This is a genomic window from Sporosarcina sp. 179-K 3D1 HS, assembly GCF_047228905.1.
Classification (GTDB): domain Bacteria; phylum Bacillota; class Bacilli; order Bacillales_A; family Planococcaceae; genus Sporosarcina.
On record NZ_JBFEGI010000002.1, the window covers coordinates 403,701 to 461,371 of the forward strand.

The 57,671-nt window shown below is 45.8% G+C and carries 55 protein-coding genes and 1 pseudogene (2 of these 56 cut by a window edge); 47 read left to right on the plus strand and 9 right to left on the minus strand.

What is annotated here, in order from left to right:
* Positions 1–69 carry the 5' end (the start) of a sigma-w pathway protein ysdB gene (locus tag AB1K83_RS04645; protein WP_413057085.1) on the minus strand. Its footprint begins 318 nt before the window's first position, so 69 of the gene's 387 nt are visible here — the first part of the coding sequence; its start codon is at positions 67–69; its stop codon lies off the left edge, out of view.
* Positions 70–155: 86 nt separating this feature from the next.
* On the opposite strand from AB1K83_RS04645, the gene AB1K83_RS04650 reads away from it, so the two are divergent.
* The 5 genes and pseudogenes from AB1K83_RS04650 (at position 156) to AB1K83_RS04670 (ending at position 4,753) form a co-directional block, all read left to right on the plus strand.
* On the plus strand, positions 156–641 hold the full coding sequence (locus AB1K83_RS04650) for a dUTP diphosphatase (protein ID WP_413056983.1): 486 nt from the start codon (positions 156–158) through the stop codon (positions 639–641).
* A gap of 94 nt (positions 642–735) precedes the next feature.
* Positions 736–1,230 (plus strand): helix-turn-helix domain-containing protein, encoded by a 495-nt coding sequence (locus AB1K83_RS04655; protein WP_413056984.1) that lies wholly within the window; start codon positions 736–738, stop codon positions 1,228–1,230.
* Between the two features lie 107 nt (positions 1,231–1,337).
* Positions 1,338–2,099: a metallophosphoesterase gene (locus AB1K83_RS04660; protein ID WP_413056985.1), complete on the plus strand. Its 762-nt coding sequence runs from the start codon at positions 1,338–1,340 to the stop codon at positions 2,097–2,099.
* 97 nt (positions 2,100–2,196) lie between these two features.
* Positions 2,197–3,184 (plus strand): annotated as a pseudogene (locus AB1K83_RS04665) (zinc-binding dehydrogenase).
* Positions 3,185–3,271: 87 nt separating this feature from the next.
* Positions 3,272–4,753: a GGDEF domain-containing protein gene (locus tag AB1K83_RS04670; protein ID WP_413056986.1), complete on the plus strand. Its 1,482-nt coding sequence runs from the start codon at positions 3,272–3,274 to the stop codon at positions 4,751–4,753.
* A gap of 120 nt (positions 4,754–4,873) precedes the next feature.
* Here the strand turns inward: AB1K83_RS04670 and AB1K83_RS04675 are convergent, their stop codons facing one another.
* A complete protein-coding gene (locus AB1K83_RS04675; protein ID WP_413056987.1) occupies positions 4,874–6,574 on the minus strand; it encodes a M3 family oligoendopeptidase in 1,701 nt (566 codons plus the stop codon).
* Between the two features lie 165 nt (positions 6,575–6,739).
* Between AB1K83_RS04675 and AB1K83_RS04680 the strand changes: the two genes are divergently transcribed.
* From AB1K83_RS04680 to AB1K83_RS04690, 3 genes are all read left to right on the plus strand, one after another.
* Positions 6,740–9,382 carry a cation-translocating P-type ATPase gene (locus AB1K83_RS04680; protein WP_413056988.1) on the plus strand — a complete coding sequence of 881 codons (2,643 nt, stop codon included), beginning with the start codon at positions 6,740–6,742 and terminating at the stop codon, positions 9,380–9,382.
* Positions 9,383–9,443: 61 nt separating this feature from the next.
* The gene (locus AB1K83_RS04685; RefSeq protein WP_413056989.1) at positions 9,444–9,728 is read left to right on the plus strand and encodes a DUF6509 family protein; all 285 of its coding nucleotides are present in this window, start codon (positions 9,444–9,446) and stop codon (positions 9,726–9,728) included.
* Positions 9,729–9,770: 42 nt separating this feature from the next.
* Positions 9,771–10,757 (plus strand): NAD(P)/FAD-dependent oxidoreductase, encoded by a 987-nt coding sequence (locus AB1K83_RS04690; RefSeq protein WP_413056990.1) that lies wholly within the window; start codon positions 9,771–9,773, stop codon positions 10,755–10,757.
* A 47-nt stretch (positions 10,758–10,804) separates the two neighbouring features.
* On the opposite strand, the gene AB1K83_RS04695 is transcribed toward AB1K83_RS04690, so the two are convergent.
* Complete coding sequence (locus AB1K83_RS04695) at positions 10,805–11,779, minus strand: rhodanese-related sulfurtransferase (protein WP_413056991.1); 975 nt, start codon at positions 11,777–11,779, stop codon at positions 10,805–10,807.
* A gap of 345 nt (positions 11,780–12,124) precedes the next feature.
* Here AB1K83_RS04695 and AB1K83_RS04700 point away from each other — a divergent pair, with 345 nt between their 5' ends.
* The 11 genes from AB1K83_RS04700 to AB1K83_RS04750 all read left to right on the plus strand — a co-directional run bounded on the left by AB1K83_RS04700 (position 12,125) and on the right by AB1K83_RS04750 (position 23,504).
* Complete coding sequence (locus AB1K83_RS04700) at positions 12,125–13,624, plus strand: polysaccharide deacetylase family protein (protein ID WP_413056992.1); 1,500 nt, start codon at positions 12,125–12,127, stop codon at positions 13,622–13,624.
* A 117-nt stretch (positions 13,625–13,741) separates the two neighbouring features.
* Positions 13,742–14,125, plus strand: coding sequence for a GntR family transcriptional regulator (locus AB1K83_RS04705; RefSeq protein WP_413056993.1), 384 nt, complete (start codon positions 13,742–13,744; stop codon positions 14,123–14,125).
* A 2-nt stretch (positions 14,126–14,127) separates the two neighbouring features.
* Positions 14,128–15,234: a DUF1648 domain-containing protein gene (locus AB1K83_RS04710; RefSeq protein ID WP_413056994.1), complete on the plus strand. Its 1,107-nt coding sequence runs from the start codon at positions 14,128–14,130 to the stop codon at positions 15,232–15,234.
* Between the two features lie 162 nt (positions 15,235–15,396).
* Positions 15,397–16,209 carry a DUF368 domain-containing protein gene (locus AB1K83_RS04715; RefSeq protein WP_413056995.1) on the plus strand — a complete coding sequence of 271 codons (813 nt, stop codon included), beginning with the start codon at positions 15,397–15,399 and terminating at the stop codon, positions 16,207–16,209.
* 139 nt (positions 16,210–16,348) lie between these two features.
* A complete protein-coding gene (locus AB1K83_RS04720) occupies positions 16,349–16,762 on the plus strand; it encodes a hemerythrin domain-containing protein (protein WP_413056996.1) in 414 nt (137 codons plus the stop codon).
* Positions 16,763–16,844: 82 nt separating this feature from the next.
* The gene (gene recQ / locus AB1K83_RS04725) at positions 16,845–18,638 is read left to right on the plus strand and encodes a DNA helicase RecQ (RefSeq protein WP_413056997.1); all 1,794 of its coding nucleotides are present in this window, start codon (positions 16,845–16,847) and stop codon (positions 18,636–18,638) included.
* Between the two features lie 126 nt (positions 18,639–18,764).
* The gene (locus AB1K83_RS04730; RefSeq protein ID WP_413056998.1) at positions 18,765–20,147 is read left to right on the plus strand and encodes a glycosyltransferase; all 1,383 of its coding nucleotides are present in this window, start codon (positions 18,765–18,767) and stop codon (positions 20,145–20,147) included.
* 140 nt (positions 20,148–20,287) lie between these two features.
* On the plus strand, positions 20,288–20,983 hold the full coding sequence (locus tag AB1K83_RS04735; RefSeq protein WP_413056999.1) for a WbqC family protein: 696 nt from the start codon (positions 20,288–20,290) through the stop codon (positions 20,981–20,983).
* Between the two features lie 45 nt (positions 20,984–21,028).
* Entirely contained in the window at positions 21,029–21,709 is a 681-nt protein-coding gene (locus AB1K83_RS04740; RefSeq protein ID WP_413057000.1) for a PIG-L deacetylase family protein, read from the plus strand.
* A gap of 45 nt (positions 21,710–21,754) precedes the next feature.
* Complete coding sequence (locus AB1K83_RS04745; RefSeq protein WP_413057001.1) at positions 21,755–22,792, plus strand: DegT/DnrJ/EryC1/StrS family aminotransferase; 1,038 nt, start codon at positions 21,755–21,757, stop codon at positions 22,790–22,792.
* 85 nt (positions 22,793–22,877) lie between these two features.
* Complete coding sequence (locus AB1K83_RS04750) at positions 22,878–23,504, plus strand: FMN-dependent NADH-azoreductase (RefSeq protein ID WP_413057002.1); 627 nt, start codon at positions 22,878–22,880, stop codon at positions 23,502–23,504.
* A gap of 87 nt (positions 23,505–23,591) precedes the next feature.
* Here AB1K83_RS04750 and queF read toward each other — a convergent pair whose 3' ends face one another.
* Complete coding sequence (queF, locus tag AB1K83_RS04755; protein ID WP_413057003.1) at positions 23,592–24,089, minus strand: preQ(1) synthase; 498 nt, start codon at positions 24,087–24,089, stop codon at positions 23,592–23,594.
* Between the two features lie 160 nt (positions 24,090–24,249).
* Positions 24,250–25,410, minus strand: a complete 1,161-nt coding sequence (locus tag AB1K83_RS04760; RefSeq protein WP_413057004.1) for an MFS transporter — start codon at positions 25,408–25,410, stop codon at positions 24,250–24,252.
* A gap of 139 nt (positions 25,411–25,549) precedes the next feature.
* On the opposite strand from AB1K83_RS04760, the gene AB1K83_RS04765 reads away from it, so the two are divergent.
* From AB1K83_RS04765 to argF, 3 genes are all read left to right on the plus strand, one after another.
* Positions 25,550–26,530 (plus strand): diaminopimelate dehydrogenase, encoded by a 981-nt coding sequence (locus tag AB1K83_RS04765; protein WP_413057005.1) that lies wholly within the window; start codon positions 25,550–25,552, stop codon positions 26,528–26,530.
* Positions 26,531–26,754: 224 nt separating this feature from the next.
* Positions 26,755–27,843 carry a M42 family metallopeptidase gene (locus AB1K83_RS04770; RefSeq protein ID WP_413057006.1) on the plus strand — a complete coding sequence of 363 codons (1,089 nt, stop codon included), beginning with the start codon at positions 26,755–26,757 and terminating at the stop codon, positions 27,841–27,843.
* A gap of 181 nt (positions 27,844–28,024) precedes the next feature.
* Complete coding sequence (gene argF / locus AB1K83_RS04775; protein WP_413057007.1) at positions 28,025–28,987, plus strand: ornithine carbamoyltransferase; 963 nt, start codon at positions 28,025–28,027, stop codon at positions 28,985–28,987.
* Positions 28,988–29,092: 105 nt separating this feature from the next.
* On the opposite strand, the gene sspI is transcribed toward argF, so the two are convergent.
* Positions 29,093–29,305: a small acid-soluble spore protein SspI gene (gene sspI, locus AB1K83_RS04780; protein WP_413057008.1), complete on the minus strand. Its 213-nt coding sequence runs from the start codon at positions 29,303–29,305 to the stop codon at positions 29,093–29,095.
* 90 nt (positions 29,306–29,395) lie between these two features.
* Between sspI and AB1K83_RS04785 the strand changes: the two genes are divergently transcribed.
* From AB1K83_RS04785 to AB1K83_RS04800, 4 genes are all read left to right on the plus strand, one after another.
* Positions 29,396–30,166 (plus strand): TrmH family RNA methyltransferase, encoded by a 771-nt coding sequence (locus AB1K83_RS04785; protein WP_413057009.1) that lies wholly within the window; start codon positions 29,396–29,398, stop codon positions 30,164–30,166.
* A 337-nt stretch (positions 30,167–30,503) separates the two neighbouring features.
* Positions 30,504–31,541 carry a phenylalanine--tRNA ligase subunit alpha gene (gene pheS, locus AB1K83_RS04790; RefSeq protein ID WP_413057010.1) on the plus strand — a complete coding sequence of 346 codons (1,038 nt, stop codon included), beginning with the start codon at positions 30,504–30,506 and terminating at the stop codon, positions 31,539–31,541.
* A gap of 12 nt (positions 31,542–31,553) precedes the next feature.
* Positions 31,554–33,965 carry a phenylalanine--tRNA ligase subunit beta gene (gene pheT / locus AB1K83_RS04795; protein WP_413057011.1) on the plus strand — a complete coding sequence of 804 codons (2,412 nt, stop codon included), beginning with the start codon at positions 31,554–31,556 and terminating at the stop codon, positions 33,963–33,965.
* Between the two features lie 249 nt (positions 33,966–34,214).
* Positions 34,215–34,394 (plus strand): hypothetical protein, encoded by a 180-nt coding sequence (locus AB1K83_RS04800; RefSeq protein ID WP_413057012.1) that lies wholly within the window; start codon positions 34,215–34,217, stop codon positions 34,392–34,394.
* 42 nt (positions 34,395–34,436) lie between these two features.
* On the opposite strand, the gene AB1K83_RS04805 is transcribed toward AB1K83_RS04800, so the two are convergent.
* Together AB1K83_RS04805 and rnhC are read right to left on the minus strand one after the other, a co-directional pair.
* Entirely contained in the window at positions 34,437–35,015 is a 579-nt protein-coding gene (locus tag AB1K83_RS04805) for a lipoprotein (protein ID WP_413057013.1), read from the minus strand.
* A gap of 43 nt (positions 35,016–35,058) precedes the next feature.
* The gene (rnhC, locus tag AB1K83_RS04810; protein WP_413057014.1) at positions 35,059–35,991 is read right to left on the minus strand and encodes a ribonuclease HIII; all 933 of its coding nucleotides are present in this window, start codon (positions 35,989–35,991) and stop codon (positions 35,059–35,061) included.
* Between the two features lie 467 nt (positions 35,992–36,458).
* On the opposite strand from rnhC, the gene zapA reads away from it, so the two are divergent.
* The 13 genes from zapA (at position 36,459) to AB1K83_RS04875 (ending at position 50,307) form a co-directional block, all read left to right on the plus strand.
* Positions 36,459–36,719 (plus strand): cell division protein ZapA, encoded by a 261-nt coding sequence (gene zapA / locus AB1K83_RS04815; protein ID WP_413057015.1) that lies wholly within the window; start codon positions 36,459–36,461, stop codon positions 36,717–36,719.
* A gap of 9 nt (positions 36,720–36,728) precedes the next feature.
* On the plus strand, positions 36,729–37,268 hold the full coding sequence (locus AB1K83_RS04820; protein WP_413057016.1) for a CvpA family protein: 540 nt from the start codon (positions 36,729–36,731) through the stop codon (positions 37,266–37,268).
* Between the two features lie 47 nt (positions 37,269–37,315).
* Positions 37,316–39,022 carry a DNA polymerase/3'-5' exonuclease PolX gene (polX, locus tag AB1K83_RS04825; protein ID WP_413057017.1) on the plus strand — a complete coding sequence of 569 codons (1,707 nt, stop codon included), beginning with the start codon at positions 37,316–37,318 and terminating at the stop codon, positions 39,020–39,022.
* A 16-nt stretch (positions 39,023–39,038) separates the two neighbouring features.
* Complete coding sequence (locus tag AB1K83_RS04830) at positions 39,039–41,396, plus strand: endonuclease MutS2 (RefSeq protein ID WP_413057018.1); 2,358 nt, start codon at positions 39,039–39,041, stop codon at positions 41,394–41,396.
* Between the two features lie 98 nt (positions 41,397–41,494).
* Complete coding sequence (locus tag AB1K83_RS04835) at positions 41,495–41,908, plus strand: DUF350 domain-containing protein (RefSeq protein WP_413057019.1); 414 nt, start codon at positions 41,495–41,497, stop codon at positions 41,906–41,908.
* Between the two features lie 224 nt (positions 41,909–42,132).
* Entirely contained in the window at positions 42,133–43,830 is a 1,698-nt protein-coding gene (locus tag AB1K83_RS04840; protein WP_413057020.1) for a long-chain-fatty-acid--CoA ligase, read from the plus strand.
* Positions 43,831–43,921: 91 nt separating this feature from the next.
* Complete coding sequence (locus AB1K83_RS04845) at positions 43,922–44,503, plus strand: TetR/AcrR family transcriptional regulator (RefSeq protein ID WP_413057086.1); 582 nt, start codon at positions 43,922–43,924, stop codon at positions 44,501–44,503.
* Positions 44,504–44,635: 132 nt separating this feature from the next.
* A complete protein-coding gene (locus AB1K83_RS04850; protein WP_413057021.1) occupies positions 44,636–45,409 on the plus strand; it encodes an enoyl-CoA hydratase in 774 nt (257 codons plus the stop codon).
* Positions 45,410–45,435: 26 nt separating this feature from the next.
* Positions 45,436–46,209, plus strand: coding sequence for an electron transfer flavoprotein subunit beta/FixA family protein (locus AB1K83_RS04855; protein WP_413056128.1), 774 nt, complete (start codon positions 45,436–45,438; stop codon positions 46,207–46,209).
* Between the two features lie 71 nt (positions 46,210–46,280).
* Entirely contained in the window at positions 46,281–47,255 is a 975-nt protein-coding gene (locus AB1K83_RS04860; RefSeq protein WP_413057022.1) for an electron transfer flavoprotein subunit alpha/FixB family protein, read from the plus strand.
* 182 nt (positions 47,256–47,437) lie between these two features.
* Positions 47,438–47,752: a thioredoxin gene (trxA, locus tag AB1K83_RS04865; RefSeq protein WP_413057023.1), complete on the plus strand. Its 315-nt coding sequence runs from the start codon at positions 47,438–47,440 to the stop codon at positions 47,750–47,752.
* 57 nt (positions 47,753–47,809) lie between these two features.
* Positions 47,810–49,606 carry an excinuclease ABC subunit UvrC gene (gene uvrC / locus AB1K83_RS04870; protein ID WP_413057024.1) on the plus strand — a complete coding sequence of 599 codons (1,797 nt, stop codon included), beginning with the start codon at positions 47,810–47,812 and terminating at the stop codon, positions 49,604–49,606.
* Between the two features lie 410 nt (positions 49,607–50,016).
* The gene (locus AB1K83_RS04875; RefSeq protein WP_413057025.1) at positions 50,017–50,307 is read left to right on the plus strand and encodes a hypothetical protein; all 291 of its coding nucleotides are present in this window, start codon (positions 50,017–50,019) and stop codon (positions 50,305–50,307) included.
* Positions 50,308–50,540: 233 nt separating this feature from the next.
* On the opposite strand, the gene AB1K83_RS04880 is transcribed toward AB1K83_RS04875, so the two are convergent.
* The gene (locus AB1K83_RS04880) at positions 50,541–50,963 is read right to left on the minus strand and encodes a YslB family protein (RefSeq protein WP_413057026.1); all 423 of its coding nucleotides are present in this window, start codon (positions 50,961–50,963) and stop codon (positions 50,541–50,543) included.
* Positions 50,964–51,191: 228 nt separating this feature from the next.
* On the opposite strand from AB1K83_RS04880, the gene AB1K83_RS04885 reads away from it, so the two are divergent.
* The 8 genes from AB1K83_RS04885 to AB1K83_RS04920 all read left to right on the plus strand — a co-directional run.
* Positions 51,192–51,800 carry a succinate dehydrogenase cytochrome b558 subunit gene (locus AB1K83_RS04885; RefSeq protein ID WP_413057027.1) on the plus strand — a complete coding sequence of 203 codons (609 nt, stop codon included), beginning with the start codon at positions 51,192–51,194 and terminating at the stop codon, positions 51,798–51,800.
* 47 nt (positions 51,801–51,847) lie between these two features.
* A complete protein-coding gene (gene sdhA, locus AB1K83_RS04890; RefSeq protein WP_413057028.1) occupies positions 51,848–53,602 on the plus strand; it encodes a succinate dehydrogenase flavoprotein subunit in 1,755 nt (584 codons plus the stop codon).
* A gap of 5 nt (positions 53,603–53,607) precedes the next feature.
* On the plus strand, positions 53,608–54,387 hold the full coding sequence (gene sdhB / locus AB1K83_RS04895; RefSeq protein ID WP_413057029.1) for a succinate dehydrogenase iron-sulfur subunit: 780 nt from the start codon (positions 53,608–53,610) through the stop codon (positions 54,385–54,387).
* Positions 54,388–54,806: 419 nt separating this feature from the next.
* On the plus strand, positions 54,807–55,262 hold the full coding sequence (locus AB1K83_RS04900) for an acyl-CoA thioesterase (protein WP_413057030.1): 456 nt from the start codon (positions 54,807–54,809) through the stop codon (positions 55,260–55,262).
* A gap of 61 nt (positions 55,263–55,323) precedes the next feature.
* Complete coding sequence (locus AB1K83_RS04905) at positions 55,324–55,548, plus strand: helix-turn-helix domain-containing protein (protein ID WP_413057031.1); 225 nt, start codon at positions 55,324–55,326, stop codon at positions 55,546–55,548.
* A 329-nt stretch (positions 55,549–55,877) separates the two neighbouring features.
* Entirely contained in the window at positions 55,878–56,678 is an 801-nt protein-coding gene (gene racE / locus AB1K83_RS04910; RefSeq protein ID WP_413057032.1) for a glutamate racemase, read from the plus strand.
* Between the two features lie 99 nt (positions 56,679–56,777).
* A complete protein-coding gene (gene rph, locus AB1K83_RS04915; RefSeq protein WP_413057033.1) occupies positions 56,778–57,539 on the plus strand; it encodes a ribonuclease PH in 762 nt (253 codons plus the stop codon).
* Positions 57,536–57,671: the 5' end (the start) of an XTP/dITP diphosphatase gene (locus AB1K83_RS04920; RefSeq protein WP_413057034.1), read on the plus strand. It continues 467 nt past the right edge of the window; the window shows 136 of its 603 coding nt (coding positions 1–136); its start codon is at positions 57,536–57,538; its stop codon lies off the right edge, out of view. The genes rph and AB1K83_RS04920 overlap by 4 nt, the downstream gene beginning before the upstream one ends.

A 57,671-nucleotide genomic window follows, 5' to 3' on the forward strand; every position in this document is an offset into this window, starting at 1 on the left:
GATGCCCCGGTAAAACAAGTAAACGATGAAGGCGATGATGGCAATGCGAATCAATAGAGCCAAATCCATTCCCCCTTTTACATACATGGTACTCTCCTATACGGATGACCAAGCAGTTTGGTTTCAAGATAATACACATTTTGGAGGTTTTTTTAATGCAATTACCAAAACTTTTTACAATGCAGCAGGAGTTAGATTCATTTATTGAGAAAAATCGGGAACAAACCCAAAATGTGTTCGAAGAAAAAGGATTAGCGCTCCTCGTCGAGCTCGCCGAATTAGCAAATGAAACCCGTTGTTTCAAGTTTTGGAGCTCAAGAGGGCCTTCAGAACGGGCAGTTATCCTAGAAGAATACGTGGACTCCATCCATTTCCTTCTTTCGCTAGGCATTGAAAAAGGCTTCGACTCATTGGTGGATTGGCCCGTTGGAAAAGTGGAAGGAAACCTCACACAACTGTTCCTGAAAACGACCGCATCTATTTATATATTTCTACAACAATTGACATTGGAAACATATGAGCAGGTATGGGTCCACTATGGTGCCATCGCGCAAGAACTAGGATTTTCCCGGGATGATATTTTATCGGCATACATAGCGAAGAATGAAGAGAATTTTAAGCGACAACGGAACGGCTACTAATATAATTTAATAGAAAAATTAAAAAATTGATTGACAGAAACACTAAGATAAAAAATAATGGAGGTAGATGAGGCGATAACTAGGAGGCGACATTGTGAAGGAATGGAATAAAGAAGACTTTGGGTTGCGGTTGAAAGCGTTGCGCGAACAGCGTGGGCTTTCCATGATGGCTTTCGGCTCGGCGATCGGCACTTCCGCGAGCCGGATTAAAGACTGGGAGAAGGGGAAAAATGCCCCTTCGGCCGCTTGGATTGCGAAGATTTCTGAAAGGTTCAATGTATCAACGGATGAACTGATATTAGGGGATAGCAAGACTGCCAAAGCATTCAAAAGCACAGGCAATACGAATATTGAGATGCTCTATGATAAACTGCGGGAAACGATTGTGGAAGAGAAGGGCGATGAATTACCGATGGATCGCTCCACGGAATTGTATGCCGAGCTGGATACCGTCAATAAAGAGCGTTATCGAAGCGGCAAAGGCAGACGGTTTGCTGAAAGGGAGCTGCTGGCAATTGCTACGGAGCTTCCTAAAAAAGAGATGCTAGAACTGTTGGAATTGGCTAAATTGAAAAAGCGTTGGCTATGAGAGATAGAAAGAAAGAGAAAAAAACCAGGAGGCGACTCAGGTGGCTTGTGCTGCTCGTTCTCTGGCTCCTGATTATAGGAATCGTACTATACAAGGGGAATACGACTGTGGGGGTTACGTTTTACGAAGTCACATCGGAACGTATTCCTGATAGTTTTGATTACTATCGGATTGTTCAATTATCAGATTTGCACGATGCAGAATTTGGGGACAATCATCGTGAGCTAGTCAAACGGGTGAAAATGCTGACACCGAGTGTCATTTTTATTACCGGAGATTTCATAGACAGCAACCGTTATGATCTTGAGAGAAGTCTGACATTGATCGAGGAACTTCAATTCGTAGCTCCATTCTATTTCGTAACAGGTAATCATGAAATAGCGACCAATGATGAAAAGCATATAAAAGAAGAATTAGAAAAGTTGGGTGTGCGTGTTTTATCGAATGAGTCCCTATATGTTACAGGAAATGAAGGAGATTTAATTGCCGTTGGAGGAATTGAAGATCCGTTGGCCCACGGGACCGATGATGCAACCACAGTGGGAATGTCAATCGAAAAGACATTTCAAGATGTACCTGAATCTGTTTATAAAATATTGTTATCCCATCGGCCCGAACAATTTGAACAATATGTCAAGGCGGATGTTGATCTTACATTTAGCGGACATGCTCATGGTGGACAGATTCGCATCCCGGGAATTGGCGGATTACTATCACCAGGGCAAGGTTGGTTTCCGCGCTATACGTCTGGAATTCATGAACAGGATGGGAGTCTTATGGTAATTAGCCGGGGGCTCGGAAATAGTATTGTTCCGTTACGGTTGTTCAATCAACCGGAAATTGTTGTTGTCACGCTTAGAACTGTTTGAACGCTTTGAGTCCTAGGGCTCAAAGCGTTTTTTGGATGAATCCTCACAACTCTTGTATGATAGAGTGGAAGAAATGATTCAGAAAGGGTGGAATTGGATGAAAGCGGTTATCCATAAAAATGGAGAGTTACAAGTCGGGGAAATGACTGAACCTACAGCGGGCCAAGGGGAAGTGGTCGTCGCATTACGTGCAGCCGGTCTGAATCGGAGGGATTTGTACATACCGGGACGTCGAGGAAATGCCATAGAAGCTTTGACATTGGGTTCGGATGGAGCTGGTGTCGTAGAGTCCATCGGAGAAGGGGTCACGAACGTTCAAGTTGGGGATGAAGTGATTATTAATCCGTCTCTACGCTGGTATGACAACAGTGACGCGCCACCCGAACAATTTGATATATTAGGCATGCCTGATAATGGAACATTTGCGGAGAAGATCGTCCTGTCCGCGGAACAATTGGAAAAGAAGCCGTCGCATTTGGATTGGGAAGAAGCGGCAGTCAGTCCTATCATTGGCCGGATTGACGGGGTATCGGGCTTTGTTCACAAAAGGTCAATTGAAAGAAAATGATACGGTGTTCATTCCAGGGGCGGGAAGTGGGGTTGCCACTTTTCTTATCTCATTCGCCAAAAACATAGGTGCAAATGTGATTGTCACTTCCCGAAGCGAGGAGAAACGAAAAAAAGCGCTTGAACTTGGGGCAGATTTGGCAATTGATACGAATAGCGATTGGAAACAGGAGCTTGCGGGAAAGACAATCGATCTTGTCATCGAAAGTGTTGGCCGTGCAACGTTCAATCGCTCCCTGGATATTGTAAAGAAAGGTGGCCGCATTGTTGTATTTGGAGCAACTACGGAAGACACCGTCGATTTCGATTTAAGATCTTTCTTTTACGGCCAATATCAATTGCTTGGCTCTACGATGGGAAGCCGGGAAGAATTGCGGGAAATGCTTGCCCATGTGGAGCAATATACTATGCACCCGGTCATTGATAAAGTATTTGATCTGGATCAAGCACTTGAAGCATTCGATTACGTGAAAGATAGTAAGCAATTTGGAAAAGTGGCGTTTCGTATCCATAACTAACCTAAAACGACTAATACTTTCCCATCAGTTTATGGTATAATTAGTCTATTACTTGAGTCTAATTGACATGATGGGGAGAAGGCGTTAATGGGAAGAGAGTTTAGAATACGGCTGACGATTGTCTTAATCGTTTTTTCCTTGATTCTTTCATTGCTCATCGCATTATTTGATTATAAAAAGTTGGAAGAGCGAGTCCGAATCGGACAAGACACCAAAATTGCGATGGCTGAAGACAAAATTATCGATTCGCTTGCGACGATTGATAAAGTTTATAGCATACTAGATGACCAAACCGGAAATTTGATGGAAGAGTATTCAAAGGAATTAGTAGCGAAGTATGAAGTAGAACCCGATTTTGCAAATTGGGATTTTGAAGCGTTACGTAATCAGTTTAATATGGATGTCTTTATTTTAGACGAGGAAAATACAGTCATTCATTCGAGCTTGAAGCAGGACTTAGGGCTGGACTTCAGCGACTGCTGCCCAAATTTCTCCAAGCTATTGGACGAGCGAAGGAATGGAAACGAGTTCGTCCATGACGGCATGGATATCCAAACAAAAACGGGTGAGATCAAGAAATTTAGTTATATCCCAACTCCGGATCATCGCTACTTACTCGAGCTCGGCGTGGAACTTGAAGATGAGGAAATTTTCCGGCAGTTCAACTTTTTGAAGACGGTTGAGGTACTGGAGAAAAAGTACGACGATGTCATTCAGTCGATCCGCATTTACAATCCTAAAGGTGTCCTCATGGGAATCCAAGGAGATGAAGAGTTCCGGAACATCGATGAGTCCCTGCTGCCTTTGTTCAAACAGGCATTGAAGAGTGGCCAGGCAGAAGAGGGCGTTCGAGTCGATGGGGGAAGCCGGGTGACGTATCGGTATATTCCGTACACCGCGGATGAGCGCAGGGGATATTCGACAAATCGCGTCGTGGAAATCGTCTATACGGATGTGGAATTATCGGGTATGCTCAGCGCCTATCAAAATGAGTACATGGTGCAGTTGGCTATCATATTGGCAGCCGCAATCGTCCTCTCCTTCTTCATCGCCCGGCTGGTAGCCAAACCGGTATACCTAGCGTTTCATGATAGTTTGACTGGCTTAAAAAACCGGGCGGCTTTTGAAGAGGAATTCAAGAAAAGGTTTGAGAAAGATAGTGAAGGGAAAGCGCTCATGATGATTGACCTTGATAATTTCAAATCGATCAATGATTTGTTAGGGCATCGGGAAGGAGACAGGATTCTAAGATTGGCCGCCAGCACAATTCAGGATGTGACGGGGCAAGGGAATGTTGCAGCTCGTATCGGAGGCGATGAATTCATCGTCTTGCTATCCAAGACAGATCTGGAAGAAGCGGAACACATTGCTTCAACGTTAATTGGAAAAGTGAATGAAGAATTATCGTGCTTGCGTAACAAGGCTAAGCTTGCCCCGTCCATAAGTGTCGGGATCGCCTTTGCTTCGGCGGATGATGATTTCGAAACCTTATATGAAAAAGCCGATCGAGCCTTATATCGTTCGAAAGAAAACGGGAAAAACCAATATAATCTATATCAGGTAGGATGAGTACATAAAAAAACTATTGCCTTTTAAACTGACTTCTTATGTCTGTTTAAAAGGCTTTTTTAATTAAATCGCAAAAAGCTGTACCCCCCAAAAAACAGGAGTACAGCTTTTCCATGCAGATCAAACGAGCGCTTCGTCATCAATTGAATCCAGCCATTGCTCAATTACGCCAATGACCGACTCCACGCAGCCGTCATCAAATGGGGACATCAAATTGGCTTCGGAGACAAGTGAAGTAAACGATTTAGAGCCACCTAGCTTGCAAAGATGCACATAGTCTTGCCAAGCTTCTTCCCGATTTTCCATAGACCTCTTCCAGAATTGCAGCGCGCAAATTTGGGCGAGCGTATAATCAATATAATAAAACGGACTTGAATAGATATGGGCTTGGCGTTGCCACACGGCACCTGATTCCAAGAACGGATGACCATCATAATCCCGGTTCGGCAGATACACCTTTTCAATTTTTTTCCATGCTTTTTTTCGTTCCGTTGGGGTCATCATTGGATTTTCATAGACGACGTGTTGAAATTCATCCACTGCAACGCCATACGGCAAAAACAGTAACGCACCGCTTAAATGAACGAATTTATATTTATCGGTCTGTTCTTTGAAAAATAGCTCCATCCATGGCCATGTGAAAAACTCCATACTCATTGAATGAATTTCAGCTGACTCATAAGTGGGCCATAAATATTCCGGGATACCGATTGAGCGGCTCGAATATACTTGAAACGCATGACCCGCTTCATGGGTCAACACATCAATATCGCCGGACGTGCCATTGAAATTTGAAAAAATGAAAGGCGAGTCGTAATTATCAATGAAAGTACAATAACCACCAGCTTCCTTCCCTTTTTTCGCTTCCAGATCCATTAGATTTCTCTCCACCATGAAGCGGAAAAACTCATTGGTTTCTTCCGATAGCTCAGCGTACATCTTTTTCCCGTTTTCGACGATCCATCCTGCATCACCTTGAGGCACGGCATTGCCGGAAGGAAAATTAAGAGCTTGGTCATAAAACTTTAATTGGTTGACGCCAATCCGTTGCGCTTGTCGCTTATACAACTGATTAGCCAGGGGGACGATATGGTCTTTAACTTGCTGGCGGAACTTCTTCACCATTTCCGCATCGTAATCGATTCGGTTCATCCTCACATAGCCAAGCTCTACAAAGTTCGTAAAACCAAGAGTTGTCGCAATTTCATGCCGCAACTTGACGAGGTCGTCGTAAATGTCATCGAAGCGCTTCCCATGCTTCTCATAGAAAGAGTAAGAGGCTTGCATGGCGGATTTCCTGACAGCGCGGTCCGCCGACTCTGCATAGGGTCCCATCTGTGCCAATGTCAACGTCTTCCCGTCAAATTCGATTTGAGCGGAAGCGACCAGTTTAGAATAATCCGATACTAATTTATTCTCTTTCTGCAATAAAGGAAGCACTTCGGTTGAAAACGACCGAATCGCATTTTCTGCGAGTGCGAATAATTGGCCGCCCCATTGATTTTCTAATTCTTTCCGAAATGGAGTAGAAATAAGCTTCCGATAATATTCCGTTTCAAGCTCTTGATACTCTGGTCCGATTTCATCAAAGAAATCACGTTCCTTCTGATAAAATTCGTCATTTGTATCAATTGAAGCACGGATATAAACGAGATTTTCCTGAGTCGAAAAGTCGCGACGGATCGCGTTGATCTTTCCAATGATCCTACTCTGTTCTTCGAACGTTCCTGCAGATTGAAATAGCGCTAACAGATCATGAAAGGTTTTCTTCATAGCTACCATGTCAGGACGCATGTAAGCATAATCCTTAAAGGTGATCATCTGGATTCCTCCTTTATTTATTACATAGTTTCTATTGTTCATGAACATCCGGCAAATTGCAAAAATGTATACTTTTCATCGGAAAGAAAATAATGCCAATTCATGAACTAATGGTAAGATAAAAGATAGAAAAAATGATTACGTAGTATGTCGGGAGTGAAAAGCATGAATGTTCAAAAAGAGGAATGGATGACTACAGATCCACAAAAGGGATTGAGTGCCGAATTGGCACAAAATCACTTGGGAAAATTTGGGCCGAATAAACTAGCGGGTGGCAAGAAACGCACATTTTTAGCGAAACTCTTTGCACAAATACATAATATCCTTATTTATGTGCTCCTCGTCGCCGCCATCACATCAGGATTGCTCGGTGAATGGGCAGATGCCATCATTATCGGCATCGTTATTGTCATTAACGCTATCGTGGGAGTTGTCCAGGAATCCAAGGCGGAAGAAGCATTGGAAGCATTAAAAAATATGGCGATTCCGAAAGCCCTTGTACGAAGGGACGGTATTCAACAGGAAATTCCAGCGGAAGAAGTCGTTCCGGGGGATATCGTCTTGCTCGATGCGGGAAGATACGTACCGTGCGATATTCAGCTAATTGAAACGGCGAACTTAAAAATTGAAGAGGCGGCATTGACAGGGGAGTCGGTTCCCGTTGATAAGGATGCTGAATTTAAATCCGATGATTCCTTGCCAATCGGTGACCGGAAGAACATGGCCTTCATGTCGACATTAGCCACCTATGGCCGTGGCACGGGCATTGCGGTTGCAACGGGGATGGAGACGGAAATCGGGAAAGTGGCTGCCATGCTCGACCGCTCTGCAGATGAAGAAACACCGTTGCAGAAAAGCCTTGGCCAACTGGGGAAATATTTAGGACTACTAGCCTTGGCAATCTGTATGGTCATTTTTGTGATCGGCGTCATACAGGGACGGGGTTATTTGGATATGTTCATGTTGGCGGTCAGTCTCGCGGTCGCTGCCATCCCGGAAGGCATGCCGGCTATTGTCTCGATTGTTCTAGCTATCGGAGTCCAGCGAATGATCAAGCAACACGTCATCATCCGGAAGCTTCCTGCGGTGGAAGCTCTCGGTTCCGTCAATGTCATTTGCTCCGACAAGACAGGTACGTTGACGCAGAATCGGATGACCGTCACGAAGATCTATACGGACGGCCTATTGAAACATTTGGATGAGGCAGGTTCCGGGAATGAAGTCGATCGTCTTTTATTTCAAAATATCGCACTTTGTAACGACGCAACCATCTCAGAAACGGGGGAAACCGGTGATCCAACAGAAATTGCCCTACTGATTGCGGCGGAAGTTGCGGGGTTCAATAAAAATCAAGTAGAGGAAATACACGAGCGGATCGGGGAAGTTCCATTCGATTCGACCCGGAAACTGATGACAACGATCCATCGGACGCCGGACGGATACCGTTCCCAGACGAAAGGGGCGATCGATGCCCTTCTTGAAAGGTGTAAGTGGGTAGAAACGTCAGCTCAGGGAGAGTCTCGGCCGCTTGATGAATCCACCCGCCTATCTATCTTGGCGGCTGCCGAAAGCATGTCTTCCGGAGCTCTCCGTGTGTTAGGGTCTGCTTACAAGAAATTGCAGACAGCGAACGCAGAGGAACAGAAAAACGTGGAAGAAGAAATGACATTCATTGGACTTGTCGGAATGATTGATCCGCCAAGGGAAGAAGTGAAGCAGGCGATAGCCATGACGAAAACAGCCGGCATCCGCACGGTAATGATTACAGGAGATCACCGGGATACCGCTTTTGCCATAGCGAAGGAATTGGGGATTGCCTCGGACAAATCGCAAGTTCTGGAAGGCAAGGTGTTGGATACCTTATCTGAACAGGAATTGATTGACAAGTGCGATGACCTACAAGTATTTGCGCGGGTGTCACCTGAACATAAGGTGAAAATCGTCCAGGCGTTAAAAGCGAAAGGGCATATCGTCTCCATGACAGGGGACGGGGTAAATGATGCCCCTTCCTTGAAAGCGGCGGATATCGGAGTGGCGATGGGCATCACCGGAACGGATGTGGCCAAAGGTGCATCCGATATGATCCTGACCGATGATAATTTTTCTTCCATTGTCAAGGCGGTGGAAGAAGGCCGGACCATTTACCGCAATATTAAAAAGGCGATCATCTTCCTGTTGTCTTGCAATATCGGGGAAATCATTGCGTTATTTGCGGCAATCTTGCTCGGTTGGCCGGCTCTGTTGCGTCCAATCCATATTTTATGGGTGAACTTGGTGACCGACACGTTCCCGGCATTGTCGCTTGGTGTGGACCCAGAGGAAGCTGGAGTCATGAAAGAAAAGCCGCGGCAACGGGATGAGAATATTCTTAAAGGCGCTGTCCCTTTTCTAGTGCTCAATGGATTGTTAATCGGGGCCATTACGCTCGTCGCCTTCGTTTTCGGGGTATATACAGCTGGAGCTTATACTGGTGGATTCTGGACGATGTTTTCCCATACGTTACCGGAGAGTGCGATTATCCAAGGGCAGACGATGGCATTTGTTGCCCTTAGCTTCTCTCAACTGATCCATTCACTTAATTTCAGGTCAATGGATCAGTCCATATTCAAGGCTGGCCTCTTTAAGAATAAATTTCTGATAGCTTCCATTTTGTTCGGCATTGCCATGCAGGTCGCCATCGTGACCATTACACCGATTGCCGATGTGTTCAGTGTCCATTCGCTCGGTTTGACCGAGTGGGCTATCATCGCTGGACTTAGCCTGTTGCCGCTTGTCATAAATGAAGGCGTAAAACTGCTCAAAAAATGAAAAATACGGCGGAATGTTGTACTATGGAAGATAGCGAAAAGCATGAAAGGCTGATGGATGTATGCAAATTGATGAATACTCGGTTGAGAAGTTGGTCGATCCGACAGGTATCCTAACGGGAAATCGGTATGAATTCCGTCTATATCTGACATTGGATGAAGATGATGAATTATATACGGAAGTAGGGACGGGTCTGCGTGTTATTTACAAGGAAGACGGGAATGAAAAGAGAATCGTCTCCTATCACTTTTTTGACCGTTCCACCGAAGCTGTGTTGGACTTTGAATTGGAAGAGGATGAAATGGAGAAAATCCTGGAGTTCTGTAGGACTCATTTGGAAGAATAAAGCAAAACATGACTGTACCTTACCGAAATAGGAGTGTGGAAGATGAGTGAAGAAATCGTAGATATCACCATTATAGGAGGGGGACCAACCGGATTATTTGCTTCCTTCTATGCAGGAATGCGACAAATGTCGGTTAAGATCCTGGACAGCTTGCCTCAACTGGGCGGGCAGCTTACTGAGTTATATCCGGATAAGTATATTTACGATGTCGGTGGATTCCCGAAAGTTCTTGCAAAAGATTTCGTTGCAAACCTGGTGGAGCAGGCCCAGTATTCCGAACCGGAAATTCTATTGGAGGAAACTGCGATTTCAGCAACTCGTGAAGGTGATCATTTTGTCCTGAAAACGGATAAAGGAGTTCATCTGACTAGAACAATCTTGTTAACTGCCGGAATTGGAGCTTTTCAGCCCCGAAAAATTGGCCTGTCCGAAGAGGAAGGCTTTGCTGGCAAGAGCCTTCATTATAGCATTAAGGAATTGTCGTTTTTCAAAGATAAACAAGTTCTCGTTTGCGGGGGAGGAGACTCTGCGGTGGATTGGGCGCTCATGTTAGAGGATGTCGCTTCGAACGTGACACTCGTCCATCGACGAGAACGCTTCACGGCCCATGAGACGAGCGTCAACCAATTGATGGCCTCGAAAGTGAAGGTTATAACGTCCCGTACAGTGAAACAGATCAACGGAGCAGATGGGCAAGCCGAAAGTGTGGTCCTAGTTGAAAAAGACGGCACGGAGGAATTGCTGTCTGTGGATCATGTCATTGTCAACTACGGAAATGTCTCGTCCCTCGGACCATTGAAGGAATGGGGATTGGAGATGGATCGGACTTCCGTTCTGGTGAATTCCCGAATGGAGACGAATATTGAAGGGATCTATGCAGCGGGAGATATTACGAATTATGACGGCAAAGTGAAATTGATTGCAGTCGGACTGGGAGAAGCTCCGATTGCCATTAATCACGCCAAGGCTTATATCGATCCGAAAGCAAGATTGCAGCCACTGCATAGTACAAGTGTTTTCAAAGAGTAAGCATAGAAAAAAAGCGGCAGAAGGGATTCATCCTTCTGCCGCTTTTTTTAGTTTATAGCAATGTCATTACGATGTTTCTCAATCTCTCTCATACGTTGGTCATATTCCTCTACCGTCATATTGCTTTCGACAAAGTAACGGTTTCTAGGGTGCTTCCGGCATTCATCCGAACAGCTGCGCATGTAGAGATGCTCGTTCTCCTCGGAACAAAGGATTTTAGCATTGCACTCCGGATTTGCGCAGTTTACATAGCGTTCGCATGGTGTGCCATCAAAATGATCTCGGCCGACAACGACATGTTCGACTTGGTTAACCGGAACAGCGATACGCTCGTCAAACACATAACATTGTCCATCCCAAAGCTGTCCTTGGGCAACAGGATCTTTGCCGTACGAAACAATTCCACCGTGCAATTGGCTGACATCTTCGAATCCTTCGCGGACAAGCCATCCGGAGAATTTTTCACAGCGGATACCACCTGTGCAATATGTTAAGATTTTTTTCCCTTCAAATTGCTCTTTATTTTCGCGGATCCATTCCGGTAGATCACGGAAGTTCTCAATATCCGGACGGATTGCACCGCGGAAATGGCCTAGGTCATATTCATAATCATTTCGCGCATCGATGATGACGGTATCCTCTTCCTGCATTTGTTTGAACCACTCTTCAGGACTTAACCGTTTCCCGGTCAATTCATTCGGATTGATATCTTCTTCCAAGCTCAGGTTCACAATCTCTTTCCGAGGGCGGACGTGCATTTTCTTGAATGCGTGTCCATCCGCTTCGTCAATTTTAAATACGATATCTTCGAAGCGGCTATCGTTTCTCATCATCTCCATGTAAGCATTCGTCTGGGCAACGGTACCTGAACAAGTTCCGTTAATCCCTTCCGCACCCACAAGAATACGTCCTTTTAAGCCGATTTCCTTACATGCTGCCAAATGCTCTGCAGCAAACGTGACAGGGTCTTCGATCGGTACATATTTATAATACAGAAGAACCCGGTATGTGCCTTTTTCCATTTCCTTTTACCCACCTTATTTTTAAAGTCAACAACCGGATCGGCAAATATATAATTCGATTTTTAGACATGCAAAAGTAAACCCGCATTTGCAAGATCCGGGTTTTGTCATTATATCACATCGGTACGGGATGGAAAAGTATTTTTCATCTGTTCTTTTTACATAAAAAGGAGCGGAAAATGATTCAGTTTTTTCTAACAGATAACAAGTATTGGGTTTTGTTACAATCTCCTGTATACTTGAATCATAGATTTTTCGCCAATATTCTACTAAAATCTATTTTTTTCGAAACTATTTTGGACCGATGCCGTCTAATTTTCTACCAATAGAAAAGGAGTATTTTGTATGAAAAAAACAGCAAGGAGAAGACGTTCTTTCTGGATCGATGTCACTTTTTCCATAACGATCATCACCTTAACCGTAGCGGCTATTTATCTCATCTTCACCACTCATAAGCAGGAAGCTGCCGCGTCTCCTGACAAACAGAAGAAAAAGGCGACAGCTCCTCCTACCATCATTGAAACGATCGATTCCAATTATCCGGGCATCAAAATCATTACGGAAACGTCGAACGATCCTTTTGCTCCTTATGCGATCCAATATCCCCAAAGTATACATACAGCATTTAATGAAGAGGTATTGACATATATCAACCAAGCAAAAGCTAATTATTTAGTTATAATGAAGGAAAATAAGAAACTGGGCATGGAACCGGACGGGGAACTCAACGTCTCGTTCGAAACGCTGACCCATCATTCTGGGAACTATTCATTAGTGCTCATGACGAATATGTTTACTGGAGGAAAAGCAGGTACTTCTGAAATCCGTTCATTCCATCTAAATCCGAGGACAGGGGAGAGTATCGCCATCACGGATTTACTGGGCGGTAATCAAAAACGTTTGGAAAAACTGTCCCTTCTTGTAAAAGAAGCGATCCTAGAGGATGCCGCGCTTGAGAACTATCTTAAGCAAGAAGCGGTTGAACAGCAGACAAAAGAGGATTGGTCCCATTTCCAAAACTTTGCGATTACGGATCAATCCCTCATATTTTATTTCAAGGAAGATAGCTTTGCCACACGAGTTGCTGGGCCTCCAGTCATCGCTTTGCCAGTGGAGAAGGTAAAACATCTCCTAGTAAACCGGTTTCAAGCAAGGGCAGTGGAGCCCGTGAAGGAGCCTTCAGCGGGTGAACAGCAATCTGAGAGCCCGGTGGATGAACAAGCTGTGCCGGAAGAGGAAAGTTCCAACCCGGTTGCAGTAGGGAATGAAGCCGTCAATGAACCGGAAGAATCTACGGTCAAAAAAGTCGCATTGACTTTTGATGATGGGCCAGATCCGAAAGTGACGACCCAAATTATTGATACCCTACAAAAATACGATGCCAAGGCAACGTTTTTCATGCTGGGCAGCCGCGTCGAATACTATCCAGAAATTGCGAAACAAGTGGCAGAAGCGGGGCATGAACTTGGCAACCACTCCTGGCACCATCCCGATTTGACAAAAATGGGGGCCGAAAAAGCGAGAAATGAAATACTTCGGACTTCGGGGATCATTGAAGAAGTAACCGGAAAAAAAGCCACGGTCTTCCGGCCTCCGTACGGTGCTGTCAACAAGCAAGTCCGGAATGTCGCCGGATTGCCCGTCGTTTTATGGGATGTCGATACATTGGATTGGAAACACCGGGATGCCGATCTATTACTTGAGAAGGTGAAGAGCCTTACAAAAGACAGAAGCATCATACTTATGCATGATATCCACCAATCCACGGCGCAAGGCCTTGATGCGGTCTTGGATTATTTGCAAAATGAAGGATATGTTTTTGTCACAGTTTCAGAGATGGATTGAAATAAATTTCCCTTAGGACATCGAGGAATGTCCTAAGGGATTTTTTGTGTTTTGTTCTATACATATTAGAACACAGGTGTTATAATGGATGTAGAACAGATAGAGGAGGTATCATGTATGTTGATTCAAATCGATCCTGCTTCTGAAGTCCCCATATATATGCAGTTAACGAACCAATTAATCGAATTGGCGGCGCGTGGAAAACTCCGTGATGGCGATACATTGCCTTCCGTCCGCTCGCTTGCAGCTGACCTTGGCATGAATATGCACACGGTCAACAAGGCTTACCATGCTTTAGAAAAGAAGGGAATCATTACAATTGTCCCGAAATCCGGCGCTGTCCTGAACGCGCTACATAAAGGAGACATCTCCTCACGGGATAAAATAAGAATCAAAGAAGAATTGAAGCCGATCATAGCGGAAGCCATGGTTCTTGGCATGAAGTTAGACGAAATCCAAGTCCTCGTCCGCGACATTCACTCAGGTGTAAAGGAGGAATAACAATGGGAGTCACCATTTTCCTAATCGTTACCGCATTTATCATTGTGCTGCAATCGGCCATCCCATATTTACTTCGGAATACGGTGGTCTTCGGCGTCACCATCCCAGAAGGTCATACGAACGATCCAGCTCTCAACCGTTTTAAGAGAATGTATACGGGAATCATTTTGGGTGCGGGAGTTTTATTGACAGGACTCTTCCTCATTTGGACTTTAAATAACAGTTATTCCGAAGAGCGGATTATTTTAACCGGCTTGGCCGTTCAATTATGTATCCTAGTTATCAATATGGTTCTCTATTTCTTCTTTCATGGAAAAACAACGAAATTGAAGGGGGAGAATGAATGGGGGACTACACTAAAACAAATACGCGTTGCTGATCTTTCAATTCGAACCAAAGACGAAATGTTGCCTTCGCCTTTTTATTTGTTACCAATGGTCATTTCACTTGGCTTAATTGCTTATACGTTTACTCAATACGCCGCAATGCCGGACTTGATTCCGACCCATTGGGGACCAGACGGCCAGCCGGACGCTTTTAGTCCCAAAACGCCGTTTTCAGTTGTTGCACTCCTACTCATGTCATTGGTCATGCAAGGGATGATGCTCGGCATCCATCTGGCAACGAAACGATCCGGCATTAAAATTAGTGCCGTGAAGAAACGGACATCCGCTGTACAGCAACTGTCATTCCGTAAGTATACGAGTTGGTTCCTATTTTTGACGACCTTGCTAGTGACGGCCTTCTTCAGCTTCCTTCAGCTGACAACCATCCATGAAGGCATCACCTCTGCAGCAATTATGCTTGCAGTGCCGCTCGGTTTTTTGATGCTCATCTTAATTGGGACTGCATTTTACGCTTTCAAGGTGGGCCAAGGTGGCTCCCGCATTGAGGTGGCATGTGAGGATGAATCCGAACCGGGAATTACGGATGTGGATGAAGATCGCTATTGGAAAGCCGGTGTCTTCTATGTGAATCGACAAGACCCTTCCGTCTTCGTAGAAAAGAGGTTTGGAGTCGGCTGGACGATGAACTTTGGAAATCCGCTTGGCTACGTAGTCATTTTCGTTCCGCTCGTCCTCATATTACTTATTGCTTTTCTTGCATGAACAATAGAGTATCTTTGTTGCGGTCTACGCATTACTTATAAGAGCGGTTGTCTCCCTTCGAGGAACAACCGCTTTTTTAGTTTGAATCAATAGAAAATTCATGGCGGCCTTGGAAAAATGGTATACTGTTTGCATTGAAATAAAATTGGAGGAACGGATTAAATGGAGTGGAAAAATATATATCGCGGATTCTTCATGGGAATCAGTGATTTGATCCCAGGAGTTAGCGGGGGGACGATTGCGTTCATCCTCGGTATTTACGACGATCTATTGGCGTCGATCAGTGGATTTTTTAGCCGCCATTGGAAAAAGCATATCGGATTTTTATTGCCTTTGGCGATTGGCATTGGAGCTGCCTTATTGTCTTTGAGTAGGGTGATTGAATATTTATTGAAGTATCATCATGCGCCGACCCAGTATTTTTTCATCGGTTTGATTGTCGGGGTCTTGCCTTTCATTTCAAAACAGGCTGATGTGAAAAACAACTTCAGGATCGGCCATTTTCTCTTGTTACTTATCGTTGGGGTGGCCTTGGCTTCAACTGCATTCATCAAACCAAGTGACATGGAGCCGATTACGACCTTGACGCCTCTAAATACCCTTGGCTTGTTTTTAGCAGGCTGGGCGGGCAGTATGGCGATGTTGCTTCCGGGTATTAGCGGTTCGTTCATCTTGCTATTGCTCGGTGTCTATTCTACCGCTATTGGGGCGCTTTCGAATTTAAATGTACCAATTATAGTCGTCATCGGGGCAGGTGTTATAGTAGGCTTCATTGTCAGTAGCAAGGCAATCAGCTACTTGTTGGCCCATTATACGCATGTGACCTTTGCGAGTATTATCGGACTCATTCTCGGTTCTGTCTTTGTCGTCTATCCTGGCCTTCCGGAAAGTGGTACACCTTTTGTTATGAGTGTGATTGCCCTGATCATGGGACTATTGGTCGCAACGATGTTCAGTTCAACCGAGAAGAAATAACTTTAGACTGTGGGCACCGGAGCCATTCTCTGGTGCTTTTTTTGTCACCGGGCTTTAGCGGGAACCCCTCTATAAGATTGTCCATTCAGGTAGATATCTGTTATTGTTAACGTATGATTCTCTGGAAAGGATGATTGAAATGACAGGACCTGCATTGAAGCAACTTCATTCCCATCGGGCCATCCATGATGGCGGACTTTCTGGTGCTATTGATAAAACGGAAGTCATGATGGACTTCTTGAAGCAAGGTGATCTGGAGTCTGCCAACAAGGCGGCTGACGAACTGATCGATTTTTGGATCACGCGTGTCATTAGCCACGCCGATGCCGAAGAAGAAGGATTATACAAGGAAATTGCAGCGCAACATCCTGAGTTGAAGGAAGCGATTGTCCAATTGACTCGGGATCACAACTTGATTCGAATTATAGTGAATGACATCCAGAAACTTCGGGAACAAGAGGGTTTAAGTCCGAATGTCTTACATAAATTTCATGCTCTTCTAGTTGTAAATGAAATACATAGCCGGGATGAAGAACGGATGCTTCTGGAATAATGGAGAACAAAGCGCCTTGCTATCCCGGTGCTTTTTTCTTGTCTAACATTGCTGCTTAACAAACTATTGAGAATACAAGGAGGTGGTTCCGATTCAGAACGCTTTGCAAGCATTGACAACTTACTTCGGCTACCCATCTTTCCGCCTTGGCCAAGAGCAAGTGATCGAAGGGGTATTAAATGGAGAGGATATGCTCTGTGTCATGCCGACGGGAGGCGGAAAATCAATCTGTTATCAAGTGCCGGCCCTCGTAATGGAGGGGACGGTTCTCGTCATTTCGCCTTTGATTTCATTGATGAAAGACCAAGTGGATGCACTGCATCAGGCGGGAATCCCGGCTGCGTATATTAATAGCACCCTGTCCTCAGAAGAGTATTTCGGGACGATGGAAAACGCATTGGCGGGCATGTATAAGTTGCTTTACGTAGCGCCTGAACGTTTGGATGCCCCTTCATTCATGAATCAGCTGCAACAAATGTCCGTGCCGATGATTGCAATTGACGAAGCTCACTGCATTTCCCAATGGGGGCATGATTTCCGCCCGAGCTACCGGAATATTAGCCGTGTGGTTTCTCTATTCGACGAGAAGCCGATTATTTTAGCATTGACGGCAACCGCCACTCCCGCGGTCCGGGAAGATATCTGCCAGCAGCTAGCTATTACAGAAGATAATTCAGTGACTACCGGTTTTGAGAGAAGCAACCTCACTTTTTCGGTCGTCAAAGGACAAGACCGAGATCAATATGTAAAAGAATACGTACAGAAAAATGAGGGAGAGGCCGGTATCATATACGCCGCTACAAGGAAAGCGGTGGAAAGTGTCCACGATCTATTGAAGAAGCGCGGCATAGCTGTTGCCAAATACCACGGAGGTTTATCTGACCTGGAGCGACAATCGGAACAGGATCGGTTTTTAATGGATGAAGCGACTGTGATGGTGGCAACGAATGCATTTGGTATGGGGATTGATAAAAGTAATATAAGATACGTCATTCATTACCAAATGCCGCGAAGTATGGAAAGTTACTATCAAGAGGCGGGGCGGGCAGGCCGGGATGGGCTGGACAGCGAATGCACCTTGCTGTTTTCTTCACAAGATGTACAGACCCAACGGTTCCTGATTGACCAGTCGCTGGATGAGAGCCGGATACCAGGAGAGTTGGAGAAACTGCGATCGATGGTCGATTATTGCCACACGGAATCCTGTCTCCAGAAATTCATCATATCCTATTTCGGGGAAGAAGAAGCGACTGACTGCGGCCGCTGCGCCAATTGCACCGATACAAGGGAGAGCAGCGATGTCACTGTCGATGTCCAAAAAGTGCTGTCCTGCGTGATCCGGATGGGACAACGATTCGGCAAAACGATGATTGCTCAAGTGTTAAAAGGATCCGCCAACAAAAAGGTTCTGGAATTCGGATTTGATAAGCTGACCACATACGGTTTATTGAAGAATTGGAACATTAAGGACATATCCGCCTTTATCGAATTCATCATTTCTGAAAACTACTTAGGCGTTGAAAATGCTCAATTTCCGATAATCTATGTGACGGATCAAGGAAAAGATGTACTGCTTGGTAAAGTGACTGTTACCCGCAAAGTGTCTGTCGTTACGAAGCAGATCACAAAAGACGATCCACTCTTTGAACAACTGCGGGGATTACGACGGAACTTGGCGCAGGAAGCGGGTGTACCGCCATTCGTCGTATTTTCAGATAAAACGCTGCAAGATATGGCTGCTAAAATGCCCCAGACCGAGCAGGCTTTCCTGGATGTGAATGGGGTCGGGGAAGCCAAGCTGGAAAGATATGGAGAGGCTTTTATGAATGAAATCAAATCCTATTTGATGCAAAAGACCGAAGTGGAAAATAAATAACGTCATATGCACTGCATTCCGATTGGTAGAGATCGGGGTGCAGTTTTTCTTTGTCCACCTATGCCTGAAGTCCATGTTCCCTGCGAATAGTTTCATAAGCTACACCAAAGAGGAAGTGGTGGTTCAATGATTTTTGAAGATCGAACAGGTAAACGGTGGATCATCATCAAAACCTTTTTTCTATCTGGCTTGCTATTCGTACTCGGCATGCTAATCCTATACGCCTTGCATTCATATGGAGTCATCTTTCTTCCATTCATCAGCGACCTCCTTTCCTTCGTTATAGCTACCGGAAAAAAGGTTTTAATTGCGTATCTGCTCATTGCGATCGCCATCGGGTTCTTACGGATGGGTTTTCTCATCTTTTATGGAATTCGACAGGTGAGGAGAGACCGGATTCTTCGGGAATATGAAAAGGTCAACCGATATTTAATCCGCATCTATCAACCGGATGTCACAGTGCTCATTCCTGTTTTTAACGAGGAGGTGGTCATCCATCGGACCGTGCGCGCCATTTTGGCAAGTGACTATCCGATAACCGAAATCCTTGTGATTGACGACGGCTCTACAGATGCTACGGCAGATATTGTGAAACGGGAGTTCCGGCACGAGCGAATCGTGGAATTGATCCAAAAGAGAAACGGGGGGAAAGCATCTGCCCTGAACATGGGATTTCAATTGGCAAGTGGCGATATCATTATTACCATAGATGCCGATACGATCTTTCAGCCGGAAACGGTTTCAAATCTGGTCAGAAATTTTAGTGACTCCCGCGTTGCGGCGGTATCCGGCAATTGTAAAATCGGAAACATCAGGAACCAATTGACGTTATGGCAGCATATCGAGTATGTGACAGCTAATAATTTGGAGAAGAGGGCGTTTGAAGAACTTAACTGTATCACGGTCGTACCCGGTTCTAACAGTGCTTGGCGGAGGAGAGTGGTCAAACAGGTCGGGTATTTTCACCATGATACTTTAGCGGAGGATACAGAACTTACCCTTCGGTTATTGAATGAGGGTTACAAGATTATATATGATGATCGTGCCATTTCTTATGAAGAGTGTCCGGAAACTGTCAAGGACTTTATCAAACAACGCTACCGATGGTCATATGGCATTTTGCAAACTGCTTGGAAGCATAAGAGGAACATACTCACCTCTTCCAATAAGTCCTTAAAATACTTCGCGGTCCCTAGCATGTTATTTTCCTATCTACTGTATTTGACATCCCCCTTGATCGATTTTATTTTTCTAGCCGCTTTCCTCTCGGGGACGACATCCATCTATTTCTATGCCCTACTCTTTTATACGACCGATGTATTGAATTCTGTCATCGCCTTTAAATTAGGCGGGGAAAAGATGAAACCCCTTGTGTGGGTGATTTTCCAAAGAATGGGCTACCGCTATCTGATCGCATACGTGACATGGAAAACGATCATTATGGCATTGAGAGGAACAAGTGTCGGTTGGAACAAATTAAAACGGTCCGGAAACAACACGTATTCCTAACAGATGATTTGTCAATTGTGAAACAGCTTTCCTATGGATAAAGAACATGTCATATGGATTGTTCACCCATCCGCGAACGTTACCTTTCTCATATAGTATAGGAATGACGGAGAGTAAGGAACCGAGGTGTACGGAAAACTATGAAAGTCGCTATTCATCAACCGAATTATTTACCCTGGATCGGTTATTTCGATAAGTTGGACCAGGTAGACAAATTTGTTTTATTAGACAAGGCCGCTCATTCAAAAAGCGGTTTTATCAACCGGAATAAAATTAAAACGCCTCAAGGTGAGCTATGGCTATCTGTTCCCCTGAAAAATAAAGAAAAGCCTGTCTCCGAACTGCAAATCGCAAATGACACCAACTGGTTGCAAAGACACTGGAAGTCCATTGAAGCGAATTATAAAAGAAGTCCATACTGGGACACATACAAAGATGGTTTACAAAAGATTTACCACGACAAATGGACGCATCTGGCGCCATTGAATATTGCCCTGATCCTTCATTTAAAAGAGGCGCTCCAAATAAAGACGGATATTTTATTGGAATCGGATTTAAAACACGATTTTGGCAGCGGTAATGCGCGTAATGTGAACATCGTCTCCTTCTTAGGAGGCACCCTTTATGTATCGGGTACAGGTGCCCGTGCCTATAACAGGGAAGAGGCATTCACGGCGAAGCAAATCCAACTTGTGTATCAAGAGTTCCATCACCCTGTATACCCTCAACGTTGGGGGGGATTTCGACCAAATCTATCCATGATTGATATGCTCTTTAACTGTGGACCCGAAACAATGGATTTGATACGAAAGCAAAGACGAAATAAGGGGAGTTGACAAGCTTATGACGTAGGTCAATAAATTTGAAAAGGAGGGGGGATAATGATTACCTCTGGAACGGAACGAATTTTGATCATTGCTCCTCATGCAGATGATGAAATACTTGGATGTGGCGGACTGATTGAAAAGGCATGCCGATTTAACAATCATGTGAAAGTCATTGTAGTAGCTGTCGGTGATATTACCCATCCCCATAAGGGAGCGGTGGTTACCGGCCATACGCGGAAGAAAGAGCTGCAAGAGGCGCTGGCATATCTGGGCTGTACCGATTTTGATGTTTTGTATGATGATAAAGATTCCTTACTCGATACAGTTCCGAAGAGTGAAATCATACAAAAGCTCGATACGATTTTGGACGGCTTTCGGCCAACGATGGTGTTCATCCCGCTTCCGAGTTACCATCAGGATCACATTGTGCTTTTCGAGGCAAGCTTCGCAGCGCTTCGACCGAAGCCGAATCAGTTTATCAAATTGATTGCCATGTACGAATATCCGTTAATTACATGGCAATACCAAAAGTTTTGGAATACAGGCGAGTTGTACTTGGATATAACCGATACGATGCAGAAGAAATTAAATTCATTTCTAAAACATAAATCTCAAATCAGGCCAAAGGAACATTTGATATCGCCGGAAAATGTGGTGAAATGGGCAGAGATGCGGGGGATGGAAGTCGGGATGAAGTACGCGGAAAAATTTTATATCTTACGTTCCCATATGTGATTTGTTGTAGTCCGGTTCTATTAACATGGAGGGGAGTGGACCCGTATGTGTAAAAAGTCAATGGAGGAGAAGCCCATCCCTCATAACCGGCCCACTTTGGGGGTGGAGGAGGAGAAGGCGGCTGTACATGTATTGAAGTCGGGCTGGGTGGCACAAGGGGAGGAAGTGAGGCAATTTGAGGATGAGTTTTGCGACTTTTTGGGGTTGCCGAGAGGGGCAGCAGTAGCCGTTTCAAGCGGAACGGCAGCCCTCTACTTGGCATTGCTGGCCCTCGATTCGAAAGGGAAACAGGTCGCCTTTCCGGCCTATTCATGCTCCGCTTTACGCAATGCGACGGCACTCGTCGGAGGTATTCCAAGCCTGGTGGATAGCAGGACGGATTCGCCCAATATGGACATCGGCTCATTGGACACTACAATAGATGTTGCCATCATTCCCCATATGTATGGCTTGCCACAGTCTATTTCGAAGGGAAAAATGAAATGTCATGTGATTGAAGATTGTGCACAATCATTGGGCGCTTTTGTGGATGGGGTCCCTGTGGGGCTGCAAGGGGATATCGGTGTGTACTCTTTCTACGCCACCAAGCTGATGACGGCTGGGGGACAAGGCGGTATGATCGTCTCAACCGACACCGCCCTCATTACCGAACTGAAAGATTACCGGCTGTTTGATCGAAGAAATGATACAAAGATCCGATTCAATTTTCAAATGACTGATTTACAAGCCGCCATTGGTAGGGCCCAGCTACGGAAATTCCCGGAGTTCCTGAAGCGACGAGCGGAAATTTATCATCAGTATAAATTGGCTAACTTGCCTTTGCTCGATACGGTTCAAGAGATTCAACCCGTCCGATTCCGAGCTATTTTGCAAACGGCCAAACAGAATGAAATAATAGCCGCGTTGAAAAAAAACCATATTACGTCCGTCATTCCCCTTCAAGAATGGGAACTATTAGGGGGGAAAGAGCGCTTTGTCAATGCCTTCAATTGGACGCAAAGTACGATATCCCTGCCCATTTATCCATCCTTGTCTGATGAGGAAGTGAAGCGGATCATTCATGTGGTGACAGATCATCTTTAAGATTCATAGAAAATATGCTAATGATTGATTTCATTCCCAATGATGGATATAGTAAATAAGTAGTAATATATGGGAGGCATTGGTAATGGCAAAGTTATTGTATGTAAAAGTAAATCCAAAAGAGGATGGGAATTCGGATTCATCTATACTCGCAAACTTTTTTTTAGAAGAGTATCGAGTACATAATCCCCAAGATGAAATTGAGATTCTTGATTTGTACAAGTCGGATATCCCGTTCCTTGATGTGGATGTATTTCGGGCATGGGGTAAGTTCGCGTCGAAGGAGAAATTGACGCCGGTGGAGCAGGAAAAAAGCGAACGCATGGATCAGTTGACCGACCAATTCATGGAGGCGGACAAGATTGTGTTCTCGGCACCTTTTTGGAATTTAAGCTTTCCGCCGATGTTGAAGGCCTACATGGATACGATCTGCATTGTCGGTAAAACGTTCCATTATACAGCGGAAGGGGCAGCGGGGCTTTTAGAGGATCGGCCTTGTTTACTAATTGAAACACGGGGAGGTTTTTATTCCGAGGGGCCGAACGCGGAGCTGGAGTTTTCCAAAAGCTATTTACAAGCAATCATGTCCTTCTTGGGCATTACAAACTTCAAGGCAATTATCGCGGAAGGCCTCGACGTGAATTCTTCCAATCCTGACCAAATGCGTGCTAACTGCCGGGCGGAATTAAGTGAATTGGCGAAGACGTTCTAAGGAATTCAAAAAAATATGGGGCTGTCCATTTTTGGACAGCCCCTACACTTTTTTCAATTTAAATCATGACGCATTTTCCCAAGATCCTTATCGATTATCGACTTTCTCGGGATACATATCGTGATTCATCATGCGGTGTTCCGCCATCTTTTCATATTTCGTCCCCGGTTTCCCGTAATTGCAGTATGGATCGATCGATAAACCGCCACGGGGCGTAAATTTCCCCCACACCTCAATATAGCGTGGATCAATCAAAGAAATCAGATCATTCATGATGATGTTGACGCAGTCCTCATGAAAATCCCCATGGTTCCGGAAGCTGAATAAATACAGTTTCAGCGCCTTGCTTTCAACCAGCTTTTTATCGGGAATGAAACTGATATACATCGTCGCGAAGTCCGGTTGGCCTGTCATCGGGCATAATGATGTGAATTCAGGGCAGTTGAACTTCACAAAAAAGTCCCGATCACTATGAACATTGTCCACCGCTTCCAATATCGATGGATTATATTCATACAAATAGTTCGTGTTCTGGTTTCCTAACAGCGTCAAATGCTGCAATGTATCCTCGTCTCTTCCAGCCATAAAAAAACCTCCCCTAAAAATTTGTCGGGGAGGTTCCAATGCGATATGAAAAAAGCCATGTCATATGGACATGGCGAAATTTCGTCATCCATAGTTTTTTATAGAGGGTCGCTATGAACCTCTCCCGGACAGGGTTATTCTATTCGTTCTACACAGTACCTCATTGAGAATTCTTTGTCAATGTCAGATTGCGTTTCATTCCAAAGATCGTATAGAGAGCAACAACGAGCAGGATGATTCCCGTTAGCATGAACCCGCCCTTAAAGCTTAGATCCAAATAGCCGATCAAGCTGGATCCGGCCACAACGCCAATTGAAAAGAACGCATAGAAATAACCATACGCCTTCCCTCGGAATTCGGCTGATGAGGAATCGATAAGCAATGAATTGATGGAAGGAAATAAAAACGCGAACCCGATCCCGTATAAAGACATGGCGATGAAGAGGAGTGCCATATCTTCCACGAGGCTCAGCAAAATCATGCTGACTCCCATAAGTGATATTCCGAATGCCAGTGTGACCATCGGACGCGCCTTATCGAATATCCGATTGGTAGGCAATAGGAAAATGAGAATCGCGACAACGCCGAATGTACTCAGCAACATACCACTCGTTTTGGAATCAAATCCAAGGAACTCCACTTTCAATGGCAACACTAGCGCTAGCACGCCTTGGGAGAACATGAGAAAAAAAGCGCCTGCGAATGCTCGGATCATGCCGGGATGCGTAAACAATTGCTTTACGCGGACATGCTCTCCCTTGCCTACCGGGAGTTTCCGAATATAAGTGAAGGACCGCAGTGTGAAGAATGCAAGAATCGCCAATACAAGCATGATTCCGCCATTGATGGCCATGATAAATGGCGTCCCCATTTTGGCACCCAGAATTCCTCCGTACGCCGGCCCGATTATGGCGGCCATACCGACAAAAGCGCCTGAAATGGCAACGCTTCGCCCTCTTTTGGATTCTTCTGCCCGATTGGCCAAAAACGTGAATGCCGCCGGGACGATTAGCCCCTCCATGAAACCGTGGACGAAGCGGACCCCTAACAAGGACGCTGGATCATAGACGAAAGAATAGAGGAAAAGGGATATGGCTGATGCAAAGAGGCCAATTAGTAGAATATAGAAAGGACCTCTGCGATCCGTCATGAATCCTGATATGACGTTCCCGATCGTATTGGAAAACGAATACATGCCAACTGCCAAGCCTGTCAAAAAAGAAGAAGCCCCGAGTGACAAGGCGAACGGGCTCATTACGGGCAACTGTGAAAATAGGTCGAAAAACGAAAAGAATACTATGAAATAAACGAATGCTCGCATTAGAAAAAAATCCTCTTTTCATCCGAAATCATTTAGGACAAAGTAACTGCCTATCGTCTACTGTAGCACTTTTTCCGGTTTAGGTGGTAGAATTGATTGTGAAAAATGGTGTCTATGAATAAGAAGGGGATGTGCGTAGATGAAAATTAGAATTGGAATTGCCGGGTATGGAAACTTGGGTCGCGGAGTCGAATCCGCTATCGGGCAAAATGAAGATATGGAATTAGTCGGGGTCTTTACAAGACGAAATCCGGAAGATGTGCAACTGTTAAACGAATCGGTTGCTGTCCACTCTTTGGATGATATTGACCAGTTCAAAGACGAGATTGATGTGCTCATTTTATGTGGTGGTTCGAAAAATGATTTGCCTGAACAAGGGCCAGCATTATCGGCTATCTTCAATACAGTGGACAGCTTTGATACACATGCCAAAATACCGGGGTATTATGAAGCCGTAGATGCTTCTGCAAAACCGAACGGGAAAACGGCGATTATTTCGGTCGGCTGGGATCCGGGTTTATTTTCCATTAACCGTTTATACGGGGAAGCGATTTTGCCGGAAGGGGCGACTTACACATTTTGGGGGAAAGGGCTGAGTCAAGGGCATTCCGATGCAGTGAGAAGAGTTGAAGGCGTCAAAGGAGCGGTCCAATATACAATCCCGGCGACGGAAGCGATTGATCGGGTCCGGGGCGGTTCGTTCCCGGAGTTGTCGACACGTGAAAAACATACGAGGGAATGCTATGTCGTTCTGGAGGAAGGCGCCGATGCGAAAAAAGTGGAACAGGACATTGTTACGATGCCAGATTACTTTGCCGATTACGATACAACAGTCCATTTCATTTCAGAAGAAGTGTTGAAACGGGACCATGCAGCCATGCCACATGGCGGATTCGTCATCCGGTCGGGGAAAACAGGTGAAGGCAATTCGCAAGTGATGGAATATGCCCTGAACCTCGACAGTAACCCCGAATTCACCTCCAGCGTCCTCGTCGCCTATGCTCGTGCGGCATATAAATTAAACCAAAGTGGAGTAGCTGGCGCGAAAACGGTGTTTGACATTGCACCAGGATTGTTATCGCCGAAATCGCCAGCAGATTTGCGTAAGGAATTATTGTAATACGATATGTGGAAAGAGCCGCGTGCTGCGGTTCTTTTTCTTTTGAAAGGGGCGCATTGTGAGGTAGGGGTAAAATGTTTTGAAGTAAGACCAAAACGTTTTGAGGTAGCGTGGAAGCGTTCCCAATCCAGCATTGTCGGTATGAATACCGAACCCGTATTATTTTGAATCAGAATGAAATTGGAATATACTACACGTATGTAATGATGAGGAGGTCGTGCCAGTTGACGAAGTTGGATGAAACATTGCAAATGCTGAAAGAACTGACAGATGCAAAGGGAATCGCGGGGAATGAGCGGGAGCCGCGGGACGTGATGAAGAAGTATATAGAGCCGCTCGCGGATACGATTGAACAGGATGGAATTGGTTCCCTGATTGCCAAAAAGGCGGGGGATGCGAACGGTCCGAAAATCATGGTTGCTGGCCATTTGGATGAAGTCGGCTTCATGGTGACGAAAATTGACGACAAAGGATTTATTTCATTCCAAACGGTGGGCGGTTGGTGGTCACAAGTGATGTTGGCCCAGCGTGTGACGATCGTGACACGGAAAGGGGAGACGGTGACAGGGGTCATCGGTTCGAAACCACCGCATATTTTATCTCCTGAAGCCCGAAAAAAACCGGTTGAGATTAAAGACATGTTCATTGATGTCGGAGCGTCTTCGAAAGAGGAAGTGATGGAATGGGGCGTATTGCCTGGCGATATGATTGTTCCGTATTTCGAATTCACTGTGATGAATAATGAAAAACACCTCCTGGCGAAAGCGTGGGATAACCGGATCGGTTGTGCGATCGCCATCGATATTTTGAAACAACTAAAAGATGAAAAGCACCCGAATACCGTTTATAGCGTAGGGGCGGTGCAGGAGGAAGTCGGCTTGCGCGGGGCGCGGACGGCTGCCGCAAAAATCCAGCCGGATATCGGCTTCGCCGTCGATGTAGGGATTGCAGGCGATACGCCGGGTATTTCATCGAAAGAAGCGGAAGGAAAAATGGGCGGCGGTCCGCAAATCCTGTTGTATGACGCATCCATGGTGTCGCATACAGCTTTGCGGAACTTTATTGTCGATACGGCGGAGGAGCATGGCATTCCGTATCAATTTGAAACAATGCCGGGTGGCGGGACCGATGCGGGATCCATTCATCTGTCCGGCCAAGGTGTCCCGACTCTCGCCATTTGTATTCCGACCCGTTATATCCACTCCCATGCTGCCATGCTGCACCGGGATGATTATGAAAACACGGTGAAATTGCTGGTTGAAGTGATTAAAAAGTTGGACCGGGAAACTGTCGATCAAATCACGTTTAATTAATTTGAAACCTATCCATCCCATATTCGGGGTGGATAGGTTTTTTGTTTGAAATTAGGGGCTCAGTGGAAGAGGAGTAACGAGTATCACCCCTCCAAATGGATTATAAAAATGCACTTGACTTTATATTTATGCAATCATATAATTGTGATACAAATTGAAACAATGACTGGGGATGACAAGCATGGTAAAGATAGATGGATCAAACTCTAAGATTGCTGAAAATTTAAAAGGGAGAGACTTATTGACGCTCCTTGATTATACAAGTGAAGAAGTTGCGTACCTTTTGGAATATGCTATGAATATGAAGAAGGAATACATGGCGGGCAATATGCCGCGGCTGTTGGCAGGTAAAACGCTTGGAATGATCTTTGAAAAACATTCGACTCGTACACGTATTTCGTTTGAAGTGGGCATGATTCAACTTGGTGGATACGGTATGTTCATGAATGCGCGCGATTTGCAGATCGGCCGTGGGGAATCCGTCTATGATACTGGGAATGTCATGTCAGAGTTTCTGGATGGTATTATGATCCGTGCAAACTCCCATGAAATGGTGAAGGAATTGGCGCAACATACGACGATTCCCGTCATTAACGGATTGACCGACATTTTCCATCCTTGTCAGGCGTTAGCGGACATATTGACGGTGAAAGAAGTGAGAGGTTCGGTGAAAGGCCTAAAAATGGCTTACGTTGGGGACGGCAACAACGTAGCCCACTCGCTCATCATCGCGGGAGCGCATATGGGGATGCATATGGCGGTCGCTACGCCGGAAGGGTTCGAGTATGACCCGGATATCTTCGGTCAAGCACAGAAAATAGCCGAGCAGAACGGCGGATCCGTCATGCAGACGAATGATCCGGTTGAAGCGGCAACAAGCGCCGATGTCATGTATACGGACGTCTGGACCAGCATGGGGCAGGAGGAAGAAGCGGCGGCTCGCCTGGAAGCATTCAAAGATTTCCAAATCAATGACGCACTCGTTGCTCATGCAAAAGAGGATTATATGTTCCTTCATTGTCTTCCGGCACATCGTGAAGAAGAAGTCGCCACATCTGTCATTGACGGTCCGAACTCCTATGTATTCCAGCAAGCAGGCAACCGACTGCATGCTCAAAAAGCGGTTTTGGCCAATCTATTATAATAATAAACTGTCCACCACGAAAAAAACTTTTCATGGTCGGGCAGTTTTTTGGTTAGAATTAATAGGGTATATGAAAAAGCCGCTAATATGTCAGCGGCTCTTCCATTAGCTTCCGGTAAAGGCTTGTGCCAGTTCGGTTGAAATTTTTGCTTTTTCCTGTTCGTCCGATCGATTCCACAACTTTTCAAAAAACACCCCGAGACCCGGCAATAAATGCTCTTCCCCACGCTGCATGGCATCTTCGACAACGCTGCGAATATCGGCGGCACTGTTATTTGACATATTCGCAGAAATCGCATCACGGATTTGAAAATTCATTTTATCAACCTCCTAACGTTATGTTGTACACAATGATCGCCAACTATACCGTCATTTGATACACTAAAAGAAAAAGGCGGTACGGTTAACATGAAACGCATTGAATCCACCCAGAACTCCCTCGTGAAACATTGGAAGAAACTTGTGACGACGCGGAAAGAACGTGACAAATCGGGCGAGTTTCTAGTAGAAGGATTTCACTTGGTTGAAGAAGCATTGAAAAAAGAAGGGACCGTTTTGCATCTCATTGTCCGGGATGATATAGAGTTTGGAGTCACTTGGGATGCAGACGCTGAACCTGTCCCAATGATCGAAGTGACAAAAGCGGTCGCCGATGAAATTTCGGAAACGGAACATTCACAGGGCATCTATGCGCATTGTCGCCAGCCGGCTCCTGCGGAAGAGGACTTTTCAGGCTGGAAGAAATTATTGTTTGTCGATGCTGTGCAAGACCCTGGCAATGTTGGGACAATGATCCGTACAGCGGATGCAGCGGGCATGGATGCAGTCATCCTTGGAAAAGGTTCGGCGGATCCCTATAATCCGAAAACGGTCCGTTCTGCGCAAGGCTCGCATTTCCATATCCCCGTCATCAAGGGAGAGCTTTCTGAATGGGTGGATCGGGCGAAACAATCCGGTTTGCTTGTGATCGGCACCGGTTTGCAAAATGCAGTAGATCATTCGGAAATCGGACCGCAAGAAGCTTTTGCCCTAATTGTTGGAAATGAAGGTAGCGGGGTATCGGAAGAGCTGCTCGAAAAGACGGACCAAACGGTGAAAATTCCGATGTACGGGAAAGCAGAATCCTTGAATGTCGCCGTTGCAACGGGAATTTTGCTCTATACGTATAACGCTAAGTGATTTTTGAAAGTTGAAGAAATTAGAAGTATCAGGTATACTACATCTGAAATGAATGTCAAAAAGCAATGACCGGGAAAAGTAGATTACACACGGCTCGATAGGGATTCCGTACCTTGACTGGAAGTACGGATCGGGAAGTGTTTGTCGAAGTTCACCCCGTGAGCTGCCGCCAGGACCAGCCAAGGCTGTAAAGGTGTGCCGGTGAAGGACCGTTATTCCATAATGAAGTGATTATGCAGCTTTGCGTAATAATCAGGGTGGTACCGCGAACTCGTCCTCGTCCCTATTTTTAGGGGCGGGGATTTTTTGATTTCATTTATTTGAAGGGAGAATAGCAATGGAACAGCAATTGAACGAACTGAAAGAACAAGCGTTGGGGAAGATCAACGAAGCGACGACTCCGAAAGAGCTGAATGATGTCCGTGTCGCTTATCTCGGAAAGAAAGGGCCGATTACCGATCTGTTGAAAGGGATGGGAAAACTGCCTGCGGAGGAGCGTCCGAAAATGGGGGCATTGGTCAACGTCGTTCGTGAAACCGTGACTGAAGCGCTGGAAGAGCGGATGGTTGTGCTGGAAGAACAAGCGATCAATGAACAGCTGACAAAAGAAGCAATCGATGTCACTTTGCCGGGCCGGCCCATCCGGACAGGGAATCACCACCCGCTTACTCGCGTTGTCGAGGAAATCGAGGATTTCTTCATCAGCATGGGCTATGAGATTGCAGAGGGCCCTGAAGTGGAGAAAGACTATTATAACTTTGAGGCATTGAATTTACCAAAAGGGCATCCAGCACGAGATATGCAGGATTCGTTCTATATTTCCGAAGAGACCTTGCTCCGGACCCATACTTCACCGGTGCAAGCACGGACAATGGAGGCCAAGGACGGAGCTGCCATTAAAATCATCTGTCCTGGTAAAGTGTACCGACGGGATCATGACGATGCGACACACTCCCATCAATTTACACAAATTGAAGGCCTCGTCGTCGGCGAGAATATCCGCATGAGCGACTTGAAAGGGACGCTGGATTTATTTGCGAAGAAAATGTTCGGTGCGGATCGAGAAATCCGTCTTCGCCCAAGCTTCTTCCCATTTACGGAACCTTCTGTTGAGATGGATATTTCTTGTTTCAAATGTGGAGGTGCCGGTTGTAATGTTTGTAAAAAAACAGGCTGGATCGAGATTCTTGGCGCCGGTATGGTGCACCCGAATGTATTGAAGATGGCGGGCTATGATCCGACTGTCGTCACAGGATTCGCATTCGGAATGGGACCTGAACGGGTTGCAATGTTGAAATATGGTGTGGAAGATATCCGTCATTTCTATACAAATGACGTGCGGTTCATCTCGCAATTCCACCGGACGGAAGCGTAAGGAGGAAGAGACATGTTAGTATCTACAAAATGGTTGAATGAGTATGTGAATATAAAGGGAATTGCTACTGAAGATTTAGCTGAAAGAATCACGCGTTCCGGAATCGAAGTCGATTCTATCATTGATCGCTCCCACGGCATGACAAATGTCGTCGTCGGGTATGTAAGGGAATGTATCAAGCATCCGGAAGCGGACAAATTGCGCATTTGCCAAGTGGATGTCGGTGAAGAAACGACTCAGATCATTTGCGGTGCTCCAAACGTCGCCGAAGGACAAAAAGTGATTGTCGCCCGTCCGGGAGCTGTCCTTCCGGGAGGTTTGAAGATCAAGAAGGCGAAACTTCGTGGGGAAGAATCGAACGGTATGATCTGTTCGCTTCAAGAACTTGCCATTGAAGGGAAGTTGGTTCCGAAAGCGTACGCAGAAGGGATTTACGTTTTGCCGTCCGATTCAGTGCCGGGAGAAGACGCCCTTCCACTGTTAGGACTGGATGATCAAGTGCTTGAATTTGACCTCACACCAAACCGTGCAGACGCATTAAGCATGCTAGGCGTCGCTTATGAAGTCGGGGCGATTTTGTCCCAAGGCATTCAATTGCCGGAGATTTCCTATGAAGAATCTGCGGAAAGAGCAGAGGATTATTTAAAACTTCGCGTCGATGCACCGAAAGAGAATCCGATGTACGTGGCGAAAGTCGTGAAAAATGTCAAGATTGCCGAGTCGCCGTTATGGCTGCAAAACCGGTTGATGGCTGCCGGAGTCCGTCCGCATAACAATGTAGTCGACATTACAAACCTGGTCTTGATGGAGTATGGCCAACCGCTTCACGCGTTTGATTATGACCGACTTGGAACTGGGGAAATCGTCGTCCGGCTTGCAGAAGAAGGGGAAAAGATGACGACATTGGATGATGTGGAACGTACATTGAACAGCCAGAATCTGGTCATCACGAACGGCAAGGAACCTGTTGCGTTAGCCGGAGTCATGGGTGGAGCAAACTCCGAAGTGCATGATGGAACGACAACTGTAGTGATCGAGTCTGCTTATTTCGCTCCTTCCTCCGTCCGCCAGACATCGAAAGAAGTCGGTCTGCGAAGTGATGCGAGCACGCGGTTTGAAAAAGGAGTCGATCCGAACCGTGTGATGGCTGCAGCAGAACGAGCAGCACAACTGATGGCGGATCTTGCTGGCGGTGAAGTGTTGACTGGCTCGGTAGTATTTGACGAGCTGGATAAAACATCTAAACGCATCACGGTATCGCCGGATTATGTCAATAGTCGGTTAGGGATGAAGATTTCACTGGAAGAGATGCTGTCCATTTTGGAGCGCTTGCAAATCCCGACGGATGCGATGAATGGCCAATTGATCATCGATGCGCCGACACGCCGGCAAGATTTGCAAATCAATGAAGACATCATTGAAGAAATTGCCCGTATGTATGGCTATGATGAGATTCCAAAGACACTGCCTGTTTCGGAATCCACTCCTGGCGGCTTGACACCATATCAGGCGAAGCGCCGGATTGTCCGCCGTTTTCTGGAAGGCACAGGGTTGTATCAAGCGTTGACCTACTCATTGACTTCCAAAGAGCAGGCACAAGCTTTTGCGCTAGAAACGGCAACTGTCACTGAATTGCTTATGCCGATGAGTGAGGAGCGGAGCACCCTTCGTCAAAGCTTGATTCCGCATTTGTTGGAAGCAGCAACGTATAATGTGGCTCGACGCAATGACTCGGTTGCATTATATGAAACAGGCTCCGTCTTCCTTGGAGTAGAAGAGGACGGCCTTCCGCAAGAAGTGGAGCATGTTGCAGCTGTCATTACAGGAAAATGGGTCGATCACGCATGGCAGGGAGAAACGAAACCGGTTGACTTCTTCGTCATGAAAGGCATCGTGGAAGGAATGATGGACAGTCTCGGGCTGGCAGAGGGGCTTTCATTCGAACAGGTTGTCCTTAATGGGATGCACCCGGGCCGTACAGCCAATATCCTGTATAACGGGGAACGGATCGGTATGCTGGGGCAAGTCCACCCGACTGAGTTGAAGAAGCGAGATCTGAAAGAGACCTATGTCATGGAAATGAACTTAGCGCGGATCCTATCCATCGAGACGAGTGAACTTCTATACGTTCCGGTGCCGCGCTTCCCGTCCATTTCACGGGATATCGCACTGGTCGTGGCGAGCGACACAACAGCTGGAGCGCTACAGGATGTTATCCGGAAAGCGGGCGGCAAATTATTGAAAGACGTGAAGTTGTTTGATTTGTATGAAGGGAAAAATGTCGAGGAAGGCAAGAAATCCGTGGCATTCTCATTAACTTATGCAGATCCGGAACGCACACTGACAGACGAAGAAGTCGTCAAAGCACATGACAAAGTATTGAACGCATTGACCGAAGAAGCAGGAGCTTCGCTTCGGGGGTAATGGGAAAGGGCTATCCGATTGTGGGTAGCCTTTTTTTGTCGGTGTTAAGAAGTTGGGTGGGAGCGTTGTGAAGTTCGGTAAAAGCGTTTCGAAGTTTCTAGAAATCATTTCGAACTAATGTAGGAACGTTGTGTAGTTGTGTGGTATCGTTTTAAGGATATGCAGAAACGTTGAGAGGTTTTAATTCGTTGTGGAATCAAAAAAATTTTGTTATCCGTGGTATCTAGGTTTCGGTAGGGGGGAAGTAACTTGAGGAAAAAGAATCGGTTGAAAGACAGCACCTTTCTCATAGTCAATCCATTCGCTTTTCTTGCTGCAATCGGTGGGCTGGCGATGGTTTTCATCTTGAATCGGAATAAATCCCAATCGCCTGCCGTGAAAAAGATCTTGTCGCAAGAAGAAGTGGAAGCGCTACGATCGGAGAAATAAAAAACTGTCCAACAGACCTGTAATGGTTCGTTGGACAGCTTTTCATTTTACTGGGTCCGTTACTCGAAACCCGATATCGGTAGACAGCACGAATCGTGGCAAGCTTTGTATATCATCATCAGGACCGTCAGCGACTGTGAAATCGGCGGTTCCGTGGATAATGTATTCACCTTCCGGAAATCCTTTATTGGCAATGATTGACTTGACGAATTGTACATATTCCGGGTCGTCCTGATCGCTGTATCCGCCAGCGAATTGATATATATGCCGGAGTGGCTCACCTTTTTTCAAGTTTGTAAAAATGAGTGGTTCACTCATCGCGAATCCGATTTCCAAGCCTCTTGTCCTTTCTTCCATTGGAAAATAGAACGGCGAGGCGGCGTGGGCGATATTGATTTCTTCCTGGTCACCGACATAGGTCAACTCAGCAAAGATTGCGGTATCCCCAAAAGTGTCATACACATCTTTTTCGGTATAAAGCCGATAGATGAAATCGCCCTCTTTTACTTCGGATTCGGCGGGCGGCAGCGGGTTTTGGGGGTCGCCTTGATTCCTGGCCATCTCGGTGCCACACCCAGTCAGAAAAAGAAGAAGTGTAAATAGGAAAAAGATTTTTTTCATTTGAATCACCTCATTCCATCAGACGGATTACCCATCGGAAACGTTACTTTTTCTTGGCTACAAGGGCTTTCGCTTTTTGGGCATTGGCAAAATGCCATTTGGTCATGGATTTTAACGTATCCTCGCCATGTTTCCATAAGATCGTCGCGGCGACCTCATCCACTTTCGGCCCTGCGCCTTTAGGCAATGTGATGCCCGCCAAAGCACTTAATCGATCCATTTCTTCCAGAAAAGCGACCCGCGCGATGATCGAGGCGGCGGCCACTGCGACATGAAGGCTTTCCGCTTTTGTGGAGAACAGGACGTTCTCCCGGATGATATCGTTCTCCGCTTTTATGTGGTTATAATAAATGCCCCGTTCCGCAAACTGGTCGATCAGGATATAATCCGGTCTTTCCCCGTCCATTTTGCGCAGGACGTGCTTCAATGCCTGATTATGGAGAAGTGCTTTGATTTTCCCTTGCGACCATCCACGGGCTTGCACTTCGTTATATTTATCGTTCGGCAACGTCAACACACTGTGGATCAAAGTAGCTTGGAGATCCGGGGCTATTTTACGCATCCAATCGTCAGTCAGTTGTTTCGAGTCTTTGACGCCCAATTCACGGACCAATTCAATTTGGTCGGCACGGACAAAGCAGGCCGCAACCGTGACAGGACCGAAAAAGTCCCCGGTACCCGTTTCGTCAGAGCCTAAGACGGAAAGCTCTGCAAGCCGATCGGGAAGGGCATCCCCCTTCACTTTCACTTTTTCCGGGAACAGTTTATTGTCTGTTACTCCCCAGTTTGCTGCTTCCCGTTCCGCCCCCGCCCCTTGGAACAAGACTTTTCCAGACTTGTAGGCGGTGATCGCCGTATCAGGTAGTTTGGCGGCGAAGACGACCCCAGGTGCATTGCGCACTACTCGGGACGCCGCATAATGTTCGCTCAATCTTTGTAAACCGTTTTTATCCAATACAATCACAGTATTGCTCATCCAATTCATCCTTCCGTTTATATAAAGGGGTTCTTTCTAATTTCGATATGGTTTACGACATTTCCTGTAACCATGATTGACTTTATCAGTTTCGGGAAGGAGAGACAATTTTATTTAGGGGACGGAGGGTTTTAAGCATATCTCTGTAGATATGATCGCTTGCGTGGAGTTATGGGCGAATCTCCGGAGATATGATCGCTTGCGTGGAGTTATGATCAGTTCTCTGTAGATATGATCGCTTGTGGGCAGTTTTGAACGGTTCTCGGAAATATGATTGAAACGCAGAAATTATGATTGCTAAATAAGTAGACTTCAAATTTTCCAGGAAATTCCCTATGCAAGCGCAGAACTGGTGAAAAACAGAGGTCCTCCACTAATAAAACTCTATGAAAAACAGCACTTTATTCACAACTGAATCACTTTCATGGTATGATGGATGACAGAGTTTTTCGGGGGAGGTCAGGTCGTTGGCAGACGAAAAAAAGACACGCATTGCGGTTGAAATATACGGACAGACATATAAAATCGTCGGTACTGAAACAAGCAGTCATATGCGGCTGGTCGCCTCGCTCGTTGATGACAAAATGCGGGAGATCAGTAAACGCAATCCCTATCTCGACAGCGCCAAAATTGCTGTGCTGACCGCTGTGAATACCGTGCATGATTATTTGAAACTTAAAGATCAATTGGAACAAATGGAAGAAGAATTGAATAAGTTGAAGGGTTGACGGACGGACATGTTAGATTTACTTATCATATTCCTCCTTTTGGGAGGTCTGATCACCGGATTCCGCAGGGGACTAATCGTACAGGCAATACATATGACTGGCTTTATCATCGCTCTCGTCGTCGCTTATAAGTACTACAAACAACTGGCAGATAAGTTCGTCCTCTGGGTGCCTTATCCGGGAGTGACCACGGGGTCGCAATTTTCATTGACAGTTGAGCAATTGGATCTCGATCAAACTTTTTACAGATTGCTTGCCTTTGTCATCATATTTTTGGCGGTTAAATTCATCTTGCAGCTCTTTGCTTCGATGTTTGACTTCCTGAAATATTTGCCGGTGCTTGGGTTTCTTGCACGATTTGGCGGGGCGGCGCTTGGCTTTGTCGAGTTTTATATACTCATTTTCCTTGTGCTTTATGTACTCGCAATGCTGCCGATCGATGTCATTCAAAACATCGTGGGTCGATCGCTCTTGGCCAATACTATGTTTGAGCATACGCCATTGTTATCGGAAACGGTGAAGAAATGGTGGTACATTTATATGAAATAACCGCTTCCCCCTGTTAGGCGGGAAGCTTTTTTAAAGGAGGACTTGGGTTGAATAAAAAAACAATCATCCGGACATTTGAGAAAATTGCCCTATATATGGAGCTGCTAGGGGAAAATCATTTTAAAGTGGCGGCCTTCCGGAAAGCGGCCAATGTGTTGGAATTGGATCCTCGTAGTCTATCCGAAATGGATGATATTTTAAAATTAAAAGGAATCGGTAAAGGGACGGGCGCTGTCATCACGGACTTGATGGAAAAAGGGGAGTCTGAACTCTTGCTCGAATTGGAAGAGACTGTTCCGCGCGGGTTGATTCCTTTACTAAAAATTCCTGGATTGGGCGGGAAACGAATTGCTAAATTACGGGAAGCGATTGGTATTGATTCGATTGAAGCGCTGCGGGAAGCTTGCCTGGCCAATGAAGTAAGCAAGGTTCCGGGGTTCGGCAAGAAGACCGAAGAGAACATTCTCGCGGAAATCGAGCATCTTGGTACACGGAAGGGATCGTTCCCGATCTGGCAAATGGAATCCATCGTCTCCTTCCTGGAAGATATTCTTCAGAGTGTCGATGAAATTTCGCGGTTTTCTGTTGCGGGAAGTTATCGTCGGGCAGAAGAGACGAGCAGCGATGTCGATTTTATCATCGTGACTACTGAACCTGCCGCAGTCAGGGAAAAATTACTTCAAGTATTGCCGGTTGATACAGTGATTGCCGCTGGGGATTCAAAGCTTTCGGTGACATTGGATTTGGAGGATGCGATCGATGCAGATTTCCGTTTTGTGACAGCCGAACAATTCGCTTCCGCTTTGCACCATTTCACCGGGTCCAAAGACCACAATGTGAAGATGCGTCAACTGGCGAAAGCGAAAGGATTGAAAATTAGTGAATACGGCGTGGAGGATGAGGACGGTTCCGTGACTACATTTGAAACGGAAGAGCAGTTCTTTGCTCATTTCGGCCTGCCTTTCATCCCCCCGACGGTCCGGAAAGACGGGCGAGAGATCGAACGTGTGGAGGAGCTGGATGGGTTGATCCGCCTCGAAGATATCCGTTCCGACCTCCATATGCATACGACGTGGTCAGATGGAGGTTACTCCATCCGGGAAATGGTTGATGCTTGCCGGGCGAAGGGGTATAGCCATATGGTCATCACCGACCATTCCCAATACTTGAGAGTAGCAAACGGATTGACCCCGGATCGGCTGCGAGAGCAAATCGCAGAAATCCGTACGCTGAATGACGAATACGATGATATTGAAATTTTCTGCGGGACGGAAATGGATATCCTGCCTGACGGGTCTCTCGATTTTGACGATGATTTGCTGCAGGAACTCGATTTTGTCATCGCGTCCATCCATTCGAATTTCAATCAACCTCAGGAACAGATCATGGAACGGCTCCATTCAGCCATCCGCAACCCGCATGTTGATATGATTGCCCACCCGACAGGCCGAATTATTGGTAAACGAGATGGGTATGATCCGGATGTGCCCCAATTAATCGAATGGGCGAAGGAATACGGGAAGATATTGGAGCTGAATGCCAACCCATACCGCTTGGATCTCGCGACGGATTATTTAGCGATGGCTCAGGATAAAGGTGTTCCAATTGCCATCAATACTGATGCCCATGCGATTGACCAACTACGGTTCATGGATGTCGGTGTAAAATATGCCCAAAAGGCATGGCTGAAAAAAGAGACGGTCGTCAATACATGGCCATTGGAGAAATTCATCCGCGACATTGTGCGGAAATGAAAGGAAGTGTAAGACATTGGAAAGCCGTGTCTTAAAAACACTTGAATTTGATAAAATACGGGATATCGTATCCGAATATTGTACCTCTTCTGCAGGGCGATCCACGGTAGAGCAATTGGTTCCTGTCCCAAATTATGAAGAAGTCGTCCGGCTTCTCGAGGAGACGGATGAAGCGCTTGCCATCTTAAGAGTGCGGGGCAATGCGCCGATGGGAGGCATCCATGATGTCAGGCCGCATGCAAAACGGTCGCAATTGGGCGGGATGCTAAGCAGTCATGAATTGATGGAAATTGCCAACACGATCCGGGCTAGCCGTATTTTACGGCAGTTTATCGAGTCCATCGAGACGGATGAGGATATCGAGATTCCGCATTTTATTGCCAAAAAAGAGGCGTTTCCAATTTTGACTGGCTTGGAACATGAGATCAATGCAGCAATCGATGATAACGGCCATGTCCTGGATAGCGCTTCAAGCCAGCTTCGTTCGATCCGGCAAGGGCTGCGATTACAAGAAGGGCGTGTTCGCGACCGACTGGAAAGTTATACGCGAGGACGGAATGCGGCAAAAATGTTGTCCGATTCCATTGTGACCATCCGGAATGATCGGTATGTCATCCCCGTGAAAGCGGAGTACCGTTCGCATTTCGGAGGCGTTGTCCATGATATGTCGTCTTCCGGGCAGACTTTGTTCATTGAACCGGATGCTGTTGTTCAGGCGAACAATGAAATCCGACGTTTGAAGGTGCAGGAGCAGGAGGAAATTGAGAAAATTCTTCTGGAACTTTCCGCCAAAGTGCAAGAAGTGGCCCATGAGCTGTTTGTGCTTGTTGGACTGTTATCAGACATAGATGTCATTCTCGCAAAAGCAAAGTTTGGGAAAGAGCATAAATGCACGAAACCTGAAGTGAACAATGAAGGGTATATCCGCTTGACGAAAGCACGCCATCCGCTCCTTCCGATGGAGGAAGCCGTTGCGAATACGATCGAGTTCGGAAAGGAAATCACGACAATCGTCATTACCGGACCGAATACGGGAGGTAAGACGGTCACCTTGAAAACGGTAGGCCTCTGCACGTTGATGGCGCAAGCGGGCTTGCCGATACCAGCGCTCGACGGTTCGGAAGTTGCTGTCTTTGATTCGGTGTATGCCGATATTGGGGACGAGCAGTCAATTGAGCAAAGCCTCAGTACATTTTCTTCCCATATGGTGAACATCGTCTCCATCCTGAAGAAATTTAATGATCGCTCTCTGATCCTCTTTGACGAACTCGGATCAGGAACAGATCCGCAGGAAGGGGCGGCGCTCGCCATTTCCATTTTGGATGAAGTGCATGGCGGTGGTGCGAGAGTGATGGCGACAACCCATTACCCGGAACTGAAAGCGTATAGTTACAACCGGCCGGGCGTCGTCAATGCGAGTGTTGAATTTGATATCGATACGCTAAGTCCGACGTATCGCTTGCTGATCGGTGTGCCGGGAAGAAGTAACGCCTTTGAAATTTCAAAACGCCTCGGATTGCAGGATCGGATCATCGAGCGGGCGAAGTCGTTTACCGGAACCGACCGGGGAGAAGTCGAATCGATGATCGCCTCATTGGAATCCAGCCGTGTCCAATCGGAGAAAGATGCCGAGGAGACACATGAGCTTTTGATTGAAACGGACCGGTTAAAACAAGAGCTGGAACAGAAAATAGGCGAGTTCGAAGAAATGAAAGAACGTTTAATGGAAAATGCGAAGGAGAAAGCGAAAAAAATCGTGGAAGACGCGAAACAAGAATCCGAAGCCGTCATTTCTGATTTACGCGCTCTCCGTCTCAATGCGGGTGCCAATGTAAAAGAGCATGAGCTGATCGAGGCACGGAAACGGTTAGAAGAGGCGGCTCCCGCCGAACGCAAGAAAAAAGCGGTCAAGGCAAAAGCTGCACCCAGTCCATTGCAGCCTGGAGATGAAGTGAAGGTGATCAGTTACGGCCAGAAAGGGACTCTTCTTGAAAAAGTGTCGGATACCGAGTGGGTCGTTCAAATTGGCATTTTGAAAATGAAACTTGATCAATCAGGCCTGGAATATGTCAAACCAGAGAAGGAAAAGCAGCCTGTAGTCAGCGCTTCTGTAAGGGGACGGGATTCTTATGTCAAATTGGAACTCGATCTCCGGGGAGAGCGATATGAAGATGCTATTATCCGAACCGAGAAATATTTAGATGATGCCCTTCTCTCCAATTACCACCAAGTCTCTATCATTCATGGAAAAGGGACCGGTGCCCTGATGCAAGGTGTCCAGCAGTATTTGAAAAAGCACCCTCGTGTCAAAAGCTTCCGTTTCGGGGAAGCGGGGGAAGGCGGTCATGGCGTCACGGTTGTTGAATTGAAATGACCATAATGTTATTTATATGAAACCTTTCCGCTTGTGAATCGTAAAGGGAACTGTAGGTGGGATTATAAAGCTGAATCAAGTTAAAGGAGCCGGAAACTATGAGTAAAGAAGGGTTTTGGGGACACCCATTAGTGGAAACGGCCGGATATTTCAGTGTCGTCGTCCTTTGCTTGATCGTTTCGATGGTGTTATTTGAACTCGTAACGAAGTATAAAAATTGGGAGGAAATCCGCAAAGGGAACGTCGCGGTAGCCTTGGCGACAGGCGGTAAGATTTTCGGCGTGGCCAATATTTTCAGATATTCAATTGAACAGCATAATACATTGCCCCAAATGATCGGCTGGGGACTGTTCGGATTTATCTTACTGGTCTTCGCTTATGTCTTATTTGAGTTCCTCACTCCGAAATTCAATATCGATAAAGAGATTGAAGCGGATAATCGATCGGTCGGTTTTATTTCTTTGACAATCTCTGTAGGATTGTCGTTCGTCATCGGGGCGAGTATATCGTAGGAGCTGTCACTATGGAAAAGTTGTCAAAAATATTAATTGTTGTTTGTGTTCTATTCGTACTGGTAGGGATTTATTGGTTGACTGTTCAAACACCTTGATTAGCTAAAATCAAGGTGTTTTTCAAATCGTTGGAATATTCATTATTGAAAGCGGAATCATTTTTTACTATAATAATAAATAGGAGAGAGAAAGGAATAGAATAAAGGAAAGAAAGGGGAGTTCATATGACTGCTAAACCTTGGTTAGACTTATACCCACCCGAAATTTCAAAGACGCTTGAATATGAAAGGATTCCTATTCAAGACTATTTGACAAGAGCCGCAACAAAATATCCTGATAAAATTGCCATCCATTTTCTCGGAAAGGAGATTTCGTATAAGGAGTTTTACGAATCTGCCTTGAAATTCGGTAATTATTTAAAAACGCTCGGAATTGAAAAAGGGGATCGTGTCGCCATCATGTTGCCGAATTGTCCTCAGAGCGCTTTTGCTTATTTTGGAATTTTGTATGTTGGAGCGATTGTCGTACAGACCAACCCGCTTTATACCGAACGGGAATTGGCGTATCAAATGCAGGACTCAGGGGCTAAAGCCATCATTTCACTGGATATCCTATTCCCACGCATCTCGAAGATCAGGAAAGATACGGAGTTGGAACATGTAATCATTACGGGAATTAAAGATTATTTACCGTTCCCGAAAAACATGATTTATCCGTTCATCCAGAAAAGGGAACACGGCATCAAAGTGAAGGTAGAACACCGAGGCGTGAATCATCTCTTCACCGAAATCATGAAAACGGCAAAACTTGAAAAATTGAGTTATCCTTTTGATTATGATGAAGATGTCGCCTTGCTGCAATATACAGGAGGAACGACCGGTTCGCCAAAAGGGGTCATGCTGACACATGCCAACTTAACATCCAATGTACGGATGTGTGATGAATGGTTGTATGAGTGCGAAGAAGGAAAAGAGGTCGTCATGGGAATCATCCCGTTTTTCCATGTGTACGGAATGACAACCGTACTTGTCCTGACAGTCATGCTGTGCAACAAAATGGTCCTTATCCCGAAATTTGATTTCGATTCGGCTTTGAAGGCGATCGATAAACAGAAACCGACACTATTCCCGGGAGCCCCGACTATCTATATTGGCTTGCTGAATCATCCTGACATTGACAAGTATGATCTTTCATCCATTAGAGCTTGTATTAGTGGATCTGCCGCTTTGCCGATTGAAGTACAAGAGAAATTTGAAGAAGTGACTGGTGGAAAGTTGGTTGAAGGATATGGATTGACGGAAACTTCGCCCGTCACTCACGCCAATTTCGTCTGGGCGAAAAATCGAGTCAAAGGGTCGATCGGTGTTCCATGGCCAGACACGGATGCCATCATTTTAGGACCTGAGTCTACGGAACCATTGCAGAATGGTGAAATCGGGGAGATTGCTGTCAAAGGGCCGCAAGTGATGAAGGGGTATTGGAATCGGCCGGAAGATACGGAGCAAACTTTTCGAGACGGCTGGTTGCTGACTGGAGATCTCGGTTATAGGGATGATGCCGGATATTTTTATGTAGTAGACCGTAAAAAGGATATGATTATTGCTAGCGGATTCAATATATACCCTAGAGAGATCGAAGAAGTGCTCTATGAACATCCGGATATTCAGGAATGTGTAGTCGCCGGCGTTCCCGATCCATATCGTGGAGAGACGGTCAAGGCATATATCGTGCGGAAAGAAGGAAGTTCGGTCACCGAAACAGAACTGGAAGAGTATTGCCGTTCAAATCTTGCGGCATATAAAATTCCACGCATTTATGAGTTCCGGGATGAATTGCCGAAAACGGCGGTCGGCAAGATATTACGGAGAGTGCTCGTGGATGAGGAGAAAAAGAAAGTCCATACTGAAACACTCACTTCATAACATTCCGCTTGACTTGTTTATCAATAACGATTAATATGAAAATATGAATGAACAATCATTCATATTTTCTTTTTTGTGGTGGTGAATGAAATTGAAAAGGGACAAGCCTAAATATAAGCAAATAGTGGACGCTGCTGTTATCGTCATCGCAGAAAATGGATACCACCAGGCACAGGTTTCCAAAATCGCGAAAGAGGCTGGTGTGGCGGATGGGACCATCTATCTTTATTTTAAAAACAAAGAAGACATCCTTATCAATGTGTTTCAGGAGAAGATGGCAATATTTATCAGTGAACTCGAGCAGATCTTGAAAAGGGACCATTCGGTATCGGAGTATTTGTATGCTTTCATCGAAAATCATTTCCGGATTCTTCATGAGGATCGGCACTTGGCAATTGTCACCCAACTCGAACTTCGGCAATCGAACAAGGAATTGCGTACACGCATTAATAATGTTTTGCGTGAATACTTGGCGCTGCTTGACCAGATTTTGAAAAGAGGTATCGAAAATGGCGAATTAGCTGCCGATCTAGACGTAAGACTCGCCCGACAAATGGTCTTTGGGACAATGGATGAAACATTGACGACGTGGGTCATCAATGACCAGAAGTATGATTTATTGGAATTGTCACCAAAAGTACATAAATTGATCATGCATGGGCTGAATGGGTAAAGAAATACTTAAAAAAAAGAGGGGATAGACGGAAGCGTGGCGAAATAAAGTTATGTCTTAATACTGCGAAAAAGGATGGGTCATGTTCATTCCTAGCAGATTATGAGATGAAACATGAAGGGGGATGGGTAAATGGAATTTCTCACAGTGAAAAAGGAAGAGGGTATTGCAGTCGTTTCGATCAACCGGCCGCCTGCAAATGCGCTTTCCCGTGCACTTATACTGGAAGTGGACTCATTGCTGGACCAAATGGAAGGCGATGACTCCGTTCGTGTAATCGTATTGCATGGGGAAGGTAAGTTCTTCTCCGCGGGGGCGGATATTAAGGAATTCACAGAGGTCACATCCGGTGATGAATTTTCCAAGCTAGCAGCCAGCGGACAAGACGTGTTCGAGCGGCTTGAACGGTTTAGAAAACCGGTAATTGCAGCAATTCATGGCGCTGCACTCGGTGGGGGTCTCGAGTTGGCAATGGGATGCCATATGCGAACTGTATCCGAAAAAGCGAAATTGGGACTTCCGGAATTGCAATTGGGGTTGATTCCGGGATTTGCGGGAACGCAACGGCTGCCACGATATGTCGGTCTTGCAAAAGCAGCAGAAATGCTACTGACGAGCGAGCCGATCAACGGCGTGGAAGCAGTCAGCCTTGGACTTGCCAATCATGCTTTCCCGGAGGATGAATTGCTTCCTAAAACAATTGAATTGGCTAAGAAAATGGTGAATAAAAGCCCGGTTGCGGTCAAAGCGGCCCTAGACATGCTTCAGTTTACGAAGCATGCAGGTTATGAAGAAGGTGTAAAAGCGGAAGCTGCATCATTCGGTGAAGTCTTCATCTCTGAAGATGCTAAAGAAGGAATCTCAGCATTCCTTGAAAAACGCCAACCTGTTTTTGTTGGAAAATAAATAGAAATCCAAGGAGGTCTGCAACTATGAACATTTATGTATTAGTAAAACGGACATTTGACACGGAGGAAAAGATAGCGGTTACAAACGGCAAGATTGCGGAAGATGGAGCTGAATTCATCATCAACCCGTATGACGAGTATGCCATCGAGGAAGCGATCCAGCTTCGGGATGCCCATGAAGGTGAAGTGACAGTTGTCACAATCGGGGACGAAGAGGCGGAAAAACAACTGCGCACGGCATTGGCAATGGGCGCGGACAAAGCGGTTCTCATCAACACGGAAGATGATCTGGATGAAATGGATGAATATACGGTTGCGAAAATACTTGCAGAATATTTGAAAGACAAAGACGCAGATATCATCCTCGCAGGGAACGTAGCCATTGATGGTGGGTCCGGACAAGTCGGTCCACGTGTGGCGGAATTGCTTGGCATCAACTATGTGACAACGATCACAGAACTGAATGTCGATGGTACATCCGTGAAAATCGTCCGCGACGTAGAAGGGGATTCGGAAACGATCGAAACGTCCCTACCGCTGCTCGTAACGGCGCAACAAGGGTTGAATGAGCCACGCTATCCTTCCTTACCGGGCATCATGAAGGCGAAGAAGAAACCGCTTGAGGAATTGGAGCTCGACGATCTCGATATCGACGAAGATGATGTGGAAGCGAAAACGGAAACGGTTGAAATCTTCCTTCCTCCACAAAAGGCGGCGGGCCGCGTATTGGAAGGCGACGTAGCCGACCAAGTGCAAGAATTGATATCCTTGCTGCGCACAGAAGCGAAAGTGATCTGAGTAAGCGGTCTGACACTTGCGTAATTGATGTAAATCAGCACGAAAATCGTATCTATTAGGAGGGACTCAATATGTCTAAAAAAGTAGTAGTACTTGGGGAAGCTCGAGAAGGAGCTTTGCGTAATGTATCGTTCGAGGCGATTGCAGCCGCGAAAACAATCTCCGGTGGCGGAGAAGTCGTTGGTGTTCTATTCGGCGATGCCGTCCAATCACTAGCGGAAGAAATGGTCCATTATGGTGCCAATCGTGTCATCACGGTGGAGCATCCACATCTTAAGCAATATACATCCGACGGGTACGGACAAGCGTTCATGGCTGTCTATGAACAGGAAAAACCGGACGCGATCGTCTTTGGCCACACAGCACTTGGTAAAGACCTATCTCCGAAAATCGCTAGTAAATTGGAATCCGGCTTGATCTCCGATGTGACAGCGATTGAAGGCGAAGGGGATAGTGCCCAATTCATCCGTCCGATCTATTCCGGTAAGGCGTTTGAAAAAGTGAAGAACAAAGAAGGTCTTCTCTTCGTGACGATCCGTCCAAACAACATCGCACCACTGGATCATGATGCAAGCCGTACGGGCGAAGTCTCTTCCCTCTCTGTCGATGTGACGAATCTTCGCTCGGTCATTGCAGAAGTCGTCCGCAAAGCGACGGAAGGCGTGGACCTGTCGGAAGCAAAAGTGGTCGTGGCGGGAGGCCGTGGCGTGAAAAGCGCGGAAGGCTTCGAGCCATTGCAGAAGTTGGCGAACTTGCTAGGCGGTGCGGTCGGTGCATCCCGTGGTGCATGTGACGCGGACTACTGTGATTATTCATTGCAAATCGGCCAAACCGGGAAAGTGGTTACACCTGATCTGTACATAGCGGCAGGAATTTCAGGGGCGATCCAACATATGGCAGGGATGTCGAACTCCAAAATCATCGTGGCGATCAACAAGGATCCGGAAGCGAACATCTTCAAAGTGGCGGACTATGGAATCGTCGGCGACCTCTTTGAAGTCATTCCAATGATGATTGAAGAAATCCAAAAAGTTAAAGTAAGCTAATCGAAATATCTGTAGCCCCGCAACTCTTATGACTTGCGGGGCTTCTATTATTTTCATCGCAGTTTTCAATGATAGAAGAGCTTCAATCTTAGGAATTCTGCAATGCGGGCATATCGTTAGCCCGCCTTATAGGGGCATGCTATAATACGGTCATAGTTGTTCTTAAAAGGAGGAATTTTTAAATGGCTATTATTAATGCGACAGATCAGACATTTGATGAAAATATTAAAGAAGGGCTCGTCCTGGTTGACTTTTGGGCGCCTTGGTGCGGACCTTGTAAGATGATCGCACCGGTATTGGAAGATCTAAGCGGAGATATCGAAGGCAAAGCCAATATTGTAAAAGTGGATGTCGATAACAACCAAGGGACTGCCAGCAAATATGGCATCATGTCCATCCCGACTCTCGTGCTATTCAAAGACGGAGAGATTGTCGATAAGGTCGTAGGGTTCCAGCCGAAAGAGGCACTTGCCCAATTGATCGAAAAACACGCATAATTGTTATTCCATAACCGGGCCTTTCTCAAGGACCGGTTTTTTTGGTAGGTGAAAGAAATGAATGAATTGCTTGAACATAAATTGGCAATTTTACCGGATTTGCCGGGATGCTATTTAATGAAAGACCGACAAGGGACAATTATTTATGTCGGCAAGGCCAAAGTGCTGAAAAATCGGGTCCGCAGTTATTTCACAGGGAGCCATGATGCAAAAACGCAGCGTCTGGTCAGCGAAATTATGGACTTTGAATACATCGTCACTTCATCGAACATCGAAGCGCTTGTCCTTGAATTGAATTTGATCAAACAGCATGATCCCAAATATAATATCATGCTGAAAGATGATAAATCGTATCCTTACTTGAAGCTGACCGCGGAACGGCACCCGAAATTGATCATTACCCGACAAGTGAAGAAAGACAAAGGGAAGTACTTTGGTCCTTATCCGAACGCCCATGCCGCCAATGAAACGAAAAAGCTGCTCGATCGTTTGTATCCATACCGCAAATGCCATTCCCTTCCTGATCGTGTCTGTTTGTATTACCATTTGGGCCAATGTTTGGCCCCGTGCGTAAATGAAGTGGAAGATGACACATACAGAAAAATGGTGGAGGACATCACCCGATTTCTAAATGGCGGCTATAAAGAGATGAAAAAGGATTTAACTGAAAAGATGACGATGGCCGCCGACAACCTGGAGTTTGAAAGAGCAAAGGAATACCGGGATCAAATCGTGAACATCGAAGCCGTCATGGAAAAGCAGACCATTACGATGAATGACTTCACCGATCGTGACATATTCGGATATGCCGTCAAACGAGGATGGATGTGTGTTCAGGTCTTTTTTGTTCGGCAAGGGAAATTGATAGAGAGGGATGTGTCTTTATTCCCGCTCTATCAAGATCCGGAAGAGGAGCTTCTCACATTCATCGGTCAATTTTATGGGAAATCGGATTATTTGAAGCCGAAAGAGATACTGCTTCCGCAGGGAATAGATAGCGAATTGGTTCGGGAGCTTCTGGCTGTGCATGTCTATACACCGCAACGCGGAAAGAAGAAAGATCTTGTCCAACTCGCGAATAAAAACGCGGAAATTGCGTTGAAGGAAAAATTCCATCTAATTGAACGGGAAGAACAGCGGACTATCGGAGCATGTGAAGAGCTTGGAAAAGCAATGAATATCTCCATACCTCTTCGAATTGAAGCATTCGACAATTCCCATACGCACGGCGCAGATCCGGTGTCTGCCATGGTTTCGTTCTTGGATGGCAAACCGAACCGCAAAGACTACCGGAAATATAAGACAAAAACGGCGGCTGCACACGATGATTACGGTGCCATGAGAGAAGTGGTCAGAAGGCGATATGTCCGGGTGTTGCGAGACAATTTGCCATTACCTGACCTAATTATCATTGATGGAGGAAAAGGTCATATGGAATCGGCGCGTGAAGTGGTGGAGGATGAACTGGGACTTTCCATTCCGATTGCTGGGCTTTCAAAAAATGACAAGCATCAGACTTCCCAATTATTATACGGTGACCCTGTCGATCTCGTTCCGCTGAAACGGACCAGTGAAGCGTTTTATCTATTGCAGAGAATCCAGGACGAAGTGCACCGATTTGCCATCACTTTTCACCGTCAACAACGGGGGACGTCATCCTTGGTTTCTGCATTGGATGGACTACCGGGAGTGGGACCGAAGCGAAAAAAATTACTATTAAAACATTTCGGTTCCGTCAAGAAGATACGAGAAGCCTCCGTTGAGGAACTCCGGGAAGCTGGCCTGCCCTTCAAGGTGGCTGAAACTGTGGAATCATATTTTCGTGAAGGGTCGATGGAAAAAGAGGAAGAGTGATTGCTCAATAGAGATGAATTAATATAAAAAGGACGCGGCAAAAGCTTAACGGGTTCGGTACACGGAGAGAAAACGTTAAAAAGCATAGCAAATGGGGACACAATTCACACTTGAATTGATGTCCCCATTTTTGTTGCTATATCAATGTTTAAGGCAATTATCGATAGAAAATAGCAATACAATTGGTAAACCAATTAACAACAGCACATAAATTTATGTTCCTCTGCTAATTGCACCACTAATAAGATTGTTGGTTGGAGGTTGAGAAAATGTTTTAGAAATAACTGAAGACATTGAAGGGAGTAAAAGATTTTGTGCTAAAATAGAGCTATAAGAAGACAGCTTATTCAGCAAACGGAGCCAGATTGTTGAAACTAAAAAAGCATTATTTAATCATCGGAGGAAGATTTATGAAAAAAACTTTTGGGTTATTCATTATCCTTCTCACATTAATACTTGCCTCTTGTGGGGGAGTATCAACTGCCTCGTCGTTAATTGTGATTGAAAAAGGTCAGTCAAACAACAACAAAGAATATTGGATTAAGGTATATAACCCGAACAATCTAAACAAAGAAGAAACATTTAAGATAATGATAAAAGAAAAGATGGTTTGGAACCTTATCGAGGAAGATAAAGAGTATTTCGCCATGTATTCAAACAAAGGAGATAATCCTCGGGTGTTAGAAGACATTCAGCATTAATCGCTGGGAAAGGAAAATGTTTAGCGCAGCCTTCTCCCAACAATCGGGCGCGAGTGTTGAACAAATGGTAGGACAAGAAAAAATGCCCAGGTTATTATGCCTGAGCATTTTTTTATTGCTTTTTCTACTGTCAATTCGGGTGCGAATCATACGCTATTTTAGTTGCTTATTGGGGTGTGTTTTTGTATTTTCTCCCCATCAACCGAACCCGTTAGCAAAAGCTGCATCCTTTTTTACATATCAATTTTTGTTTTCGGATCCCATTTCACCGTAAAATGGATTTGTTCTTCTTTTTCATTGACTTCGCCGTAGCATTCGGTCAACACGCCGTTCAATTTCTGATATTGCTCGGCGATAAAACCCGCTTCCAACGTGTAGGAGCGATGTGATGCATTGGGTCCCGTGGTTGGTGCCATTATGTATAGAGCTTCGTCTTTCGACGTTTTTTCCAAAATCAAGGAACCCCAACCTGCCTCTGTGAAGAACACCGGCAATTCGTCTATGCCGAAAACGGGGAATTTACGGGCCACTTCTTTTCCCGCCCAATAGAGGATGTCATCCTCGTGCTTGCCTAAAATACTGGGCAATACGTGGTTCCTTAATAGATCGTAGCCGAATCGTGTCGGTGAATCATATGTAGTTTCTTCCAATCCCAATTACAGCCCTTTCCGACAATTTTGCAAATATTTATAGACTGTCATAGGAAAAGTGAAAGTGGACAGCCAAATCAAAAACTGCACACCATCTTGACCTCCTGAAAACGGAGGAGTACAATGGACATGTTCTAATATTGTACCATGAAGAGACATGCCGTCAATGTCGCATCTTGTCTAAAAGGTGACGCCGTGGATCGGCTGACTCAGAAATAAGGGAGGGTAAAAAACTTGTCGAGAGAATCAGATTTTTACTTGCGCCGTCTACATTCCTTGCTCGGTATTATTCCGGTTGGTCTTTTCCTGACTCAACACTTGGTTATCAACCATTTTGCAACCCGCGGTGCAGAAGCATTCAACAACGCATCTAATTTCATGGGGAACTTGCCATTCGTATTGTTTCTGGAATGGTTCGTCATTTACATCCCGCTTATGTTCCATGCGTTCTTTGGTATCTACATAGCTTTCACGGCGAAAAACAACGTACAGCGATATGGCACATTCCGTAACTGGATGTTCCTACTGCAACGTGTCACAGGTGTATTCCTTGTGGTTTTCATCGCTTGGCACATCTATGAAACGAGAATCCAGAAGGCGTTGGGTGCAGAAGTCAACTATGACATGATGGCGGATATTTTATCGAGCCCATTCATGTTGGCATTCTACATCTTGGGTGTCATTTCGGGGACATTCCACTTGGCTAACGGAATCTGGTCATTCCTTGTGAAATGGGGATTCACACAATCACCACGTTCACAAACGATTGTCACGTACGTTTCAATGGGAATCTTCCTAGTTCTTTCCGTGATTGGTATCCAAGCATTACTAGCATTCGTTTGATCTACGAATTAAGAAACTGACTGAAACTTGAGGAGTGAAACTGTAAAATGGCAAAAGGAAGATTGATTGTCGTCGGTGGAGGCCTAGCTGGTTTGATGGCAACTATCAAAGCGGCCGAAGAAGGAACATCGGTCGACCTGTTCTCTCTTGTCCCGGTTAAACGGTCCCACTCCGTATGTGCCCAAGGCGGCATCAACGGTGCAGTAAATACAAAAGGGGAAGGCGACTCGCCTGCAATCCACTTTGATGACACTGTATATGGAGGAGACTTCCTTGCAAACCAACCGCCGGTCAAGGCGATGGCAGAAGCGGCACCTGGAATCATCCACTTATTGGACCGTATGGGAGTCATGTTTAACCGAACACCGGAAGGGTTGCTCGATTTCCGACGTTTTGGTGGAACATTGCATCACCGTACAGCATTTGCAGGGGCAACAACAGGACAACAATTACTTTACGCATTGGATGAACAAGTTCGGAGCCATGAAGTCGCAGGACTTGTTCAAAAATATGAGCATTGGGAATTCCTTGGTGTTATTTTGGACGAGGAAGGCGTTTGCCGCGGAATTAAAGCCCAAAACATGAAGACAATGGAAATCCAGGCGTTTAAAGGTGACGCTGTCATCATGGCAACTGGAGGCCCTGGCATCATATTTGGCAAATCGACAAACTCAGTTATTAATACAGGATCCGCCGCATCGATTGTTTATCAACAAGGGGCATATTATGCGAACGGCGAATTTATCCAAATTCACCCGACGGCCATCCCAGGAGATGACAAACTTCGACTCATGAGTGAATCCGCACGTGGGGAAGGCGGTCGTGTCTGGACTTATAAAGACGGTAAACCATGGTATTTCCTTGAAGAGAAATATCCGGATTACGGTAACCTCGTACCACGTGATATCGCAACACGTGAAATTTTTGATGTCTGCGTTAATCAAAAACTAGGCATCAACGGCGAAAACATGGTGTACTTGGATCTTTCCCATAAAGATCCGCATGAGTTGGATATCAAGTTGGGCGGAATTATCGAAATCTACGAGAAATTCACCGGCGATGATCCACGTAAAGTCCCTATGAAGATTTTCCCGGCGGTTCACTACTCGATGGGCGGACTATGGGTAGATTATGACCAAATGACAAACATCCCAGGCTTGTTCGCTGCAGGTGAATGTGATTATTCACAACATGGTGCGAACCGACTGGGTGCAAACTCACTCCTTTCAGCAATTTACGGCGGAATGGTCGCAGGACCGAATGCTGTTCATTATATGAAAGGTCTGAAACGGACTGCAGAAGAGCTTCCATCTTCCATCTTCGAAGACGCAATCAAAGAAGAACAAGAAAATTGGGAAGCGACGCTTCAGATGGATGGCACAGAAAACGCATATGTCCTTCATAGAGAACTTGGTGAATGGATGACAGATAACGTTACAGTAGTACGTTATAATGACAAACTTCAAGAGACAGATAATAAAATTCTTGAACTTCTGGAGCGTTATGAAAATATCAATATCAATGATACGCAGAAGTGGTCGAACCAAGGCGCAACATTCACACGTCAATTAAAAAACATGTTATACTTAGCTAGAGTGATTACGCTAGGGGCGTTGAATCGTAACGAGAGCCGTGGAGCCCATTACAAACCGGACTTCCCGAACCGTGACGACGAGAACTTCCTGAAAACAACGATGGCGAAGTTTGACGGAAATTCAGCACCAATCTTCCATTACGAAGAAGTTGATGTTTCCTTGATTCCGCCTCGTAAACGCGATTACTCAGCGAAGAAAGGAGATTGACGTAAGTGAGTGAAAATACTACTGCTGTGAAAACCGTCCGCTTTGAGATTCTTCGTCAAGATACAGCGACTTCGTCCCCTTACTGGGAGAAGTTCGATGTTGAATATAGACCAAATATGAACGTCATTTCCGCTTTGATGGAAATTCGCCGAAATCCGGTGAATGCCGATGGAAAATCGACGACACCTGTCAACTGGGACATGAACTGTCTGGAAGAAGTGTGTGGAGCCTGTTCGATGGTGATCAACGGCCGTCCGCGTCAGTCCTGTACAGCACTGATCGACCAGTTGACACAACCGATCCGTCTGGAGCCGATGAAAACATTCCCGGTTGTCCGTGACCTCGTAATCGACCGTGAATTCATGTTCGATTCTTTGAAAAAGATCAAAGCGTGGATTCCGATAGATGGCACGTATGACCTAGGAGAAGGCCCGCGCATGCCGGAACGCAAACGGCAATGGGCATATGAGCTTTCCAAATGTATGACATGTGGTGTCTGCTTGGAAGCTTGTCCGAACGTAAATGATAAAACGAACTTCATTGGTCCTGCCTTGCTTTCACAAGTACGGCTTTTCAACTCGCATCCGACTGGTTCCATGAACCGGGACGAGCGTCTTGCGGCCATTATGGGAGACGGTGGTATCACAGAATGCGGTAACGCTCAAAACTGTGTCGTGGCTTGTCCGAAAGGCATTCCGTTGACGACATCAATTGCGGCCATGAACCGTGCTACAACTGTCCAAATGTTCAAGAACTTCTTCGGAAGCGACCATATGGTTGACTAATTACAGTCTCAAATCCTGTCTGGGCTTTCTGCCGGGCAGGATTTTTTATTTGGATTCATCAGAAAATCCCCATTGTTATATGTGGCGGGTTGAATATCTGGAATTCACCTGGAAAGTGGGCAAGGGCCCTCCTGCCATGCCAGTACGGGATCGAGGGCCATGACAGTTCTCCAGCTAGCCCTGACAGTTCGGATGATTGCCCTTACAGTTTCTCGGATTGCCATGAGAGTTTGTGTGGGCCATGACAGTTTTTTAGCTAGCCCTGACAGTTCGGGTGATCGCCCTTACAGTTTCTCGGATTGCTATGAGAGTTTGTGTAGGCACCGAAAGTTCCCTAGTTCCCCGCTATCTCTTTATTTCATTAAATTATTTTGGTAGAATAAAAATGAACGTTCATTCACTTTGAAGAGGTGTTTTGCATGAAGATGGCATATATTAAGGATCTGGAGGAGTGGGCCTCGGAGTTTGACTTTTTTATTCAAGTCACCGTTCGCTTTTCTGAGACGGATATGTATGGGCATATGAATAATACAGTGCCTTTCACTTATTTTGAACAAGCAAGGATTGAGTATTTAAAAAGAATTGGCTTTATGAGTGACTGGCTTGATCCGGATGGGGAAAACATTCCCGTCGTGGCGGATTTGCAATGTGATTTTGTACAGCAAGTCTTTTTTGATGAAACCCTTTTTATTTATGTAAAAACGACAACGGTTGGAACAAGTTCCATCGATGTCCACTACATGGCAAAAAATGAAAAAGGACATATCGTTTTTACCGGCAGGGGGGCTCTTGTACAGATCTCCAAAGAAACCGGTAAGGGGATTCCGTGGACGTCGGAAGAAAAGTCGCTTTTTGTCAAGGAAAAAGTCAAGTAGCCGGCACAGCCTGTGACCCTTTCACATATTTTAAGGTGAAAGCGGATAGGAGGGGCGCGTCTTGACAGAGGAATCAAAAAACCGTTCTTTGCTGACGGCAAGGGAACGTGAAATTTTTCATCTGCTCGTTGACGATCACACGACAAAAGATATCGCGGGACGGCTCGGAATCAGTGAAAAGACGGTTCGGAACCACATCTCGAATACGATACAAAAGCTGGGGGTTTCCGGCAGGGCACAGGCGATCGTCGAATTACTAAGGTTGGGGGAATTACAATTACGTTAATATGATGTGCTCACGTGGAGGGAATGTCTGCAGCTTAATGAGAAGCCGCGGACTTTCTTCCGCTTTTTACATCTCTCAAAATCCGTGACATCCGTCGGAGGCTTTACTTGATTCAGCAGGCACTTCCGCTGAATCAAGTAAAAGGTATTGCTAACTGTGGGAAAAAGAGTGACAATAAGTAAACAGTATTCGTTTTTCAAGGAGCTGGTTTACTTGACCGAACAACGCGTCCACTTCGGCAAAATAATTGGCGGACTTTACGGTACAGAACTAACGAACCCCTCACACTTGTTGACGAAACTGGATGATGAGATGGAAAGGATCGAGATATGAAAGTGGATTCGCCAATCGGGATTATTGACTCGGGAGCAGGCGGTTTAACAGTCGTTAAAGAAATGTTGCATCGACTGCCCCAAGAACCGATCATTTATATTGGAGATACAGCGCGTTGCCCATATGGACCGCGCCCGGCAGAAGAAGTTAAGAATTTTACAAAAGAGATGGTCTCCAAGCTTTCAGACATGGGGATCAAAATGTTGATCATTGCTTGCAACACGGCGACCGCTGTGGCATTGGAAGAGATCCGGTCACAATTTTCCTTTCCAGTAGTCGGCGTTATCGTACCCGGTGCAAGGGCTGCTGTACAAGCATCCAATTTAGGGAATATCGCAGTTTTAGGAACTGCTGGCACGATTAACAGTGGGGCATATGAAGACGCCATTCGCGATATTTCGACAAATTCAACAATACATCCACTGGCATGTCCTGATTTCGTGCCCGTAGTGGAAAGTGGACAATACCATTCCGAGTATGCAAGTGAAGTTGTCAAAAGGACACTTCTTCCACTTGCAGACGTCTCGTTTGATGCAGCTATTTTAGGTTGCACGCATTATCCTCTTTTGCAAGAGCATATTGCTAAGCATTTACCCGAAGGTGTGCGTATCATCTCTTCGGCAGTGGAGACAATCCGGGACGTCGAAGGAATATTGCATGAGAAAAAGTTGGCCCGCCAATCGGATCAACCGGTGGAGCCTGTATTCTATTCAACAGGAGGAGCTGACGCCTTCCGCCTGATCGTACAAGACTGGTTGACCATCGAAGAGCCAGATGTCAGGCATATCATGCTATAATGAAAACCCGGAATCCCGTCGTTGGGCTTCCGGGTTTTGCGCATGCGAAATGGGATATGTTAAGATGGATTCGCAAACTGAATGGTGGAGGGTGTCAAAATGAGACATGATGGTAGATTAGCGGATATGAACCGACCTGTGACGATAGAGACGAATTATTTAATCCATCCGGAAGGGTCTGTTCTAATATCAGTCGGAAATACAAAAGTCATTTGCACGGCAACTATCGAAGATCGGGTTCCCCCTTTCCTCCGGGGCGGCGGAAAAGGCTGGGTGACCGCAGAGTATTCCATGTTGCCCCGTGCAACCGGCCAACGGACACAGCGGGAGTCCACACGCGGCAAAGTGGGAGGCCGGACGATGGAAATCCAAAGGCTGATCGGGAGGGCAATGCGCTCGGTTGTCGATCTGGAAGCATTGGGCGAGCGGACGATCTGGATAGACTGTGACGTCATACAGGCAGACGGTGGCACGCGTACGGCATCCATTACAGGCGCTTTCGTTGCGATGGCATTGGCGGCTGCGAAGCTTCAGGAAGAGAAGGAATTGGCGCTATTTCCGATCCTTGATTTCCTTGCTGCCACCAGTGTTGGGAAAACGACAGATGGCGAGTTAATTCTAGATCTGGATTATATCGAGGATTCGGAAGCTGCCGTCGATATGAATGTAGTCATGACGGGTGCGGGAGAATTTGTGGAACTGCAAGGAACCGGTGAAGAGGCAACCTTTACACGAGTAGAAATGAATGGTCTCGTTGAACTCGCCGAGTTAGGGATTCGCCGGTTGATTGAAGTACAGAAAGAAGCACTAGGCCCGATTGCGGAACGAATTGGAAGACCAGAGGAAGAGGACGCGTCATGAAAGAGATTTTGATAGCCACTTCAAATAAAGGGAAGGCAAAAGACTTTGAAGCGCTGTTCACACCACACGGCATTCGGGTATTAACATTGCAAGACGTGGACCGGACAATCGATGTGGAAGAGACCGGAATTA

Bases quoted from the DNA above. Each gene is read 5' to 3' on its own strand.
- AB1K83_RS04650 (WP_413056983.1), top strand. From the start codon at position 156: ATGCAATTACCAAAACTTTTTACAATGCAGCAGGAGTTAGATTCATTT.
- AB1K83_RS04670 (WP_413056986.1), top strand. From the start codon at position 3,272: ATGGGAAGAGAGTTTAGAATACGGCTGACGATTGTCTTAATCGTTTTT.
- AB1K83_RS04675 (WP_413056987.1), bottom strand. From the start codon at position 6,574: ATGATCACCTTTAAGGATTATGCTTACATGCGTCCTGACATGGTAGCT.
- AB1K83_RS04680 (WP_413056988.1), top strand. From the start codon at position 6,740: ATGAATGTTCAAAAAGAGGAATGGATGACTACAGATCCACAAAAGGGA.
- AB1K83_RS04685 (WP_413056989.1), top strand. From the start codon at position 9,444: ATGCAAATTGATGAATACTCGGTTGAGAAGTTGGTCGATCCGACAGGT.
- AB1K83_RS04690 (WP_413056990.1), top strand. From the start codon at position 9,771: ATGAGTGAAGAAATCGTAGATATCACCATTATAGGAGGGGGACCAACC.
- AB1K83_RS04695 (WP_413056991.1), bottom strand. From the start codon at position 11,779: ATGGAAAAAGGCACATACCGGGTTCTTCTGTATTATAAATATGTACCG.
- AB1K83_RS04700 (WP_413056992.1), top strand. From the start codon at position 12,125: ATGAAAAAAACAGCAAGGAGAAGACGTTCTTTCTGGATCGATGTCACT.
- AB1K83_RS04705 (WP_413056993.1), top strand. From the start codon at position 13,742: ATGTTGATTCAAATCGATCCTGCTTCTGAAGTCCCCATATATATGCAG.
- AB1K83_RS04710 (WP_413056994.1), top strand. From the start codon at position 14,128: ATGGGAGTCACCATTTTCCTAATCGTTACCGCATTTATCATTGTGCTG.
- AB1K83_RS04715 (WP_413056995.1), top strand. From the start codon at position 15,397: ATGGAGTGGAAAAATATATATCGCGGATTCTTCATGGGAATCAGTGAT.
- AB1K83_RS04720 (WP_413056996.1), top strand. From the start codon at position 16,349: ATGACAGGACCTGCATTGAAGCAACTTCATTCCCATCGGGCCATCCAT.
- AB1K83_RS04730 (WP_413056998.1), top strand. From the start codon at position 18,765: ATGATTTTTGAAGATCGAACAGGTAAACGGTGGATCATCATCAAAACC.
- AB1K83_RS04735 (WP_413056999.1), top strand. From the start codon at position 20,288: ATGAAAGTCGCTATTCATCAACCGAATTATTTACCCTGGATCGGTTAT.
- AB1K83_RS04740 (WP_413057000.1), top strand. From the start codon at position 21,029: ATGATTACCTCTGGAACGGAACGAATTTTGATCATTGCTCCTCATGCA.
- AB1K83_RS04745 (WP_413057001.1), top strand. From the start codon at position 21,755: ATGTGTAAAAAGTCAATGGAGGAGAAGCCCATCCCTCATAACCGGCCC.
- AB1K83_RS04750 (WP_413057002.1), top strand. From the start codon at position 22,878: ATGGCAAAGTTATTGTATGTAAAAGTAAATCCAAAAGAGGATGGGAAT.
- queF (WP_413057003.1), bottom strand. From the start codon at position 24,089: ATGGCTGGAAGAGACGAGGATACATTGCAGCATTTGACGCTGTTAGGA.
- AB1K83_RS04760 (WP_413057004.1), bottom strand. From the start codon at position 25,410: ATGCGAGCATTCGTTTATTTCATAGTATTCTTTTCGTTTTTCGACCTA.
- AB1K83_RS04765 (WP_413057005.1), top strand. From the start codon at position 25,550: ATGAAAATTAGAATTGGAATTGCCGGGTATGGAAACTTGGGTCGCGGA.
- argF (WP_413057007.1), top strand. From the start codon at position 28,025: ATGGTAAAGATAGATGGATCAAACTCTAAGATTGCTGAAAATTTAAAA.
- sspI (WP_413057008.1), bottom strand. From the start codon at position 29,305: ATGAATTTTCAAATCCGTGATGCGATTTCTGCGAATATGTCAAATAAC.
- AB1K83_RS04785 (WP_413057009.1), top strand. From the start codon at position 29,396: ATGAAACGCATTGAATCCACCCAGAACTCCCTCGTGAAACATTGGAAG.
- pheS (WP_413057010.1), top strand. From the start codon at position 30,504: ATGGAACAGCAATTGAACGAACTGAAAGAACAAGCGTTGGGGAAGATC.
- pheT (WP_413057011.1), top strand. From the start codon at position 31,554: ATGTTAGTATCTACAAAATGGTTGAATGAGTATGTGAATATAAAGGGA.
- AB1K83_RS04805 (WP_413057013.1), bottom strand. From the start codon at position 35,015: ATGAAAAAAATCTTTTTCCTATTTACACTTCTTCTTTTTCTGACTGGG.
- rnhC (WP_413057014.1), bottom strand. From the start codon at position 35,991: ATGAGCAATACTGTGATTGTATTGGATAAAAACGGTTTACAAAGATTG.
- AB1K83_RS04820 (WP_413057016.1), top strand. From the start codon at position 36,729: ATGTTAGATTTACTTATCATATTCCTCCTTTTGGGAGGTCTGATCACC.
- AB1K83_RS04835 (WP_413057019.1), top strand. From the start codon at position 41,495: ATGAGTAAAGAAGGGTTTTGGGGACACCCATTAGTGGAAACGGCCGGA.
- AB1K83_RS04840 (WP_413057020.1), top strand. From the start codon at position 42,133: ATGACTGCTAAACCTTGGTTAGACTTATACCCACCCGAAATTTCAAAG.
- AB1K83_RS04850 (WP_413057021.1), top strand. From the start codon at position 44,636: ATGGAATTTCTCACAGTGAAAAAGGAAGAGGGTATTGCAGTCGTTTCG.
- AB1K83_RS04855 (WP_413056128.1), top strand. From the start codon at position 45,436: ATGAACATTTATGTATTAGTAAAACGGACATTTGACACGGAGGAAAAG.
- AB1K83_RS04860 (WP_413057022.1), top strand. From the start codon at position 46,281: ATGTCTAAAAAAGTAGTAGTACTTGGGGAAGCTCGAGAAGGAGCTTTG.
- trxA (WP_413057023.1), top strand. From the start codon at position 47,438: ATGGCTATTATTAATGCGACAGATCAGACATTTGATGAAAATATTAAA.
- uvrC (WP_413057024.1), top strand. From the start codon at position 47,810: ATGAATGAATTGCTTGAACATAAATTGGCAATTTTACCGGATTTGCCG.
- AB1K83_RS04875 (WP_413057025.1), top strand. From the start codon at position 50,017: ATGAAAAAAACTTTTGGGTTATTCATTATCCTTCTCACATTAATACTT.
- sdhA (WP_413057028.1), top strand. From the start codon at position 51,848: ATGGCAAAAGGAAGATTGATTGTCGTCGGTGGAGGCCTAGCTGGTTTG.
- AB1K83_RS04900 (WP_413057030.1), top strand. From the start codon at position 54,807: ATGAAGATGGCATATATTAAGGATCTGGAGGAGTGGGCCTCGGAGTTT.
- racE (WP_413057032.1), top strand. From the start codon at position 55,878: ATGAAAGTGGATTCGCCAATCGGGATTATTGACTCGGGAGCAGGCGGT.
- rph (WP_413057033.1), top strand. From the start codon at position 56,778: ATGAGACATGATGGTAGATTAGCGGATATGAACCGACCTGTGACGATA.